Annotated in this window: 58 protein-coding genes and 2 pseudogenes (1 of these 60 cut by a window edge); 46 read left to right on the top strand and 14 right to left on the bottom strand. The window is 58.6% G+C overall.

The features are described 5' to 3' along the window. From HNW77_RS07220 to HNW77_RS07210, 3 genes are all read right to left on the bottom strand, one after another. A protein-coding gene (locus tag HNW77_RS07220) for an efflux RND transporter permease subunit (protein WP_172156463.1) crosses the window boundary here: on the bottom strand, positions 1 to 1,446 show its start. The gene continues 1,620 nt to the left of window position 1, outside the view; the window shows 1,446 of its 3,066 coding nt (coding positions 1-1,446); its start codon is at positions 1,444 to 1,446; its stop codon lies off the left edge, out of view. After that, positions 1,443 to 2,513, bottom strand: a complete 1,071-nt coding sequence (locus HNW77_RS07215; RefSeq protein ID WP_276592081.1) for an efflux RND transporter periplasmic adaptor subunit — start codon at positions 2,511 to 2,513, stop codon at positions 1,443 to 1,445. The genes HNW77_RS07220 and HNW77_RS07215 overlap by 4 nt, the downstream gene beginning before the upstream one ends. 90 nt (positions 2,514 to 2,603) lie before the next feature. Continuing rightward, complete coding sequence (locus HNW77_RS07210) at positions 2,604 to 4,037, bottom strand: efflux transporter outer membrane subunit (RefSeq protein WP_227744500.1); 1,434 nt, start codon at positions 4,035 to 4,037, stop codon at positions 2,604 to 2,606. A 205-nt stretch (positions 4,038 to 4,242) separates the two neighbouring features. On the opposite strand from HNW77_RS07210, the gene HNW77_RS07205 reads away from it, so the two are divergent. Continuing rightward, positions 4,243 to 4,641 carry an ArsR/SmtB family transcription factor gene (locus HNW77_RS07205; RefSeq protein WP_227744499.1) on the top strand — a complete coding sequence of 133 codons (399 nt, stop codon included), beginning with the start codon at positions 4,243 to 4,245 and terminating at the stop codon, positions 4,639 to 4,641. A gap of 26 nt (positions 4,642 to 4,667) precedes the next feature. On the opposite strand, the gene HNW77_RS07200 is transcribed toward HNW77_RS07205, so the two are convergent. Then, positions 4,668 to 5,390, bottom strand: a complete 723-nt coding sequence (locus tag HNW77_RS07200) for a DsbA family oxidoreductase (RefSeq protein WP_172156460.1) — start codon at positions 5,388 to 5,390, stop codon at positions 4,668 to 4,670. A 114-nt stretch (positions 5,391 to 5,504) separates the two neighbouring features. On the opposite strand from HNW77_RS07200, the gene HNW77_RS07195 reads away from it, so the two are divergent. Further along, on the top strand, positions 5,505 to 6,185 hold the full coding sequence (locus HNW77_RS07195; RefSeq protein ID WP_241694344.1) for an alpha/beta hydrolase: 681 nt from the start codon (positions 5,505 to 5,507) through the stop codon (positions 6,183 to 6,185). A gap of 15 nt (positions 6,186 to 6,200) precedes the next feature. Beyond that, positions 6,201 to 6,902: a glutathione binding-like protein gene (locus tag HNW77_RS07190; protein WP_172156458.1), complete on the top strand. Its 702-nt coding sequence runs from the start codon at positions 6,201 to 6,203 to the stop codon at positions 6,900 to 6,902. A gap of 72 nt (positions 6,903 to 6,974) precedes the next feature. On the opposite strand, the gene HNW77_RS07185 is transcribed toward HNW77_RS07190, so the two are convergent. Next, positions 6,975 to 7,571 (bottom strand): glutathione S-transferase family protein, encoded by a 597-nt coding sequence (locus HNW77_RS07185; protein ID WP_172156456.1) that lies wholly within the window; start codon positions 7,569 to 7,571, stop codon positions 6,975 to 6,977. Positions 7,572 to 7,657: 86 nt separating this feature from the next. Here HNW77_RS07185 and HNW77_RS07180 point away from each other — a divergent pair, with 86 nt between their 5' ends. From HNW77_RS07180 to HNW77_RS07080, 22 genes and pseudogenes are all read left to right on the top strand, one after another. After that, a complete protein-coding gene (locus tag HNW77_RS07180) occupies positions 7,658 to 8,188 on the top strand; it encodes a TetR/AcrR family transcriptional regulator (RefSeq protein WP_172156455.1) in 531 nt (176 codons plus the stop codon). A gap of 147 nt (positions 8,189 to 8,335) precedes the next feature. Continuing rightward, positions 8,336 to 9,175, top strand: a complete 840-nt coding sequence (locus HNW77_RS07175) for a hypothetical protein (protein WP_172156453.1) — start codon at positions 8,336 to 8,338, stop codon at positions 9,173 to 9,175. Positions 9,176 to 9,640: 465 nt separating this feature from the next. Continuing rightward, positions 9,641 to 11,722 (top strand): ParB/RepB/Spo0J family partition protein, encoded by a 2,082-nt coding sequence (locus tag HNW77_RS07170; protein WP_172156451.1) that lies wholly within the window; start codon positions 9,641 to 9,643, stop codon positions 11,720 to 11,722. A gap of 139 nt (positions 11,723 to 11,861) precedes the next feature. Beyond that, on the top strand, positions 11,862 to 13,064 hold the full coding sequence (locus tag HNW77_RS07165; protein ID WP_172156450.1) for a DUF932 domain-containing protein: 1,203 nt from the start codon (positions 11,862 to 11,864) through the stop codon (positions 13,062 to 13,064). Between the two features lie 83 nt (positions 13,065 to 13,147). Continuing rightward, positions 13,148 to 13,588 carry a hypothetical protein gene (locus HNW77_RS07160; RefSeq protein WP_172156448.1) on the top strand — a complete coding sequence of 147 codons (441 nt, stop codon included), beginning with the start codon at positions 13,148 to 13,150 and terminating at the stop codon, positions 13,586 to 13,588. Further along, positions 13,575 to 14,621 carry a DUF7146 domain-containing protein gene (locus HNW77_RS07155; protein ID WP_172156447.1) on the top strand — a complete coding sequence of 349 codons (1,047 nt, stop codon included), beginning with the start codon at positions 13,575 to 13,577 and terminating at the stop codon, positions 14,619 to 14,621. Before HNW77_RS07160 ends, HNW77_RS07155 begins: the two co-directional genes overlap by 14 nt. Positions 14,622 to 14,944: 323 nt before the next feature. Then, positions 14,945 to 15,874, top strand: coding sequence for a DUF2493 domain-containing protein (locus HNW77_RS07150; protein WP_172156445.1), 930 nt, complete (start codon positions 14,945 to 14,947; stop codon positions 15,872 to 15,874). Between the two features lie 193 nt (positions 15,875 to 16,067). Beyond that, positions 16,068 to 16,508: a hypothetical protein gene (locus HNW77_RS07145; RefSeq protein WP_172156444.1), complete on the top strand. Its 441-nt coding sequence runs from the start codon at positions 16,068 to 16,070 to the stop codon at positions 16,506 to 16,508. 597 nt (positions 16,509 to 17,105) lie between these two features. After that, positions 17,106 to 17,432, top strand: a complete 327-nt coding sequence (locus HNW77_RS07140; protein WP_025813381.1) for a DUF736 domain-containing protein — start codon at positions 17,106 to 17,108, stop codon at positions 17,430 to 17,432. 337 nt (positions 17,433 to 17,769) lie between these two features. Then, positions 17,770 to 17,922: a hypothetical protein gene (locus HNW77_RS07135; protein WP_162900377.1), complete on the top strand. Its 153-nt coding sequence runs from the start codon at positions 17,770 to 17,772 to the stop codon at positions 17,920 to 17,922. A gap of 180 nt (positions 17,923 to 18,102) precedes the next feature. Continuing rightward, positions 18,103 to 18,387, top strand: coding sequence for a helix-turn-helix domain-containing protein (locus HNW77_RS07130; protein ID WP_172156442.1), 285 nt, complete (start codon positions 18,103 to 18,105; stop codon positions 18,385 to 18,387). A 130-nt stretch (positions 18,388 to 18,517) separates the two neighbouring features. Beyond that, on the top strand, positions 18,518 to 18,781 hold the full coding sequence (locus tag HNW77_RS07125; RefSeq protein ID WP_087607229.1) for a DNA -binding domain-containing protein: 264 nt from the start codon (positions 18,518 to 18,520) through the stop codon (positions 18,779 to 18,781). A gap of 140 nt (positions 18,782 to 18,921) precedes the next feature. Continuing rightward, complete coding sequence (locus tag HNW77_RS17695; protein WP_241694343.1) at positions 18,922 to 19,140, top strand: transcriptional regulator domain-containing protein; 219 nt, start codon at positions 18,922 to 18,924, stop codon at positions 19,138 to 19,140. Continuing rightward, complete coding sequence (locus tag HNW77_RS07120) at positions 19,073 to 19,708, top strand: DUF2285 domain-containing protein (RefSeq protein ID WP_187353201.1); 636 nt, start codon at positions 19,073 to 19,075, stop codon at positions 19,706 to 19,708. The genes HNW77_RS17695 and HNW77_RS07120 overlap by 68 nt, the downstream gene beginning before the upstream one ends. A 223-nt stretch (positions 19,709 to 19,931) precedes the next feature. Continuing rightward, complete coding sequence (locus HNW77_RS07115; protein ID WP_087607231.1) at positions 19,932 to 20,183, top strand: helix-turn-helix transcriptional regulator; 252 nt, start codon at positions 19,932 to 19,934, stop codon at positions 20,181 to 20,183. Then, positions 20,180 to 21,271, top strand: a complete 1,092-nt coding sequence (locus HNW77_RS07110; RefSeq protein WP_172156441.1) for a replication initiator protein A — start codon at positions 20,180 to 20,182, stop codon at positions 21,269 to 21,271. Before HNW77_RS07115 ends, HNW77_RS07110 begins: the two co-directional genes overlap by 4 nt. Continuing rightward, positions 21,268 to 21,906 (top strand): ParA family partition ATPase, encoded by a 639-nt coding sequence (gene parA, locus HNW77_RS07105; RefSeq protein ID WP_087607232.1) that lies wholly within the window; start codon positions 21,268 to 21,270, stop codon positions 21,904 to 21,906. The genes HNW77_RS07110 and parA overlap by 4 nt, the downstream gene beginning before the upstream one ends. After that, on the top strand, positions 21,903 to 22,145 hold the full coding sequence (locus tag HNW77_RS07100; protein WP_172156439.1) for a hypothetical protein: 243 nt from the start codon (positions 21,903 to 21,905) through the stop codon (positions 22,143 to 22,145). The genes parA and HNW77_RS07100 overlap by 4 nt, the downstream gene beginning before the upstream one ends. Then, positions 22,142 to 22,642 carry a DUF2840 domain-containing protein gene (locus HNW77_RS07095; RefSeq protein WP_172156438.1) on the top strand — a complete coding sequence of 167 codons (501 nt, stop codon included), beginning with the start codon at positions 22,142 to 22,144 and terminating at the stop codon, positions 22,640 to 22,642. Before HNW77_RS07100 ends, HNW77_RS07095 begins: the two co-directional genes overlap by 4 nt. Next, positions 22,639 to 23,213, top strand: a pseudogene (locus HNW77_RS07090) (S26 family signal peptidase). The gene HNW77_RS07095 and the pseudogene HNW77_RS07090 overlap by 4 nt, the downstream one beginning before the upstream one ends. A 1-nt stretch (position 23,214) precedes the next feature. Beyond that, on the top strand, positions 23,215 to 23,553 hold the full coding sequence (locus tag HNW77_RS07085; RefSeq protein WP_039733991.1) for a DUF736 domain-containing protein: 339 nt from the start codon (positions 23,215 to 23,217) through the stop codon (positions 23,551 to 23,553). Positions 23,554 to 23,557: 4 nt separating this feature from the next. Continuing rightward, the gene (locus HNW77_RS07080; RefSeq protein ID WP_172156437.1) at positions 23,558 to 24,274 is read left to right on the top strand and encodes a lytic transglycosylase domain-containing protein; all 717 of its coding nucleotides are present in this window, start codon (positions 23,558 to 23,560) and stop codon (positions 24,272 to 24,274) included. A 279-nt stretch (positions 24,275 to 24,553) separates the two neighbouring features. Here the strand turns inward: HNW77_RS07080 and HNW77_RS17690 are convergent, their stop codons facing one another. Continuing rightward, entirely contained in the window at positions 24,554 to 24,838 is a 285-nt protein-coding gene (locus HNW77_RS17690; protein ID WP_241694342.1) for a hypothetical protein, read from the bottom strand. A 30-nt stretch (positions 24,839 to 24,868) separates the two neighbouring features. Here HNW77_RS17690 and HNW77_RS07075 point away from each other — a divergent pair, with 30 nt between their 5' ends. After that, positions 24,869 to 26,296: a relaxase/mobilization nuclease domain-containing protein gene (locus HNW77_RS07075; RefSeq protein ID WP_241694341.1), complete on the top strand. Its 1,428-nt coding sequence runs from the start codon at positions 24,869 to 24,871 to the stop codon at positions 26,294 to 26,296. A gap of 203 nt (positions 26,297 to 26,499) precedes the next feature. Here HNW77_RS07075 and HNW77_RS07070 read toward each other — a convergent pair whose 3' ends face one another. The 5 genes from HNW77_RS07070 to HNW77_RS07050 form a co-directional block, all read right to left on the bottom strand. Continuing rightward, positions 26,500 to 27,609: a S1 family peptidase gene (locus HNW77_RS07070; protein WP_172156435.1), complete on the bottom strand. Its 1,110-nt coding sequence runs from the start codon at positions 27,607 to 27,609 to the stop codon at positions 26,500 to 26,502. Between the two features lie 12 nt (positions 27,610 to 27,621). After that, positions 27,622 to 28,455, bottom strand: coding sequence for an HNH endonuclease family protein (locus HNW77_RS07065; RefSeq protein WP_172156434.1), 834 nt, complete (start codon positions 28,453 to 28,455; stop codon positions 27,622 to 27,624). After that, complete coding sequence (locus HNW77_RS07060) at positions 28,452 to 29,783, bottom strand: AAA family ATPase (protein ID WP_172156433.1); 1,332 nt, start codon at positions 29,781 to 29,783, stop codon at positions 28,452 to 28,454. Before HNW77_RS07060 ends, HNW77_RS07065 begins: the two co-directional genes overlap by 4 nt. A gap of 220 nt (positions 29,784 to 30,003) precedes the next feature. Then, positions 30,004 to 30,342 (bottom strand): CcdB family protein, encoded by a 339-nt coding sequence (locus HNW77_RS07055; protein ID WP_338033779.1) that lies wholly within the window; start codon positions 30,340 to 30,342, stop codon positions 30,004 to 30,006. Further along, a complete protein-coding gene (locus HNW77_RS07050; RefSeq protein WP_172156432.1) occupies positions 30,320 to 30,589 on the bottom strand; it encodes a type II toxin-antitoxin system CcdA family antitoxin in 270 nt (89 codons plus the stop codon). The genes HNW77_RS07055 and HNW77_RS07050 overlap by 23 nt, the downstream gene beginning before the upstream one ends. A gap of 173 nt (positions 30,590 to 30,762) precedes the next feature. On the opposite strand from HNW77_RS07050, the gene HNW77_RS07045 reads away from it, so the two are divergent. From HNW77_RS07045 to HNW77_RS06985, 13 genes and pseudogenes are all read left to right on the top strand, one after another. Further along, complete coding sequence (locus HNW77_RS07045; RefSeq protein WP_172156431.1) at positions 30,763 to 32,763, top strand: conjugal transfer protein TraG; 2,001 nt, start codon at positions 30,763 to 30,765, stop codon at positions 32,761 to 32,763. A gap of 7 nt (positions 32,764 to 32,770) precedes the next feature. Continuing rightward, entirely contained in the window at positions 32,771 to 33,217 is a 447-nt protein-coding gene (locus HNW77_RS07040) for a CopG family transcriptional regulator (protein WP_172156430.1), read from the top strand. 194 nt (positions 33,218 to 33,411) lie between these two features. Beyond that, the gene (gene trbB / locus HNW77_RS07035) at positions 33,412 to 34,368 is read left to right on the top strand and encodes a P-type conjugative transfer ATPase TrbB (protein ID WP_408886772.1); all 957 of its coding nucleotides are present in this window, start codon (positions 33,412 to 33,414) and stop codon (positions 34,366 to 34,368) included. After that, the gene (locus HNW77_RS07030) at positions 34,365 to 34,733 is read left to right on the top strand and encodes a TrbC/VirB2 family protein (protein ID WP_172156428.1); all 369 of its coding nucleotides are present in this window, start codon (positions 34,365 to 34,367) and stop codon (positions 34,731 to 34,733) included. Before trbB ends, HNW77_RS07030 begins: the two co-directional genes overlap by 4 nt. Then, positions 34,733 to 35,008 carry a VirB3 family type IV secretion system protein gene (locus HNW77_RS07025; protein ID WP_172156426.1) on the top strand — a complete coding sequence of 92 codons (276 nt, stop codon included), beginning with the start codon at positions 34,733 to 34,735 and terminating at the stop codon, positions 35,006 to 35,008. The genes HNW77_RS07030 and HNW77_RS07025 overlap by 1 nt, the downstream gene beginning before the upstream one ends. A 13-nt stretch (positions 35,009 to 35,021) precedes the next feature. Continuing rightward, positions 35,022 to 37,463 carry a conjugal transfer protein TrbE gene (gene trbE, locus HNW77_RS07020; RefSeq protein WP_172156424.1) on the top strand — a complete coding sequence of 814 codons (2,442 nt, stop codon included), beginning with the start codon at positions 35,022 to 35,024 and terminating at the stop codon, positions 37,461 to 37,463. Beyond that, entirely contained in the window at positions 37,460 to 38,194 is a 735-nt protein-coding gene (gene trbJ, locus HNW77_RS07015; protein WP_172156422.1) for a P-type conjugative transfer protein TrbJ, read from the top strand. Before trbE ends, trbJ begins: the two co-directional genes overlap by 4 nt. A gap of 5 nt (positions 38,195 to 38,199) precedes the next feature. Continuing rightward, positions 38,200 to 39,267, top strand: a pseudogene (gene trbL, locus HNW77_RS07010) (P-type conjugative transfer protein TrbL); the annotation flags it as partial. A gap of 44 nt (positions 39,268 to 39,311) precedes the next feature. Beyond that, a complete protein-coding gene (locus HNW77_RS07005) occupies positions 39,312 to 40,157 on the top strand; it encodes a type IV secretion system protein (RefSeq protein ID WP_276592082.1) in 846 nt (281 codons plus the stop codon). 5 nt (positions 40,158 to 40,162) lie between these two features. Further along, complete coding sequence (trbF, locus tag HNW77_RS07000; RefSeq protein WP_172156420.1) at positions 40,163 to 40,846, top strand: conjugal transfer protein TrbF; 684 nt, start codon at positions 40,163 to 40,165, stop codon at positions 40,844 to 40,846. Then, a complete protein-coding gene (gene trbG / locus HNW77_RS06995) occupies positions 40,843 to 41,844 on the top strand; it encodes a P-type conjugative transfer protein TrbG (protein ID WP_172156419.1) in 1,002 nt (333 codons plus the stop codon). The genes trbF and trbG overlap by 4 nt, the downstream gene beginning before the upstream one ends. After that, positions 41,841 to 43,049, top strand: coding sequence for a TrbI/VirB10 family protein (locus HNW77_RS06990; protein WP_172156417.1), 1,209 nt, complete (start codon positions 41,841 to 41,843; stop codon positions 43,047 to 43,049). Before trbG ends, HNW77_RS06990 begins: the two co-directional genes overlap by 4 nt. Beyond that, positions 43,046 to 43,318, top strand: a complete 273-nt coding sequence (locus HNW77_RS06985; RefSeq protein ID WP_172156415.1) for a DUF2274 domain-containing protein — start codon at positions 43,046 to 43,048, stop codon at positions 43,316 to 43,318. Before HNW77_RS06990 ends, HNW77_RS06985 begins: the two co-directional genes overlap by 4 nt. A 29-nt stretch (positions 43,319 to 43,347) precedes the next feature. Here HNW77_RS06985 and HNW77_RS06980 read toward each other — a convergent pair whose 3' ends face one another. Both HNW77_RS06980 and HNW77_RS06975 read right to left on the bottom strand, forming a co-directional pair. Further along, the gene (locus HNW77_RS06980) at positions 43,348 to 43,674 is read right to left on the bottom strand and encodes a type II toxin-antitoxin system RelE/ParE family toxin (RefSeq protein WP_241694340.1); all 327 of its coding nucleotides are present in this window, start codon (positions 43,672 to 43,674) and stop codon (positions 43,348 to 43,350) included. Next, complete coding sequence (locus HNW77_RS06975; protein ID WP_172156413.1) at positions 43,634 to 43,888, bottom strand: type II toxin-antitoxin system ParD family antitoxin; 255 nt, start codon at positions 43,886 to 43,888, stop codon at positions 43,634 to 43,636. The genes HNW77_RS06980 and HNW77_RS06975 overlap by 41 nt, the downstream gene beginning before the upstream one ends. 473 nt (positions 43,889 to 44,361) lie before the next feature. Between HNW77_RS06975 and HNW77_RS06970 the strand changes: the two genes are divergently transcribed. The 5 genes from HNW77_RS06970 (at position 44,362) to HNW77_RS06950 (ending at position 52,030) form a co-directional block, all read left to right on the top strand. Continuing rightward, the gene (locus HNW77_RS06970) at positions 44,362 to 45,594 is read left to right on the top strand and encodes an ABC-three component system protein (protein WP_172156411.1); all 1,233 of its coding nucleotides are present in this window, start codon (positions 44,362 to 44,364) and stop codon (positions 45,592 to 45,594) included. Next, on the top strand, positions 45,575 to 46,240 hold the full coding sequence (locus tag HNW77_RS06965) for an ABC-three component system middle component 1 (RefSeq protein WP_172156409.1): 666 nt from the start codon (positions 45,575 to 45,577) through the stop codon (positions 46,238 to 46,240). Before HNW77_RS06970 ends, HNW77_RS06965 begins: the two co-directional genes overlap by 20 nt. Then, entirely contained in the window at positions 46,215 to 48,548 is a 2,334-nt protein-coding gene (locus HNW77_RS06960) for an AAA family ATPase (protein ID WP_172156407.1), read from the top strand. The genes HNW77_RS06965 and HNW77_RS06960 overlap by 26 nt, the downstream gene beginning before the upstream one ends. A gap of 174 nt (positions 48,549 to 48,722) precedes the next feature. Further along, entirely contained in the window at positions 48,723 to 50,360 is a 1,638-nt protein-coding gene (locus HNW77_RS06955) for a DUF2130 domain-containing protein (RefSeq protein ID WP_196781829.1), read from the top strand. Between the two features lie 557 nt (positions 50,361 to 50,917). Further along, complete coding sequence (locus tag HNW77_RS06950; RefSeq protein ID WP_172156406.1) at positions 50,918 to 52,030, top strand: Fic family protein; 1,113 nt, start codon at positions 50,918 to 50,920, stop codon at positions 52,028 to 52,030. A gap of 56 nt (positions 52,031 to 52,086) precedes the next feature. Here HNW77_RS06950 and HNW77_RS06945 read toward each other — a convergent pair whose 3' ends face one another. Next, a complete protein-coding gene (locus HNW77_RS06945) occupies positions 52,087 to 53,247 on the bottom strand; it encodes a tyrosine-type recombinase/integrase (protein ID WP_172156404.1) in 1,161 nt (386 codons plus the stop codon). Positions 53,248 to 53,688: 441 nt separating this feature from the next. Here HNW77_RS06945 and HNW77_RS06940 point away from each other — a divergent pair, with 441 nt between their 5' ends. After that, positions 53,689 to 54,966: a type II restriction endonuclease gene (locus tag HNW77_RS06940; RefSeq protein ID WP_172156402.1), complete on the top strand. Its 1,278-nt coding sequence runs from the start codon at positions 53,689 to 53,691 to the stop codon at positions 54,964 to 54,966. A 228-nt stretch (positions 54,967 to 55,194) separates the two neighbouring features. Continuing rightward, entirely contained in the window at positions 55,195 to 55,926 is a 732-nt protein-coding gene (locus HNW77_RS06935) for a DUF262 domain-containing protein (RefSeq protein WP_196781828.1), read from the top strand. Positions 55,927 to 56,014: the final 88 nt, after the last annotated feature.

The raw sequence follows: 56,014 nt of genomic DNA, 5'->3' as shown, positions 1-56,014 counted from the left end.
TACGATGACGGACCCGGCCAGCGTGAGCGCGAATTCCCGGAACAGCGTGCCCGTCAGTCCGCCCATGAAAGCGATCGGGGCGTAAACCGCTGTAAGTGTGAGGGTCATCGCGACAACAGGGCCTGCCACCTCACGCGCCCCGAGTAACGCGGCGTCGAAGGGGGATTTGCCCTCTTCGATATGGCGATGGACGTTCTCGATCACGACGATGGCGTCATCGACCACGAGCCCGATCGACAGCACCATCGCCAGCAGGGTAAGCAAATTCAGGCTGAACCCGAAGGTGTACATCAGCCCGACCGCGCCAAGCATCGAGAGGGGTATGGTGGCGATCGGCACGATCACCGCCCGCACGGTACCGAGTGAGAGGTAAATCACAAGAATGACGATGAGCAGCGCCTCGATGAAGGTCTCGGTCACTTCATCGATCGACGCCTGAATGAAATGCGCGGTCTCGTAAGGAACGCGGACATCAATGCCCGGCGGGAGCGTCGCCTTGAGTTTGGGCATGATCTCGTTGAGACGCGAGATGATCGTCAGCGGATTGCCCGTTGGCGACGGTTCCAGACCCACGAAGATCGAAGGACGTGGTGTCGGTTTGCCATTCGGCGGTCGAAGCGTGCTGGTCTGCGAACTGGTGTCCGTATTGTCCGGCCCCAGTTCCGCGCGCCCGATGTCCCGCACCCGGATAACCCGGCCACCGGTCGAGCGCAGTACCATATCACGGAATTCCTCGACCGTTTTCAGATCCGTGTTGAGGTTGATATTGCTGATCGTATAAACGCCACGTATCCGGCCGGGTGCGGCCTGGAAATTGTTTTCCCGGATAGCCCGTGCCACGTCCTCGCCCGTCATGTCGTTGGCAGCCAGCTTCTCTGGGTCGAGCCAGAGCCGCATTGAAAGGCGCTGCTCTCCGAAATAACTGATCTCGGATACACCCTCTATGCCCGAGAGCATCGGTGCTGCGACCCGATGGATATAATCCGAGATTTCGTAGAGAGGCCGCGTCGTACTGGCAAAACCGATATAGGCGACTGCGGTAAAGCCACCCGATGTGCGTTTGATGACCGGATCATACGCGCCTTCCGGCAGCCGGTATTTGACGGCATTCACCTTGGACATCACGTCGGTCAGGGCGCGCATGGAATCATAATTCAGCATCATGCGCACCGTCACCACGCTGAGGCCCTGCGTCGTGGTGGAGGAAAGGTAATCGATACCCTCGACGGAAGCGACGGCCTCGCTGATCGGCTGGGTCACGAAACCCTGCATGAGGTCGGATGACGCGCCCGGATAGCGGGTCGAGATCAGGATCGTGGAGGTTTCGAGGGTTGGATATTGACGTGTAGCGATGGAATTGAGGCCCTTGATCCCGAAGAGAACAATCAGGATCGTCACGACAATCGCGAGGACAGGCCGCCGAAGAAAGCGATCAGTGAAACTCATTGTGCCAGTCCTTCCAGGCCAGCCATAGGAAGAACCTCAGGAGTTTCGCGCACCATCATGCCGTCCACGAGACGGTTCTGACCGCTGCTGACGACGCGATCGCCCGGCTTCAACCCGTCGTCAATGGCGACCCAGCCCATGCGTCGATCGCTTTCGCGTATTGCTGTCGGGTGGACAGTTAGGCCTTTGTCAGACGGGCGCTCGACAAAGACGGTTTCGCCATAGGCCGAGTACGTAACTGCCGTTTCCGGCACAACCATGCGTGGTACGACGGCCGCTGTGAGACTCACATGCGCATAAGTTCCCGGATGGAGATCGGGCGGGGGATCATTGAGGAGGGCCTGGACCGAGAGCGTTCGTGACCCGTCGATTTTCGGGTCGATGGCGGTGACGACTGCGTCGAAGTGACGGTCTGGATCGGTGTCGAGTGTGGTGTGGACGATCTGGCCAAGATGCACGCTGGCGGCATTTTCTTCGGCCAGAATGAAGTTGACCCGCATCCGGGCGTAGGACGTCAGCGTAGCGATGGCATCCCCCGGATTCAGATACTGCCCGAGATTGACCCGTCTGATCCCAATGGCGCCGTCGAAGGGCGCGCGGATATGCTTCTGGTCGATCACCGCCTGCACTCTGGCGACATTGCCTTTCGCGGCTTCGAAGCGTGCCGTGGCTGTCTCCAGATCCTCGTGGCTCTCCACGCCGGTCCGGATGAGAGAACGGGCACGGGCGAGATCGGCTTCGGCGGCCCGCAATTCCCCACTCTGGCGGATCAGCTCGCCCTGTTCCGGTGCGTCATTGAGAACCAGGAGTAGCTGGCCTTTTCGGACGATCGCGCCGGAATCGAAGTCCAGTTCGGTGATCCGCCCGGCGATCTCGGGGGAGAGCGTTACCCCCTGGAACGGTTCGACCTGACCGATCGTCTCGATATGGGCGGCGAAGGGGACAGGTCTGACCGGCCAGACGGAGACCGCAGTTGCCGGAGTGTCCGCAGCCCTGCCGGCGGCGGGCAGAGACATCAGCACCGCGAGAGCGGTGACATGGCGCCAAGGGACGGAGAAGCGTCGCACAGATATCTCCTGAAGTTATTGTTATACGCGGATATACGTATCTAAAGGGCTGGAAAGTCTGGATTTGGGGGAGGCAGCATCAGATGTGGGTCACCGCGTTGCGATCCGGACGGATCGCCATTGATCGGATGTGACATGGGTGTCGGCCAGGCCACCGCCCGTCGCCACCATGATCCGCACCGTCTGACGGAACATCTCGGTCTGTGCCCGCACCGTGTTCTGGCGTGCGAGCAGAACGAGCCGGCGGGCGTTGATCGGCTGGAGGATGGTCTCCCGGCCCGCCTGATACCCGGCCTGGCTCAGGGTCAGCGCATCATCGGCCGAGGTCAGGGCCTGAAGCTGGTTGTCCAGTTCCGTCGACGCGTTCTTCAGGCCGTTCAGACTATCGGCGACCTCCCGAAAGCCGTTGATGACCACTGACTGGTAGTGATCGAAAGCGATCCGATAGTCCTCTTCCGCCTGTTTTTTCCGGGCCTTCAGGGTGCCGCCGTGGAACAGCGGCAGAGCAGCGCCGCCGATCAGGCGCCACGCCGCACCGGCGGGGCCCCCCATCAGACCTTCGGCAGCGGCGGCCGCATTGAGGGTCAGGCGGGGATACAGGTCAGCAGTCCGGGCACCGATTTCGGCATTCGTCGCCCGCATCATGGCTTCGGCACCGATGATATCCGGACGGGCATGGACAAGGTTGGATGGCACGACCACAGGGATGTCTGACGGGAGGCTGAAATCCGCGAGGGTCAGGGTCGGTGCGGTCCAGTTGGCGGGCGAATGCCCGGTCAGGACGGCCAGTGCCGTTCGTGCGGCCTCAAGGGCATTGATCAGCGGTGGCAGAAGAGACTGATCGTGCGCCAGTTGTGCTTCGGCGGTCACAACATCCAGCCGAGGCTTCCTGCCCGTCTGCCAGGCGAGTGTCGCCAACCGGAGCGTTTCCCGGTCGGTGTCGATCACACCCCGGATCACGGTGATCTGGTCTGCTGTCGAGGCGGCTTCGAAGGCGGTCAGGACCGTGTCGCCGACCACCAGCAACATCGTGACGTCCCGGCGCTCCCTTTCGGCATCCTTTTGCGCGCCAGCCATCTGGATCAGACGATGGTTGCCTCCGAAAATATCGGGATCATACGAAAGGTCGAGACCTGCCGAGTAGGCGGAGAAAGCCGGGAAGGTCCATGCCCAGGGGCCGAACAGGGCGGCCCCATATTCCTGCCGTCCTTCGGTGCCGGTGGCGTCGATCTGGGGCATCAGGCTGCCTTGCGCGGCATGAAGTCCCTCGGCCGCCTTGCGCAGGTTGGCCTGGGCTGCCTGGATCGACCAGTTGTTCCGGAGGGCCTCGGTGACGAGGCCGTCCAGCCGGGGCGAATGAAAGAGACGCCACCAGTCGGAGCCTGGCTTCCCGGCGGCCTGATACGGCGAGTTGAACGAAGCTATGGTCGCTGTTTCCGACCGGGTTTCGCCGAATGTTGCGGCATTCGGTGGTTGGGGTGCCTTGTAGGTCGGGCCGACTGTGCAGCCTGTGAGGCCCGGCAACAGGGCAACAAGAGTTAGCCAGGCCGGGCGTGGTGCTGCGGCGCTCCGCTTTGGCCTCTGGGTATGGAGCAGGAAATTGGATGGCAAGGCGGCCTCCGGGCGTCATGAACGAGTCTCTTTAATACGAACATAGACGTACATACGGACCAAAGGCCAGCCTTATCGAGAAACTGGTGTGTGACGGAGGCTCGGGAGCAGGGTTTTCTTGACCCGTTCCCATGATACGCGTACCAATTCACGCATGATCGCACGTCATCCGAAACGCGAGGATATCCGGCTTGAAGCCGTGCTGACGGCATTGGGTAATCCCATCCGTCTTGCCGCGGTGCGGACAATTGCCGTGGGTGGCGAACACCCCTGCTGTGATGTGCTCCCGCAGATTCCGAAATCCACCATGACGCATCACTGGCGCGCCCTGCGTGACAGCGGTGTGGTCTGGCAGCGTCATATCGGTCGGGAATACCGTCTTGAGTTGCGGCGCGAGGATCTGGACAGTCGCTTTCCCGGTCTGCTGGATTCCATCCTCGGGCCGCTTGTCAGCGATCCGCTGACGCAGGAGACGATCGCCGAATACGACCGTTCCCGCCAGGGCGCGTCTGCCTGACGGGATTGCTGGCGGGACGGCTTTGCTCAGGGACTACCTGAGGCGGAAGGCGGGATAACGCATCCCGTGCTGTCGCAGGTCATGCCGCTGGTAGGGCTCTTGGACGCGGTTTTGCGCGCATTGTTCCATGACTGGCGCAGGGCGGCCAACAATTGTGCTTTCGGCTGAGCGCCTGAAAGAGCGTAGGCACCGTCGAAGGCAAAGAAGGGCACGCCATGAATGCCGGCCTGTGACGCACGGGTTTCATCACGCCTGACATCTTCGGCGAAGGCGGTGCTCGTCAGCGTGGCGCGCACGGCGTCGTCATCAAGACCGACATCCTGCGCAAGGCCGGCAAGTACGTCATGGTCGGCGAGGGGGGCGTTGTCGGTGAAATAGGCCCGGAACAGCCGTTCCGTCATGTCCGGGCCGCGACCGTGCTGCTCGGCAAATTTGGTCAGCCGGTGCGCGTCGAAAGTATTGGTGTAGCGGACCGAGGCATAGCGCATGTCGAGGCCGCATCGCTCGCCCATGGACGTGATGTGGTCGATCATGGCTTGGGCGTCGCTCCGGCTTTTGCCGTATTTTCGCATGATGCGGTCGAGCGTTGTGGTGGTTACCGCCGGACCCGACGTCGGATCGAGTTCGAAGGCCCGGAAGACAATCTCGATTTCGCGGGCATGTTCGAATTCGCCCAGGGCGGCTTCGAGAAAGCGCTTGCCGATATAACAGTAGGGGCAGGCATAGTCAGACCAGATTTCGAGTTTCATGACAGGCTCCATGACGCTTGCGATAAATACGTATGTATTCGTATCATGGTCTCTATCAAGCCTGCGGTCACGTCGCTGTGACCTGACACAGGCGATACAGGAGGAGCAGCCATCATGATGACATCCCGCGTCCCGCTGGAATTTACGACCGGCCCCGATCCGGTGGCCACCATCATTCTCATTCACGGACTTGGAGCCAGCGGGGAGACGTTCCGGCCCGTGGCGCAGGCGCTGGATCTGAGCGCAGTTGGCGCCGTGCGTTTTGTCCTGCCCAATGCGCCCCTCAGGTCGGTTTCCGTCTGTGGAGGCGAGCGGATGCCGGCCTGGTATGATCTGCTGGACCAGAATTTCGTGGTGCGGGAGGATGAAGCCGGACTGAAGGAAGCAGCGGCGTATTTCACGCAGCTGATCGATCGGGAAATCGAGCGGGGAATGGTGCCGGAGCGCATTGTGATCGGCGGATTTTCGCAGGGCGGCGCGATGTCGCTGATGACCGGCCTGCGCTATTCGCGCCCTTTGGCCGGGATCGCCGATCTGTCGGGTTATCTGCCCCTGGCACCGGCAACCGGCCGGGAACGTACTGTCGCAAGCCGTGCCACACCGATCTTCATGGGACATGGAACACGGGACGGCATTGTTCCGCTGGCACTTGCTGACACAGCGCGCCGTCATCTGGCTGGCTGGGGATATGACATAACCTGGCGGACCTATCCCATGGATCATACAATCATCGAGGCCGAAATCCGGGATCTGAACATCTGGCTGTCTGACGTGTTGAAGCCGACGACCCTCTGAGAAAGGACGCGTTCCATGATCGATCTTTTCTACTGGCCCACACCGAATGGCCATAAAATTACGATGTTTCTTGAAGAAGCCGGGCTGGATTATACTATTCATCCTGTCGATATCAGCGCGGGGGATCAGTTCCGGTCGGAGTTTCTGGCCATTTCGCCCAATAACCGGATGCCCGCGATCATTGACCGGACCCCGAAGGATGGCGGTGAGGCGATCAGCGTTTTTGAATCAGGGGCAATCCTGCTCTATCTCGCGGAGAAGACGGGCCAGTTTCTGCCTGCGGACATCCGGGGCCGCACGGCGGTCACCGAATGGCTGTTCTGGCAGGTCAGCGGTCTGGGACCGATGGCGGGGCAGAACCATCATTTCGGACAGTATGCGCCGGAGAAAATTCCTTACGCCATCACACGCTATGTCAACGAGACCAACCGTCTGTATGGCGTGATGGACCGGCGACTGGCGCAGGTGCCGTTCCTCGGTGGTGCCGAATACAGCATTGCGGACATGGCCAGCTATCCATGGGTCGTGCCGTGGCAGCGCCAGCAGCAGAACCTTGAGGAGTTTCCGAACCTGAAGCGCTGGTTTGAAGACATTGCCGCGCGCCCGGCAACGATACGGGCCTACGAGAAAGGGAAGGACCTGTCGGCGCGACCCAGCGTGACAGAGGAGGGAAAGAAAATCCTCTTCGGTCAGACAGCGCGCTCGGTCAAAGCTTAGCGGGGGCAGCGCTGTCGTTAAGGTGTCCTGTGACAGTCTCAATGCAGAACAGGCCTCAGATGCAGACGCCTGTCACGACTGGCCTGGAACTGCCATGAAACCGGGCAGCGCACGAACCCGTTCGAACCAGCGTTGCAGGGCAGGGTAGGGTGTGAGGTCAATGCCGCCTTCAGGGGCAAGAGCGAGATAGGGAAATACGGCGCAATCCGCGATGGTCGGGTGTCCGAGTGCCAGCCAGTCGTGAGTGGCAAGATGGGCGTCAATTCGAGGCAGAAGCCGACCTATCCAGCGGATCGCCGCTTCCATATCCAGCGGATATCCGAATTTGCGGATCAGTCGTGCCGTATTTGGCCCGTTACGAATTTCGGATGCTGCCACTGACAGCCATTCCATGATCAGAGCCTGCGAACGACCATCTTCCGGCCACCAGCTTCGTGTTTCCAGCTTTGCCGCCAGATAGACAAGAATGGCCTGGGAATCCCGGATGACAGTTGGTCCATCGATCAGCACCGGTACTTCCTGCCAGGGATTGAGGGCTGTGAAGGCAGCACTCTTCTGTTCACCAGCGCTCAGGTCAACGGGGATAAGCTCCAGCTCAATCCCGGTAAGGGCCGCGAACAGGCGCACCTTGTAGCAGTTTCCGGACAGTTCGAGATTATAGAGCTGCATCGTCTCGTAACCTTTTCCCATCTTTCTTGCCTCTAAACTCAGGCGAAGTTATAAAAACGACCGACCGGTCGGGTGTAAAGGCTAAAATGAAGACGACGCTGCGTAAGATCGTGACGGAGGCCCGTGAGGTGTTTCGGGAGCATGGTTATGATGGTGCCTCCATGCAGGATCTCGCGTCTCGTGTTGGGCTGAAAAAAGCCAGTCTTTATACGCGTTTTCCGAATAAGGAATCACTTGTCCCGGAAGTTCTGGCACTTACTCTGGAAGAGACTGTCCAGGGGTTGCCGGACCCGAACGATGACTGGCAGCTCACCTGGCAAACTTTGATAGGTCGTATCGAAAAGACACTTGAAGAGCGCCAACGCTGTGTGGGGCTGCATCTGGCCTATGGCGTCACATCGGCCACGCCTGAAGCGCGGGCAGCGGTCTGCCAGTTCTTTACGGCCCTACGGGAGAAAATGGCCCAGATATTGCGGCTTGGCGGCATTCCCGACCCGGACGCAGTTGCCGCAGACACACTGGCGCAGCTTGAGGGGGCCACGGTGTGGATCACTACGTCTGGAGATGTGACGCCGCTTCACCGGGCCGCAGAAAGTGCCTGTCGGATCGCTGACTGAGCAGGGGGGAGGGATAAATGATCTATTTGATTGAACCCATCGGGTGCCCGTTTAGGTCGATCACTGGATCGCTCTGCACCCAGTTTCGGAAAATGGGTGGCAATACAGCGGGATAAAACCTAAAAATGAAGCGACATGGGAGGCCAGATGTTCAATCTGATAATGCGCTATATCGATTGGAATAACCCAAACGCATCAATGCCGGTGGAGCGGGTATTCGAGTACACTGATCCAGCTATCGCCGCGCAGTTTCGGTACGAAGGTCAGCCCCTAATGGATCGCCTCGCGGCGCTACCCTGCTTGTTCATGCAGGAAGGGCGGCAGGATGAAATCTGCCGCGTCGGTTCCGCCATCCGACCGAGAATCGTGAATGGCGAAGTCCGCTTCAGCTACATGCTTGACCCAGACGTGCCGCCTCTAACCAACAGGTTGATCTGGGATAATCGCGGTCAATTCGATATGCCGGAAGACTTCGAATTCTCGCGGAACCACTGGGCGGTGAAGGAACTCGATCTATATCAGTTCCTTCTCAGCAATGTCCGGCCCCGCCGCCAGCGGCCGAGCGTGTTCCAAATCGCGGAGCATGAAGCGATAGAGCAGCAGTTGGTGTCGGTCATGATGCCGTTCGACGCGGGTTTCTCGAATGTTTACGCCGCCATTCAACAGGCGGCGGTCAATTGTGGCCTTCGTTCTCGCCGTGCGGATGAAATTTGGGAGGCACCGGGCATCATTCAGGACGTCGTGAATCTCATCGACCGAGCCCGTATTGTGATTTGTGACTGCACAAACCGGAACCCGAATGTTTTTTACGAGGCAGGCATCGCGCACACGCTCGGCCGTGAGGTCATCATCATCACGCAAAGCGCGCACGACGTTCCATTCGACCTACGGCACCTGAGGTACGTGCATTACCTCAACAATCGCGAGGGCCTCGCTGCGCTGACCCAAGCGCTACAGGCCCGAATGGAAACTATACTCGGCCACTAGCGGGGCGGGGGCCATCACCGGAGGAGTTGTTCGCCAACCACGTCCAAAGAGATCACTAGCGCCTTCTGTCGGCGCCGCTCAATTCGGTTTGAAACAATGTTTGGCCCTAGTTAAAATTATTAATCTCCGTCGAACCTAGCGCGGAAAACGGAGAGTTTCCATAACTCCCTCGCGGCGTCAGAATGACCGGTTGTGTTATGAATGGCCGTCTGCGGTCGAGCGCAGAATGTCTTGACCTGGTTGTGTAGCCGTCATTCACGTAAATGCTGCGAATGGCTGCTTTCGGTCATTCCTTCCCAATAACCGACATTCAGTTCACTCCCAGTTGCCGACATTTTTCTGCTGGGAATAGGGGGCGGGTTGGTGCGGGTGCGGCCATCAGAGTCAGGGGGCTGCGCGGATTTTCGTGACGGGTTGAGAGGGTGGGAGAGTGTCTCCTGTCCGCCCGTCATGGAGTTTTTCGCCATGGCGACCGCTATTCCCAAAATCACCCTCAGTTCTTCTCGTGACATCCCGTTCAACCGGCTGGTGCTGTCTCAGTCCAACGTGCGGCGTGTGAAATCCGGCCTGTCGATCGAGGAACTGGCCCGCGATATCGAACGCCGCGGGCTGTTGCAGAGCCTGAATGTTCGTCCCATCCTTGACGGCGAAGGGGCCGAGACCGGCAGCTATGAAGTGCCCGCCGGTGGGCGTCGTTTCCGTGCTCTCGAACTATTGGTGAAGCAGAAAAAGCTGGTGAAGACGGCCCCGGTGCCCTGCGTGGTCCGCGAGGTCGGGTCGGCCATTCTCGCCGAGGATGATTCCCTGGCCGAGAATGTCCAGCGCGTGGCCCTGCATCCGCTGGACCAGTTCCGCGCCTTCCGTGACATGTTGGAGAAGGGCATGTCCGAGGAGGAAATCGCCGCCGCGTTCTTTGTGGCACCGACCGTGGTCAAACAGCGTTTGCGGCTGATGACCGTGTCCGACAAACTGCTTGAGATCTACGAGCAGGATGGCATGAAGCTGGAACAGCTGATGGCTTTTTCCATCAGCGATGATCATGCCCGGCAGGAACAGGTCTGGGAGATCGTGGCCCAGAGCCATAACCGCGAACCCTATGTCATCCGCCGCATGCTGACGGAGAAAACCGTGCGGGCCTCGGACCGTCGCGTGCGCTTCGTCGGACTGGACGCTTATCTTGCGGCCGGTGGTCCTATCATGCGCGACCTGTTCGAAGTCGATGATGGTGGCTGGCTGCAGGATCCAGCCGTTCTGGACCGGCTGGTTATGGAAAAGCTGCACGCAGCCGCAGAAGATATCCGTGCAGAGGGCTGGAAATGGGTCGAGGCGGCCCTGTCGTTCCCATGGGAACATACCCGGCAGTTCGCGGAAATCGACGGCACGGAAGTGCCCCTGACCGAGGACGAAACTGCTCGCCTCGAAGCCCTGCGCGCCGAGCAGGAAACCATCGAGGCCGAATATGCCCAGGCCGATGAATATCCGGACGAGGTCGATGCGCGGCTGGGCGAGATCGAGCAGGGTATTCTTGCCCTGGAAGAACGGCCTCTGGCGTTTGATCCCGCTGACATGGCGCGGGCAGGGGCTTTTGTCAGTCTCGACAGCGATGGCACGCTGCAGGTGGAGCGCGGCTTCGTGCTACCCGAAGACATGCCGGCTGGGCCGGAAGAGACCGATAATGCCAATGGTTCGGATGAATACGATCATCCCGCGTATGATGGGCAGGATGAACGTCTTGCTGATTATGGTGACGATGAAGGCGAAGTGAGCGATAGCGTTGCTGCTGACGTTGAACCCGAGGAAGAAGACGGCATCAAACCGCTGCCTGACCGGTTACTCACCGAACTGACGGCCTGGCGCACGCTTGTGTTGAGAGATGCCTTTGCCAGCAACCCGCACATCGCGCTGACCGAAATGCTGCATACGCTGGTGCGTGATGTTTACTGGCAGACGCCGGGTGCGGATTGCCTTGAAGCCTGTGTCCGGGAAATCGCGCTGCCGGTCCATTCGCCCGACATGCCGGGCAGCCTGCCAGCGCATGCACTGCGCCAGCGCAATGAGGGCTGGAAGCATGATCTGCCGGATGACGAGGATGCGCTGTGGCGCTGGATTGACAGTCTGGACGATGCAAGCCGTATGGCGCTGCTGGCCCATTGCCTGTCTTTCGGCATTAACGCGCTCTACGAGCGCATGCCCGCCTATGGCGCGGTGTCCCAGCGCAGCGTCACCGAGCGTCTCAAACGGGCAGACCGTCTGGCATCGGCCCTCAGCCTTGATCTGGTCGAGGCAGGCTGGCAGCCCACGGTCGAGAACTATCTCGGCCGGGTGACCAAGGCCCGTATCCTGCAGGCCGTGCAGGAAGCGCGTGGCAATGAGGCGGCCGAGCGCATCGCCCACCTGAAGAAGCCCGATATGGCCCGCGAGGCCGAGCGGCTGCTTGATGGTTCGGGCTGGCTGCCCGAGGCGTTGCGGACCGTAGGGCTGGCCGATCAGGCACAGTTTGAAACAGTGACGGCAGGCGGGGATATGGAGGCCATCGCCGCAGAGTAGCCCTTATGAGGTCTAGGAACTTTGAGACAGCGGCTTCCGGTGCCCGGAAGCCGCTTTTTTCATGTCCGGCGCCCCGGAAAGAGGGAGAGGTCGGCTTCGCCTTAGGTGCCGAATAACCGGCATCAGAGGAGAGTTTTCCATGACCACAACCACTATCCTGCCCCCTGCGTCCTGTGGCGCCGCGTCTGGCGGCTTCCGGATTGATCCTTCCCGTGGCGAACGCAGCGCCCGCGTCTCGTCCGAATGGTTCTCGCGGCCCGATGACGAGCGCTACCTGTCCCTGTCCGACCTGCATGCAGCGACCCTGGCGCGGGCGGATCGGGCCACGGCCCGCACGGTGGAGAGCCGCGCCATCCGTGTCGAGGCCTCCCGCGACAATGCCGAGCGTCTGACCCTGACCGTGCCGGGACAAAATGAACCGATCGCGCCGACGCATTGGTCGTTCGGCCAGATGTGCAGCCTGGTCGGCGCGCCATCGTCGTACCTGCGTAACCTGCCGGCCCCACTGGCGGCGATCAATCTGCAGCACGGGCTACTGTCGCACCGCGCAGAACTGGTGAAAACGCTGGAGACGGAAGACGGGCGTGTGGAACTGCGCGCCGTCACGGGGCCGGATTACGGCCGCATCTGGGATCATGAACTGGTGGGCGCGGTGCGCAAGATCGCCGGTGACGGCACGGGCGATACCAACTGGAAGGTGCCCGGTGTCATCGACTGGGCGACCATGACACATAACCCGTACGTGGACATCACCAAGGAAACGACCACGCTGTATGCGTCAGATCGCGATGTCTTCCTGTTTCTGGTCGACGATACGCATCCCATTGAAGCGGGACGCCTGCCCAATGGTGACCCCGATCTCTATTTCCGGGGTTTCTATGCCTGGAACAGCGAGGTCGGTAGCAAGAGCCTCGGCATCTCGTCCTTCTATCTGCGCGGAGTGTGCCAGAATCGCATGTTGTGGGGCGTAGAAAATTTCGAACAGATCACGATCCGGCATAGCAAGTTTGCTGCTTCCCGTTTCGTGCATCAGGCCACACCGGCGCTGCGGAATTTCGCCACGGCCAGCCCGGCCTCATTCGTCTCAGGTATTCAGGCCTCTCGCAAGGCGCTGGTGGCCAGAACCGATGATGATCGGGAAAATTTCCTGCGGCGTCGCGGGTTCTCGAAACCGGAAACCACGAAGATCATTGAAACCGTGTTGAACGAGGAGGGGCGCAAGCCCGAGAGCGTGTTCGATTTCGTGCAGGGCATTACCGCACTGGCTCGGACGAAGGCCAATCAGGACACGCGGCTGAATCTGGAAGAGAAGGCCCGCAGGCTGATGGAGCGTGCTTCCTGAAAGCCGCTTCTCCGTCTTTCCGTCAATACGTTTATACGAGCCCGGCCATCGCGCCGGGCTTTTTCGTTTCGGGAGTCATTCCGATGGCTGATTTCTTCACGCATTTTTCCTGCGTGCTCGATGTGGGCACGGTGGAAAACGCGGCAAAGGCGCTCGACCTCTACAACGCGTTCATGGACGAACTGGCGGCGGAAGACCCGCCCTCTGACGGTTTTGTCCTGTCGATCGTGCCGGAATATGGCGGCACCAAACTCTGGATGCACGATGAGGTGACCGGTGATCCGCAGCAGGTGGTGGACTTCGTGCTGCGCTGTGCGCGAACATTCCGGTTGCGCGGCCGATGGGGGTTCCAGTGGGCCAATAGCTGTTCACGTCTCCGGATCGCCGCCTTCAGTGGCGGTGCGCATCTGCTTGACCTGGGGCGGCGCAAGACGATTTCCTGGATGACCACCGATCGCTGGCTGGCGATCGCCCTGGACGGAGGCAATCCCGAAACAGGAGGGCAGGACGATGACCTTGCATGATGCGGGCGATTTGGCCCGCCGTCTGGCGGAGAACGCGGAGGCGGTGTGCCGGCGGTATCTGTCCGCCGGTCGCCGCCACGGCAATTACTGGCTGGTCGGTGACGTGCGGAATACGCCCGGCCGGTCGCTGTTCGTCCGGCTGCACGACACTGCCAATGGCAGGGCGGGAAAATGGACGGACGCACAGTCAGGCGAGCATGGCGACCTGCTCGACGTGATCCGGGCAAGCCTCGGCCTGGTGGATTTTCGCGATGTAGTCGACGAGGCGCGTGCCTTCCTCAGCCTGCCCCGTCCCGATCCGGTCCCGTTATCGCGGGATCGTCCGGTTCAGGAACGCGCACCTGCCAGTTCTTCCGAAGCCGCGCGTCGGCTCTGGGCCATGTCCGGGCCGATCGCGGGCACGTCCGTAGAAGCGTATCTCCGTAGACGCGACATTACGCTTTTGCACGGAGCCGGAGCCTTGCGCTTCCATCCGCATTGCTATTATCGCCCGGACGAGGACGGTCCGACCGAGACCTGGCCAGCCATGATCGCCGCCGTCACCGACCTCGACGGCACTCTGACCGGCGTGCATCGCACCTGGCTGGCGGCGGAAGGGCGTGGCAAGGCACCGGTCGATCATCCGCGTCGTGCCTTGGGCGGGCTGCTCGGCCACGCCGTGCGTTTCGGGGTGGCATCCGACGTGCTCGCTGCCGGGGAAGGTATCGAGACGGTGCTGTCGCTGCGGCAGGTTCTGCCCGATCTGCCGCTGGCCGCCTGCCTGTCCTCAGCGCATCTCGCGTCCCTGATCTTTCCGCCGCTGCTGCGCCGGCTCTACGTTCTGCGTGATGACGACCCGGCCGGGGATCAGGCGCTGGCGACGTTGCACGCCCGCGCGCATGACGCCGGGATCGAACTGATCGGCCTGTCGCCACGGCTGGGCGATTTCAACGATGATCTCCGTGCCCTTGGACGCGGTGCGCTGCGGGCGATCCTGCATCCGCAACTCGCGCCAGCGGACGTGGCACGATTTCTGGAGGCTGCCGGCACCTGAGCGGGCCGGAAAGAGGGGCGGGCGGTTTCCGTCTTCTGTCAGCGGTTTTGTCGTGTCTCCCGTCCGGCAGGTCCGCGCCCCGGCCTTTCAGGTGGGGAGCGGGCGTCAGCCGGGTCGGACCTTCAATGGCGGGGACCGGCTATTTTCCGTCGCGCCCCTGTGGGGGCGCTTTACATCGCGAAGCAAAATAACCGGCCCCCTGCCATCCTTCGCTGTGCTGCGGCCGCGCGCAAGCGCGCGGTTCCGGCCCGTCCCTGGTCTGCCGCTATCCGCCCCCGGAAAGGCCGCGAAGGGCGCGGCCGGAGACCTGGGAGGACCGCATCATGACCCGCACGACTGACGATTTTGAGCCGCCGCACGCCGCTTCCTCCACCGCGCATGTGCTGGCTGAACTCCAGATGTATGGCTACCGTCCCTTCGAAGACGAGCCCGATCCGAGACCGCTGCCCGAAGCGCATAGCATCGGTGGCGCGGTCGCCGATATCTTCGACGCCATCGGCGCGACCCTGACCGACACGCGGCTGGAACCCGATCTCGAAGCGTTGCTCTGGTCTGCCGTGAACATCTTCCATCGCATGGTCGGCCAGGTCGAGCGTGAGCTTGACCGCAACGAGCAGGCGCAGAAGCGCAGTCAGCAGGAACAGGATGGCAGCGAGATCCGCTCGGTGGAGCTGGAGCGGCTGATTGCCGAAGGGCTGACCCTGATCGAGCGTCGCAACGCCTATGAGATCTTCCGCGACGAGGCGCAGGAGCAGTTCGAACACCTGACCCTGAGCGCGTGGCGACCGAAGACCGGCTCGCTGGTGTCACGCCGCACCATGACAGCCTCCATGATCGACAGCCGCGACTTCCTCAATGCCCGCCGTAAGGCCGAGGGCGAATTGCTGGTTCCGCCCGGTCCTAAGGTGGTCGTGACCGGTGGTCTCGATTTCGACGACCATATCCTGATCTGGGATCGGCTGGACAAGGTCCGTGCCAAGCATCCCGACATGGTGCTGCTACACGGCGGTTCGCCCAGGGGCGCGGAGTTCGTCGCGTCTCGCTGGGCCGATCACCGCGAGATCGTGCAGATCGCCTTCAAGCCGGACTGGACGAAGCATGCCAAGGCAGCGCCCTTCCGCCGCAACGATGCGCTGCTCGACACAATGCCGATCGGCGTCATCGTCTTTCCCGGAACCGGCATTCAGGAAAATCTGGCCGACAAGGCGAAAAAGCTCGGTATCCCAGTCCTGCGGTTCGGAGGCGGCGCGTGAGCGCCGTCTTCACTCCGGATTACCCGTGACCGCGATCCGCGCGGCGCGGGCATAGAAGGCCAGTTCGGTATCGTCGGGCGCCAGTACGATTCTCGTTCCGTCGACACATCATTTTCGCTATGATGCGACTGCGCCGTGGTGGTGGTGGCAGGCGCACCCGTCCGACATCGTCGATTGCACGGAGACCACTACCATGTTCATCCTTGCTCCCTTCCTGCTCGTTGCCGGCATTGGCTTCCTGTGCTGGTTCTTCTTCACCGTCGCAATTTTCGCACTGCCCTGTGCTACCGGTCTGATGGCTGCGCTCTGGGCCTTTGATGCCGGTGCCGGCCTATTGGGTGCGGTCATCATCGGGTTTGTCGCGGGAGCCGCGACCTTCATTCTCGGCCAGATCGCATTCGCCTGCGTGCCCTGGGCGTGGCTCAGGCTGCTGATTGTCCTGCTCTATACCGTGCCCGCTATCATCATGGGCTACAGCACCACACATGGGATTGCCCAGATGATGATGCCGTCTGCGGCATGGCAGTTCTTTTGTTCCGTCATCGGCGCGATCGCGGTGGGGATCACCGCTTTCATCCGCTTTACAGCCGTGGCCTCACCCGGACCGTCCGGCGGAAACATCGCGCGCGTCTGACCCTGCCCCGGCAGACTGCAGGCAGGGGACCAGACCAGATGCTTCGTATGGCTGCCAGTCCTGTCATCAGGGGAGGGCGGCTGACGCGGCGTTGGCTTGCCTCAACGCGTTACTGGCCCTGGTCGCTTTCCTCTTGGAACCACCCGATCATGGACGGCCCTCGCCCGCGACCGGCTGACAGAAGCAGCGGATAGCGCGGCAACCTGTCTGGCATCGTCCCCGGAACGGGTCATGTCATGGCCCGAAACGAACGCGTGACGACGCTCATGCTCTTTCCTGCCGGACCCTGTACGCCGAGGGGGCCTCATGTCCTCCGTGATGGTCGCTCTGTCGGGCCACGCACGCATACGGCCTCTGAAAATGGCTGATCTAGCCGAGGGGCGGCTGCGCCTCGATCGTCTCTGGCGCAACGGCAGGCCGTAATTTTCTTCCCCTGACGGCTGCGCCATCATTCCTCGCGAGACAAGAAAATTCCGTCCCGCCGTCCTCCGCTGCGCTGCGGCCCTGAAGGGTGCGCCGCCGATCGCCCCCGGCTCGTCGATCGCCATCGAGGCCGCAATGGTGCGGGCTCGATAACAGAGATCACGGAGCAGTATCATGGCCACCATCGGCACCTTCAAGAAGTCCGGCAACGAGTATGTCGGCGAGATCGTCACCCTCTCGGTTCAGGTCCGCAATGTCCGCATCGTTCCCGAGACCGGACGCCAGAGCGACAACGCCCCCAGCCACCGGGTGTTCGTCAACCGGGCCGAGATTGGAGCCGCCTGGTCCAAGCAGTCCAACGAGGGACGCAGCTATCTGGGCCTCAAGCTCGACGATCCGAGCTTCAACGCCCCGATCTTCGCCAACCTCTTCAATGACGAGGACGGCGAGACCTGGAGCCTGATCTGGTCTCGCCCCAACGGTCGCCGCAACGGCGAGTGAGGTGCCAACGATTCCCCGCCCGGCCGGTCCGGGCGGGGTCTTCGTATGATCGATCGGGAAACGGCGGGCGTCCCCATCGCGTCGCGCCCGATCCACCCGTGTGCGGGCAGGGAAGGGGAACAGGGCTTCCCTCAGCCTTCCCATTGTACCATGCCCGACGTGAACCGCCTCAAGGACGCGCGGTCCCCCCAATTTTGCCCGGCGCACCCTACGGGCACACCAGACAAAATCGGCTCCCCCGCGCGCCGCTGGCGCGGTCGCCTGCGGCGATCCCTTGACCCGATTCACGCGTGCATGAGGCGGAGTCCTGTCTTCGAGAAACGAAAGGAGCAGGACGATGACCACGTTACACGACCATATCCAGATGCTGCGCGCCGAACTGACCAGCTTTCACCTCAGCCACCGTGAGCGGGCCAAAATCGAGCGTGAACTGAAGCAGGCATGTGTGCAATTCGCAACGAAATGCCGCGACGGAGAGGCCCCCGCATAGAGCGGGGGTCTTTTCGTCTGGTCGCCCGTACCGATGGCAGGCCCACTGGCGGTCCTATCGGAAGCAGGACGCCGGTTTTTCCTCACCATCCCCCTGAAAGAACGATATTGAATCTCCACGATGCGACTATTATAGTCGTATTTCTGGTGTGGATGTCCGGCATGTCGGATGTGATCATGGATGATCACTGGCCGACAGGTTAGGGCGGCACGGGCACTTCTGAACTGGACACAGGAACGGCTCGCTGAAAAGGCCCTCGTAGCATTGACCGCGCTCAAGCGCCTCGAATCCGAGCGCGGCCTTGGCGTTCAGGAGGGCACGATCGACCAGGTCCGCCGCGCGCTGGAGGCGGCGGGCATCCTGTTCATCGAGTCCGGACAAGGGCGTGGTGTGATGTTTCTTCACGAGACTGCCGATCCCCAGGCGCGACAGAATGTGGGGCGTCGCGGACGCGGCCCGTCCTGAGCGACCTGATTTTCGTAGTCATCCTGTCTGGCGCTGCGTTGTTTTTATGTCAGCGCGGAACCATCGGACGATCATCATTGCGTGGATTTGTTATCACATCGATCTGATTGCGGTATCACGAGGGACCGCCATGACCGACCTGCCTTTTCAGGATTGTCCACCTCTGACGGCGCGTGTGAACCCATACGACGAGCAGCATCTCGAACTTTACCTGCGCCTGCTGATCGCCGAGGAGGAAGGTGCCGACTGGCGTGAAGTGGTCGAGGTGCTGTTCGGGCTCGATCCCGCGCGCGAACCCGAACGCGCCAGAACTGTCCATGCGAGTCATCTGGCACGGGCCCGCTGGATGACCGAAGTCGGCTACGGGCATCTGCTGGCGCCACGTCTGCAATAGCCGGACTTCGCCAGCCCGCGTCTCCGTCCTCCTCGGCACTCTCCCCGATAAAAATTCAGGGTCTATGCACTCGCGGTTCCGGTCCGGTTAATCGAGGCTGCCCCCTTGCCGTATGAGGGGCCAGACAGAGAGAGGCCGTCATGCCGACACCCTTCTGGCGTTCACCGGAAATACGCGACCATATCAGCACTCTGGACCGTTCCGGTTTTGCCGTCGAGTTCCTGCGTCGTAACGCGGCGTATCGTCGCGACTACGCCCGCCTGCAACGGCGGATCGCGCGTCGGGGTGTCGATGCTGCTGCCGAGTGCGCGGCGTTTGTCCATCGCTGGGGGCTGTGCTTTTGTCCATGCTCCCGATGAACCTGCCCGGCGTGGTCGTATCGTCTGGCGGCCGGAGGTTTCACCGGCGACGCTGATCCTCACGCCAGCGCCGTCGGATTTCGCGGTCGTTGCCCCCATTGAGCCGACGGTGCTGGGGACGATCCTGTCCCGTCATGACGACATGGACGACACGTGGCTGGCGATCGGAGATACCGCTGGCGATCTGTTCGTCCGCCTTCTGGCTCCATCGGCAGCAAGCCGCCCTGCCGTGCTGCTGCCGATGGATGCGGTCGCCGAACTGCGTCTGGATGTGGCGCTGCGTTTTCTCCGCAGGCAGCGCGGTCAGCGCGTCGCCCTGCTTCCACGTGCCCTCCAGCTTACACCGCTCCAGCGTGCGCGGCAGATCATGCTTCTGCTCGCTTTCGATATCCACCAGGCTGGTGGAACCACACGCGACATCGCCATCGCGGCGAACCGTTCATGGCAGGCGGGTTTACCGGCGGTCGAATGGCGCAATACGGCGGCGCGTCGCCATGCGGAACGCTTGCTTCTTGATGCGGAAAACCGGGTCCGGGGCGGCTATCTCGATTTCTTGCGCGGTGGATAGCGTCAGCCGCTTTTTCGCTCTCCTGCGCTGTTTCCCTCCATTTTTCCAACGCTGTCCCCCGCCCGGTTACGTCCGGTCGCGCTCCGGCGCGTCACGACCCGTCGAGGGTGGACATTGAGTCCGAAAAATCTTCGTCCACCCCCAACGCCTGTTTTCTGCGCCACCGTCATCCTGATCCGCCGCCCCATCTCTGCGGCGCTTCGAAACCAGATGGAGGCGTACCATGCTCGACCGAACCGCACCGTCGCCGACGCGCTATCTGCGCACTCATGAAGCTGCCCGGATTCTCGGCCTTTCCCCGCGCACTCTGGAAAAATATCGCTGCCACGGAACGGGACCGACGTTCCGCAAGCTTGGCGGTCGCGTCGTCTATCTGATCGACGATCTCGACCTCTGGGCTGCGGCCGGCGCGTGCAAGTCCACCTCTGACCCGAATTACGACGCAGCGCGCGCCGCCGGGCAGGTTCCGCGATGAATACCGCGTCAGGCATGCCGCACTCCCGGCCCGCCAGCGAGCGCAGCAGGCTCCACCCGTTCGTGGTTTCCGGCGGGGATGCCAGCCCGCGCGATCAGCGTGACCTGATGGAGCGACCATTTTTCTCGCTCGCCAAGGCGAAGCGCACGGTGCCGATCCTCTACGAGGCTGGCGACGTCCGTGTCGAAGTCCTCGGCATGCCCGAGCACGGTATGGCGACGATCTGGGATGCCGATGTGCTGATCTGGGCCGCCAGCCAGATCGTCGAGGCGGAAAATCTTGGTCTCACGACATCGCGCTTCCTGCGTTTTACGCCCTATCAGCTCCTGAGCGGTATCGGGCGTCAGACGGGGGCGCGGGATTACGGGCTGCTCAAGGCGGCACTGGCCCGCCTCCAGTCCACCGTAGTCGCCACCACGATCCGCAACGGCCAGAACTGGCGTCGCCAGCAGTTCTCCTGGATCACCGAATGGGAGATCTGTGCCAGCCAGACGGGCCGCGCCGCCGGTGTCGAGATCGTCATTCCCGAATGGTTCTATCGCGGCGTGATCGACCGTTCGCTCGTTCTGGCCATCGATCCGGCCTATTTCCGCCTGACCGGCGGCATCGAACGCTGGCTCTATCGTGTCGCCCGCAAGCATGCCGGGCGACAGCAGGCGGGCTGGGCCTTCGAGATCGCCCATCTGCACAGAAAATCCGGCAGTCTCGCCAGGGTGGCTGACTTCGCCTGCGACATCCGGCGCATTGTCGCCCGTCAGTCCTTGCCAGGTTACCGGCTGGGCATCGAGCGTGAAAGCACGCGTGAGTTGCTCCGAATCCTCCCAGCCGACTTATCCACAGATCCTGTGGATAGTCATGTGGATGGTATCGGGACTTCGGGCGTTGGGACTATCGGGACATCAGGCGTGCCACTATCGGGACTTCAGGCGTGCAAACCCCAGCTAAGTCTTTGGCCTGAAACGGCGATTCCGGTCCTTAACTTAACTAACTTAGAATCTAACTCTTATGTTGATGGGACGGGCCGCCTTGCGGATAACGGCCGTGACCCGTCCGTCTCCCGCCGACAGGGGCGTGGAGGCGGGCCATGATCGTGGCGCTCCTCAACCAGAAGGGTGGTGTCGGCAAGACGACCCTGGCGCTGCATCTTGCCGGCCAATGGGCTCGGGAAGGCCGGCGCGTGACGGTCATCGACGCCGACCCGCAAGGCTCGGCGCTGGACTGGTCAGCACAGCGGGCGAGGGAAGGGCTGCCCAGACTGTTCGGTGTCGTAGGACTGGCGCGCGACACGCTGCACCACGAGGCTCCGGAACTGGCTCAGGGGGTGGATCACGTCGTCATCGACGGTCCTCCGCGTGTGGCGTCCTTGTTGCGCTCCGCCCTGCTGGCCGCCGACCTGGTGCTGATTCCCGCCCAGCCTTCGCCGTTCGATGGCTGGGCCTCGGGCGAGATGCTGCGGCTGCTGGCCGAAGCGCGGCTCTTCCGTCCCGGTCTGCTGGCCCGCTTCGTGCTCAACCGCTGCGCCACGCGCACGGTCATTGCCCGCGAGACCCGGCTGGCGCTGGCCGGGCATGACCCGGCGGCGCTCATGGCGCGGATCGGCCAGCGGGTCGCTTTCGCCGATGCCGCACGTTCCGGCCGCCTGGTCTGTGACCTGCGACCGCAGGGGATCGCAGCCCGTGAAATCGCCGCGCTGGCGGCCGAGATCGGGGGGCTGGCGTCATGACCGGGACATCATCCCGAAACGGCTTCGCATCGCGTCCTGCCGACCCTGAGCGTTGGGTAAAGGCAGCGGACAGGACTGCGCTCGCCAACAGTTTTACCGCCCGGCTGACGATCGACGTCACACCGGCCCTGCGCGCCCGCATCAAGGTCGCGGCGTTCCAGCGCGGCATGACCGTCGCCGATACGCTACGCGCGCTGCTGGCCCGCGAATTCCCTGACAATTCCGGAGACGTGCCATGAATGGACGACTTCCTTCGCCGACGCATCTGCGCGCGACGTCGCTGACCCATGTCGAACTGACCTGGATCGACAAACGTGTCGAGCACTGGTTGCGCTTCGGTCAACGCGCTGACGAACAGATCCTTGACGATCGCCGCAGCATTTCCAGTTTCGCGCCGGGCAGCATCTTTGCCTTCGTCCGCTGGGCGTCGGACGATCTGGGCACCACGGTCTCGCGCATCGACATCGTGCGGGCGGTGGCGGCAGGAAGCCCATTCCAGACCCTCCCGTTTGTGCGTCCTGGCGGCGAAATCCTGCTGCGTGTCGATAGCTGGCCACGGGTCGAGCGCGTGCTTCAGGCGATCAACGCCATTGAGACGCTGGGTCTCGATCCGGCGGACGCGGCACCCGAATACTGGCGGCATCTGCACCATCGCATCACTGTCGGACATGAGCCGCGTGCCTATACGCGCGAGCAGCATTCAGCATGGCTCAAGCGGCGGCAGGTGATGTCATGACCCGGCGTGGCTGGTTCTTTGCGACCTATTTTGCCGTGCTCGGTGTGGGTGCGTCGATGGTCGTTCATCCTGCGCCACGGCTGATCTGGAACGAGACGGCGAGCGTGCCCGTCGGGCTCTACCGATTGCATATGAACCCCGCGCCGCATGTTGGTGATCTGGTCGCTGTCCGTCTGCCCGAGCGCGAGGCGATGCTGCTGGCAACGCGCGGCTATCTCCCTCTCGGTGTGCCCCTGCTCAAGCCCGTAGCGGCTATCGCAGGGCAGTCCGTGTGCCGTACCGGGCAGCGCATCACCATCGACGGGCACTTCGCTGGCGACGCGCAATCGGTCGATCACCGTGGCCGCTCATTACCCGTCTGGCAGGGGTGCCAACGCCTCGCTGCAGGCAACGCCTCGCTGCAGGCCAAGTCTTCGTCATGAACCCGGCTGAGCCACGCAGTCTCGACGGGCGATATTTCGGCCTGTCGTCTCTCCCCACCATCATCGGACGCGCAACCCCGGTCTGGCTTCCGTCCGGGAGCAGGCAGCCTGTCACCGTGACCTTCAATCCGTCCCTGAAAGGGCAATGAAATGGCACAGATCGGTCTTTTCACGCGCACGAAAACCGGCTTTGCCGGGCGCATTCGCACCCTCACCGTGGCGCAGGATATCCTTCTCGTTCCGGCCGAGTTTTCCGACGCCGAACATGCCCCGGATTACCGCATCCATCTCACCGATGCCGATGGCCCGGAGGTTGGTGCTGGCTGGAAACGCACCGGCGAGAGGGCTGGTGAATACATCGCCGTAGCCCTCGACGACCCCGCCTTTGCACAACCGATCCGCGCCAATCTCTTCCGTGCCGGTGGGGAGCGTGCGGTCTGGGTGCTGAACTGGACGCGTCCGTCACGGCGTGTTGAACGCGGGGAATGAGACGATGCGACGCATCTTCTTCCTCGCTGTCGGTGTCATTGCAATCGGCGTATCGAGCGCACCTGACCCGTCATGGGCGGCATCGGTTCCAGCGCCCGCTGACACCGATCCTTACGGTGCGGTGATCGCTGAAGCCGTGCAGCGTTTCGATATTCCCGCGACGTGGATACGGGTTGTCATGGGCGCTGAAAGCGGTGGCGATACCGGCGCGATTTCTGCAAAGGGCGCGCGTGGACTCATGCAGATCATGCCTGCGACATGGGCCGACCTTCGTGCACGTTACGGGCTGGGAAGCGATCCATTCGATGTGCATGACAACATTCTCGCAGGCGCTGCGTTCCTGCGCGAGATGCACGATCGTTATGGCTCTCCGGGCTTTCTGGCAGCCTATAACGCCGGGCCGGGACGCTACGAGGATTACCGTGATCGGCAACGCCCGCTGCCAGCTGAAACGCGTGCCTATGTCGCCGGGTTGCTGCCCCTGATCGGTCAGGGCGGTGCTGAATCGTTGCTGTCGGTTTCGCATCCCGATCCGCTGTTCTGGACTCATGCGCCGATTTTCGCTGTGCAGTCAGACGATGCGGGGCAGGGCGTTCCGGTTGCAATGAAGCTGCCATCGCATGGTGTTCGAAGTGACATTATCGCGCATGGTCTCGCGCCTGTTAGGCCGCTTTCCGGTGGGTTGTTCGTTGTCTCTTCCGCATCGGGAGCACTGCCATGAAGGCGCGCTCAGACTTCCCTTTTCTTGCCGGTGTCCGGTTACCCCAGGATGCCAGTCTGCACGGTATCCAGCATCGCAGGGTGGGTGCAGCGAAGGGTGAACAGGCGCTCTGGGGCTTGGAGAATGAGAGGCGAGATAAAAGGGCGCACATTGCGCCTCGGTTGGGGTGTTGGTTTTCCTATGTTTTTTCGTTCTCCCAACAATGTTCTGCTCCTTCCGGCAATGTTTGCCGACCCTGTTTTCCATTGTTGCACCGGGCTTTTTCGCACATTGGGGGCGTCAATGGTCCGCGAGAATGAATTCCAGCCCCGTCTGGGTCGCATCCGCTCGCCGCGCGCCCAGCGGCTCAAGCCCTTCGTCGCCCAGGCCCTCGCCTCGGCCCAGCGCGCCGGAGGTGGTGGGTTCCGATCGGGCCGCAACGGCAGTGGTTCCCGTTCGTCCTTCGGGCGTGGCCGTGTCGCGGCAGCCAGAGCCAATCGCCTGCTGACCAGCCGCGCCCGCTGCGTCACCGTCAAGGCCCGTGTCGTGCGCCATAGCGGGCGCAAGGCGCCTCTCGCCGCTCATCTTCGCTACCTGCGCCGGGAAGGGGTGACGATGGACGGTGAGAAGGCACGGCTCTTCGGTCCGGGCATCGACGATGCTGACCCGAAGGCATTTGCGGAACGCTGCGAAGACGATCGCCACCACTTCCGTTTCATCGTCTCGCCCGAGGACGCCCCCGATATGGCCGACCTCAAGGGCTACGCCCGCGAACTGGTCGGGCAGATAGAAAAAGACCTCGGCACGAAGCTGGACTGGGTGGGGGTGGATCACTGGAACACCGGTCATCCCCATGTCCATATCCTCGTGCGCGGCGTGGCCGAGGATGGCAGCGATCTCGTCATCTCCCGCGACTATATCAAGGAGGGCCTGCGCGCCCGCGCCCAGGATCTGGTGACGCAGGAACTCGGGCAGCGCAATGACATCGAAATTCACCGTGCCCTCGAACGTCAGGTCGATGCCGAATACTGGACCCAGCTTGACCGGCAGCTCCAGCGTGATGCTGGCCGTAACGGCATCATCGACATGGCGCCAGCGCCGGATCGGCAGCCTGATCCGTTCGAGACCCTGAAGGTCGGCCGCCTGCGCTGCCTGGAGGGGCTTGGCCTCGCCCATCAGGTCGGACAGGGACAATGGATGCTGGATGAATCCGCTGAGGCGACGTTGCGCGAACTTGGGGAACGCGGCGACATCATCAAGCGCATCCACCGCTCGCTGGCTGAGCGCGGCATCGAGCGGAGCACATCGAACTATGTGCTGGCGGGTGAAAGCCTCGACGTCGCCGTCATCGGCAGGCTGGTCGATCGCGGGCTGGACGATGAACTGAAAGGCACTGCCTATGCCGTCGTCGACGGGGTGGATGGCCGCACGCATCATATCCGCTTTCCCAATCTCGATGCGACTGGTGATGGCAGCATGGGGGCGGTTGTGGAGCTTCGTGCCTTCGATGACAGGAAGGGGCAGCGTCGTGTTGCCCTGGCTGTTCGTTCCGATCTATCGATCGAGGATCAGGTGACGGCACGAGGGGCGACCTGGCTCGACCGGCAGGCTGCGGCCCGCGATCCGGTGGCGCTGGGCCAGGCCGGCTTTGGAACTGAGGTACGTGAGGCGATGGAGCGGCGGGCGGAGCAGCTTATCGAGCAGGGCCTCGCCGAACGCCGGGCGCAGGGGGTGATCCTGGCGCGCAACCTGATCGGGACGCTCAGGGGCCGTGAGGTCCGGGAAGTCGGAGAGCGGCTGGCCACCGAGACGGGTCGGACATTCCACCAGTCGGCTTCCGGGGAGTATGTCACTGGCACCTATCGTCAGCGCATGGTGCTGGCTTCGGGTCGCTATGCGATGATCGATGACGGGATTCAGTTCCAGCTTGTACCTTGGACGCCATCGTTGGAGAAGGAGCGTGAACGGCATGTGTCCGGGGTTGCGCGCGGTGATGGCGGGATTGACTGGAGCTTCTCTCAGAATAGGGGCATTGGATTGTGAACCGTTTGGCAGGCATGCCTGGTCGCGTTCCCTCGGTTTAACAACCGGAATGCCGAGGACGAGAACGCCTTCGACCCTTGGACTACTGGTGGATTGTGGAATGATGACTGACCGTTAGGCGAGGATTGCCGCCAATCCGCTTCCCAACATAAAACATTGATAAGCAGGTATACAATCAAACAAAGCTGGAAAATATTGTAGCATCACCCGGAGCAATGGAGATTAATAAAATCTAAAACATGGTTGGCTGGTATTGCAGAATTTGCTTTTTCTATTCCTCCTTCATGATGGCTCTCCAATGAATTGACTACTACGCCCAAACATAGCCCCGTTTCGCCTAATACAGGCCCTCCGCTATTCCCAGGCGCGACTACATTTGAAATGATCAATCGGTCTTCGCCTAAGTAAGTGTTGACGAGGGCATTTAGTTCGCCGCCATGGGCCAAAAGGTACGGTGCATCAGTCGTAGCTATACGTGGATAGCCGAGGGTAATTGTTCTCATGAGTACTGCTAGATCACCCAAAGGAAAAATCGGTGTAATAGTATTATCGCATTCCACTTCAAGCAGGGCCAAATCAAGTTTAGGGTGTAAAATCCATGTTCTATCACAAGGTTTGATAATTTTTTCTGCGGAATCCCCTAATCCCAAAAATTCGATACCCTCATCTGGGTTGATATTATGCTTTGCGGTGACAATAAAACGTCTATCAATATTTTCCATACTAGATGCAATAAACCCTGTCCCTATATACTCACAGCCTTTTTGCTTGACATACACAGGCGGAACGCTTTTGTGATATTTTCGCGCGACATAACTAGGTCCAAGAAGAATATTATCGACAATACCGAGATTTATTAGTGATTTAATTTTATTTTTCTCCCAGTAGTAATGTACCATAGTTCTAGGATCAGATAGGGGATATTCTACAACCATTCCCCATTCAATAAGACGATTAAATAGAGGCATTGTAGAATAAAGTCCTAATCCTCCCGGTCCATCCACACACGTGAGCAAAAGAGACGTATAATCTTCTATGCTGAAAGCTCCGGTATCAAGTAATTTTTTGCGCTGATTGAAGTTCTTATGGTTTCTTAGACCTTCATTAATCAGATCTCTATACGCATCTTCTTGTGGAACTACGCTTAAGAGCTTTATAAGGGCCGAAATTTCTTGCGGAGGATTATTCCCCATTTCATCTATAATCTTTGCAACCATTAATTTTTCCTTCACCTCGTTGCGTAATGGAGTAATTGAGATCAAAAGCTGTGTTTTGTAAAGATTGTTATGAATAAGGCCGATTTTGGCTTCCAATCCGACAGGCTGCTAAAATGGACCTGGCAATCCCCATAGCTTGGCATAATAGCGGCTCATCCCAGCGAATGGCTGGGTGCGGCCTTGTTGCAACCGTAATTCTTTAATGACCTCACGTTGGCCAAGAGGAGGCAGATACTTGAGGGTCTTATTCAGAATTGCAAAGGTTCTATATCCCGCGTAACGTGAGCGCCGCAATTCTTCGCGATTAAGACCCAGAACATTTTCAACGGCCGCGAGTGCACGATTGGCGCGTGCACTGCCAGTAGAACGCACCCATATTTCCTTATTTATATCGTCCGCTTCGTAAATAAATAATAACTCAGGATCTTCGAGATAGGGATGTGGCAAATCAGCATTCTCACTTGACCACAAGGCTGCTATTTGAGCGTCAGTCATAGCCGTTGCATCAAGAGTCAAGGTGGTAAGCAATGCTTGCAAACCCGTCCCTGATGGAAGAGCTGCAGGCATTGTAGGCCCGCTTAGAATTGGTCCGGAAATAGGGAATTGATCACCCTTAAAAGATTGATTGCATATTTGGCAGCTGAAAAGGTAATTGTCGAAAGTAAAAGCTAGCCACCAATAAATGGATTTAGGACGAAAGTGTTCCACATCGCCGTGAGCAACGACATCAGTTGAAGCTTCACAATAAGCGCATTTCCCTCCGGTATCGGTTTTCAGCGCACTTTTTGCAGGTTTCCAAGATGTTGATTTGAAATCAAATTTTCCCTTTGCTATGTAATCAAAGTAATGTGATGCCAACAAAGAAGCGGCCACGTTAAGTTTTGGCTGCTGAAAACGCTTTGGAACCTGTGTGGTAACTCGGCGGCGCTTCAACTTGATCATTCCGATTTTTTACTCCGGTCTGGGTTTGATCGACTAGTTAATATTTCAGGTGATGACGATTCAGTATTAGGGTCGAGCATAGTCGCAACCCGCTCAAGGAGAAGATTCGTACGCTGGAGATAAGGGGGCACCTCTTCCCAGTTCGAAACCGACCGAAGGTCCCGTTCGATTTTTCGGATACGTTTGTCCTTTACTGCCGAAGGACGACGTTGGCTGCTTCCAATACCTTGGAGTTCCCGTAATTCTTCTCGTAAACTTTGTACTTGCAGAGAATCAAGGGAGTTTAGGCCAAACAGGCTACTCTCTAACAATTGCGGCAAAAGCAAGCGATTTGGAGCTCCTTCGTAACCTTGTAGAACTACGCCCTCGTTGTCTTGGCGCCGAAGAACATAAAGCTCATTCTCTCCTGCTTGATGGACCGTTAGGGGGGAATGAGTTGTCGCTATAATTTGCACGTTAGGAAGCAATTTATTGAGAAAAGACACAAGTCGGCGTTGCCAGACGGGGTGTAGATGAATATCGATCTCATCTACTAATATTACGCCACGAGCACATAATGGATCCCTATAGTCGTTGAAAGTTTCCGTGATCTGCCACAAAAGATCACCGCACCAAGCGGCCATTGTCTGGTAACCATCAGAAAGCGCCGAAATCGGAAGAATGCCATCCCGTGTTTCGAACATCAAACGTCGTTGTTGGCGATCAATACCTTTGAATTTGACATCCGGAAGCAACTCGTTGAGCGATTTTCGAACTACATTCAATCCAGCCTTACCATGACGGTATTCGATATCCATCGCCCATTGTTCAAGGGAAATCAGCGTCGTTTCAGGATTGAAAAGGGTGCCGACGGCACCTGCTCTTACAGATCGGAAGCCTGAAGTGGCTTCTGAGAAAGAATAGCGCGAACTCTGAGAGCGTCGGGTCACTCCATAGCCAACGACAAAATAATTGCGTGTCGCTCTAGCTAGAGCAGCATCTAACTGCTCTAGATCGGGCTTGTTCTTTATCGCAAACTCCAGAACTGTCATGCCCCGAATAAAAGTCAGACAAGAGCGGCGCGGCTCACCGCTCGCAGTTACAAATTCGACTTCGATTTGAGCCCTCTGCTCCCCTAGCCTAATCCACTCGTCAGGTATTCCAACCAATTCCGTAGAAGCATCACTTCCTGCTAGGGCCAAAGCCAAGCAGCGAAGGACCGTGCTTTTTCCTGTTCCGTTCTCACCCAACAGATACGTCCATTTGCGGCCCTTACTGCGTTCACCGAACGGCAAATCTAGCTCTCGGATCGATCGTATGTTTTTGATACGTATGTTGCGAAGAAACATGGTTTTATCCAATTATACAACGAGTTTAACTTATACCCGTGGCTCTAAGTATACCATTTTTGCGCGGCACAAAGCAGTAGAGAACAATGCTAATCTCAAAATTTCCTGAGAGCTTTTCCGCATAGATTATTAAATTTTCAATTATCATGTCTGCTTTCCCGCGCGCGGTATAACACTGGAAATGACCGACATGAGAGCGACAGCTGAAGTTCCGCGCTTCTCATGCTCTGCTGACCAGTTCGTCCAGCGCCCTGAAGATCGCGTCCTGATCGCGTTCGGCCAGGATGCCAATGGCGGCTCCCAGCTGCGTGGTGGGGACAGTCGCCAGATCAAACGGGTTGGCGAAAACGTCCTCACCCTCGACGCAAAGGTGCGGCGTCAGGGGATGGTCTGGCGGCTTACCGGCAGATCGCCGCACGAGCGGCATGACCACGCGACCCACACTGCGCTCTAGCCGAGTGCTCTGGATCTGTACGACAAAGGGGATGTCCCGATTGCGGCCAGGGTTTCGGTAGATGGCGAATTGCGGCATCGGGTCAAAGCGTCGAGAATTCGTCACTCAGGAAGCCGTGCCGCGCATGCAGTTCGTTCACGGCGTCGATCACGCCATCCAGTTGCCGTTGCTCGTCTTCGCGTTTCTCACGTGCGGCATGGAGATAGTCGCCCAGCAGGGTCTCGACCGTCGCAGAGAGGTTTGGCGTGACCTGACGAACCTGGGCTAGCAGATCGGCATTGAGCGACAGATTGACCGGCCGTCGCGGGGCTGTTCGATCGTAATGCGTGGTGCGGGTGACAGTGCCAGCCATGTCTCGACTCCTCATACGCATGCCATGCGCATGACGAGATCATGTGGTGGGGCACCGCACCATGCAAGTATTTTTTCGCTTCTGACCGCTTGGGTGCGACAGAGGTGACGAGACCCTTGCATGCTCTGAAATGATGGCTGTCCGTTGTTTCTCCGATGGATCGGAGAGTGCAGATGGAACAGCCCGGAACACGTATTCAATGGGGACAGGTCGCGGCGGTCCTGTCCATGATCGTCCTGTCCTGGTGGGCTGCGACGGAATGGACGGCATGGGAACTCGCTTTCCAGCCTGAACTCGGTCGGCCCTGGTTCGTGCTCTTCCTTCGCTGGCCGGTCTATGCGCCGCCGCTGTTTTTCTGGTGGTGGTACGTCTTCGATGCCTATGCCCCCGCTGTATTCGCGCGCGGGGCCTGGATCGCAGGCTCAGGCGGCGTGCTGGCGTTCGCCGCTGCCGTGGCCCTGTCCATCCATCGCGCCCGCGAGGCAAAGAAGATCGAGACCTATGGATCGGCGCGCTGGGCAGGACCGGCTGAAATCGCCCAGGCCGGGTTGCTTGACCCGGACGGGGTGGTGCTGGGCCGGTATGGCAAAGCCTACCTGCGGCATGATGGGCCGGAGCATGTCCTGACGTTCGCACCGACCCGCAGCGGCAAGGGTGTCGGCATGGTCATTCCCACACTCCTGACCTGGCCCGGTTCGGCGATCGTCCATGACATCAAGGGTGAGAACTGGGAGCTGACGGCGGGATTTCGCTCTCGTTTCGGGCGCGTCGTGCTGTTCGATCCAACCAATGCGACCTCCGCTGCCTATAACCCGCTGCTGGAGATCCGACGAGGAGAATGGGAGGTTCGGGACGCCCAGAACGTCGCCGACATCCTCGTGGACCCAGAAGGCAGTCTGGAGAAGCGCAACCACTGGGAGAAGACCTCGCACTCCCTGCTGGTCGGTGCCATCCTGCACGTCCTCTATGCCGAGCCCGACAAGACCCTGGCCGGTGTCGCCAATTTCCTGTCGGACCCGAAGCGCCCGATTGCCACAACGCTGTCGGCTATGATGCGGACGAAGCATCTTGGCGATGCCGGCGCGCATCCCGTCGTGGCTTCGGCCGCGCGTGAATTGCTGAACAAGTCTCCCAACGAGCGGTCGGGTGTGCTGTCCACCGCCATGTCCTTCCTCGGCCTCTATCGCGATCCCGTGGTTGCGGAGGTGACGCGGCGCTGCGAATGGCGGATATCTGACATCGTCGATGGTGATCGCCCGGTGACGCTCTATCTGACCGTGCCGCCATCGGATATCAGCCGGACCAAGCCGCTGATTCGGCTGGTGCTGAACCAGATTGGCCGTCGATTGACGGAAGACCTGGAGGCTGCGGCACAGCGACGGCGGCTCCTGCTGATGCTCGACGAATTCCCGGCCCTCGGGCGGCTGGATTTCTTTGAATCGGCGCTGGCCTTCATGGCGGGCTACCGGATCAAAAGCTTCCTGATCGCCCAGTCCCTCAACCAGATCGAACGGGCTTATGGGCCGAACAATTCGATCCTCGACAACTGTCATGTCCGGGTGAGCTTCGCTACCAACGATGAGCGGACCGCGAAACGTGTCTCGGACGCGCTCGGCACCGCCACCGAAATGAAGGCAATGAAGAACTACGCGGGCCACCGTCTTTCGCCATGGCTGGGCCATCTGATGGTTTCGCGCTCGGAGACCGCGCGCCCGCTGCTGACGGCCGGCGAGATCATGCAGCTTTCGCCAGCAGACGAGATTGTCATGGTCTCCGGGCTGTATCCGATCCGCGCGAAGAAGGCCCGCTATTTCGAGGATAGCCGCTTTCAGGAGCGTATTCTGCCGCCGCCGAAGCCCACACGCCCGACGGAGGGATGCCCGGACGACTGGAGCGGCCGTCCCCTTCCACCCAGACCGCCGGCGCCAGATGCGGCGACTGAAACGCCAATGATGGACGATGAGGAAGAAGATCCGAACCAGTCCGCCCGACGCCGTCAGCCGGAACTGGGCGAAGGCACTGTCGAAAAGAAAGAGCCGATGCAGAACGAGTTCACGCCCGATCCGGTCGATGAATTCGACGACATCGCACCCCGCAACAACCGGATGAACGATCTCATGCGTGGCGTCGCCCGGCAGGCATCGCTCGACCGTGGCGATGAACTTGGACTGTGAGGCAGCTATGGCGATGCCAAAAAAGAAAGCTCAGATCTCCGTCTATCTCGACCCCGAGGTGATGAAGACTCTGTCCGCCTATGCAGCGCGACGCGCACAGCCGATGTCGCTGATCGTCGAGGCTGCTGTCGCCTCCTTCCTTTCGCCCGATGGCGAGGAGCGCCGCGAGGCTGCCACGTCGAAGCGCCTCGACCGGCAGGACCGGCGCCTCGCGCGGCTGGAGCGTGATATCGGCATCACGGTGGAGACCCTGGCGCTGTTCATCCGCTTCTGGCTGACCACAACCCCGCCGCTTCCCGAACCGGCGGCGAAGGCCGCGCGGGCGCAGGCCGGGGCGCGTTACGATAATTTTGTCGCCGCCCTTGGCCGCAGGCTGGCCCAGGGACCAAGACTCCAGCAGGAAATCCCGGAGGATGTTTCGGCCCCCGGCGCACCGGATGAACCGGAGGCATAAAATCCGCACCTCGCAAGTATTTTTGCCCTGCGTTTTGCTGCCGTCCTACGACGCCTGAATTCCTGTTGAAACGCGCTGTTTCCAGCCTTTCTTAATGATCCCCGTCGCTGCTCGTCCGTTGCGTTCGGCCCATACGGGGGAAGGTCATGTCGGTTTCCGTCATCCATGAAGGGGCCAGGGTACGCGGCATGTCCATGCTGCGCACGGCGATGGGGCCGGCGATTGCCCGGTACCTCGCTGATCCCGCGATCATCGAAGTGATGCTCAATCCTGATGGGCGGCTCTGGATCGACCGTCTGTCCGAGGGGCTGGGCGATACGGGCGACAGGATTTCACCGGCCGATGCTGAGCGGATCGTGCGGCTGGTGGCCCACCATGTCGGGGCGGAGGTGCATGAGGAAGCACCGCGTGTATCGGCCGAACTGCCAACTGGTGAGCGCTTCGAAGGATTGCTGCCGCCCGTCGTGACGGCCCCGAGTTTCGCGATCCGCAAGCCCGCCGTCGCCGTGTTCACCCTTGATGACTATGTCGCCGCCGGAATCATGACGGAGGGACAGGCGGTGTTTCTGTGCCGCGCTGTTGCAGAGCGGAAAAACATCCTGGTCGCGGGCGGGACATCCACCGGCAAGACCACGCTGGTTAATGCCCTCCTGGCCGAGGTCGCGAAAACCGGTGATCGCATCGTGCTGATCGAGGATACGCGCGAACTGCAATGCACGGCGCCCAATCTCATTGCCCTGCGGACCCGTGAAGGTGTGATTACCCTTTCGGATCTCGTCCGGTCCGGTCTCCGCCTGCGCCCCGACCGTATCCCGATTGGTGAGGTGCGTGGCGCTGAGGCGCTCGATCTGGTCAAGGCATGGGGCACCGGTCATCCGGGTGGCATCGGCACGCTGCACGCCGGATCGGTGCTGGCTGCCCTGTATCGTCTGGAACAGCTGATCCAGGAAGCGGTGGTCACGGTGCCACGCGCCATGATCGCGGAAACCATTGACGTGATCTCGGTCCTGTCCGGACGCGGCAATGCCCGCCGCCTTTCCGAACTGGCTGAAATCGATGGTCTCGATCCCGTGACGGGCGCCTATCGCATCCGTCCGTTCAGCTTTTTCTCTTCCGAAACATCCTTCTCTGCCAATGGAGAGTCATCATGAGGCCGCCTTCACGTCTGCGCGCCGTGGTGTGCGCTGTCGCACGTCCTGACCGGCATGTGCCGGATCTTCGTGTATTCGGAACCGCCATGCTGCTGTCGCTTGTTTTCGCGTCATCAGCATGGGCATCGGGATCCAGCATGCCCTGGGAAACGCCGCTGAACGAGATTCTGGAATCCGTGCAGGGACCGGTCGCCAAGATCATCTCGGTGATCATCATCACCGTGACCGGTCTGACGCTGGCCTTTGGGGAAACATCTGGCGGGTTTCGCCGCCTGATCCAGATTGTTTTTGGACTCAGCATCGCTTTTGCGGCGTCCAGCTTCTTCCTCTCGTTCTTCAGCTTCTCGGGCGGAGCACTGCTCTGATGGCGGGATATGACGATGACGCGGTGCCGGGATTTCATGTTCCAGTGCATCGGTCGCTGACCGACCCCATCCTGCTGGGTGGGGCGCCCCGTGCCGTCGCCATCGCGAACGGCACGCTGGCGGCAGCGATCGCCCTCGGTCTGCGGCTGTGGCTGGTCGGGGCCGTGTTCTGGATCGCCGGCCACGGGCTCGCGGTCTGGGGCGCCAGGCGCGACCCTTTCTTCATCGAGGTGGGGCGACGGCATCTCCGTTATCCCGCCTGGCTTCAGGCGTAGGGAGGGCAGGGCCATGATGTCCCTTGGCGAATATCGTAATCGTGCCGCCCTCCTGTCCGATTTCCTGCCATGGGCCGCGCTGGTCGAAAAAGGTGTCGTCCTGAACAAGGACGGTTCATTCCAGCGCACGGCGCGCATCCGTGGCCCCGATCTGGATAGCGCCACGCCTGCCGAACTGGTCGGCGTGACGGGTCGGCTGAACAACGCCCTGCGCCGTCTGGGTTCCGGCTGGGCCGTGTTCGTGGAAGCGCAGCGCGTCCCCGCGACAGTGTATCCCGAGAGTGATTTTGCCGATGCGGCCAGCCAGATGGTCGATCTGGAACGGCGCGAACAGTTCGAGGACGAGGGCGCCCATTTCGAGAGCCGGTATTTCCTGACCCTTGTCTGGTTGCCGCCGGCGGAATCCTCGAACCGGGCAGCACGGTTTCTCTACGAGGGCAGGGAGCGCGAGGGGCCTGATCCGCACGGCATATTGAATTCCTTCATTGATCGTAGTGACCGGCTTCTTGCCCTGCTGGATGGGTTCATGCCCGAGGCCGTCTGGCTCGATGACGGGGAGACCCTGACCTACCTGCATTCGACCATTTCCACCCGGCAGCAGCGCGTCCGCGTGCCGGAAATTCCGATGCACCTTGATGCGCTGCTGGTGGATCAGCCGCTCTCGGGCGGGCTGGAACCGAAACTCGGCGATGCGTATCTGAAAACCCTGACAATCACCGGTTTTCCGAGCCGCACCTTCCCCGGAATCCTCGACGATCTGAACCGACTGGCGATGCCCTATCGCTGGTCCACCCGCGCCATCCTGCTCGACAAGACCGACGCCACCAAGGTTCTGACGAAGATCCGGCGGCAATGGTTTGCAAAGCGCAAGAGTATTGCTGCCATTGTCCGCGAGGTCATGACCAACGAGGCTTCGGTCCTCGTGGATAATGATGCTGCCAACAAGGCGGCCGACGCCGATCTGGCTTTGCAGTCCCTTGGTGCTGACGATGTCGGGCAGGCCTATATCACCGCGACCGTTACGGTCTGGGATGGTAGCGCCAGCATCGCGGCCGAAAAGCTCCGTCTCGTGGAAAAGATCATTCAGGGCCGTGACTTCACCTGCATGACGGAAAGCCTGAATGCGGTGGAGGCATGGCTGGGGTCATTACCCGGCCATGTCTACGCCAATGTGCGTCAGCCCCCGGTTTCGACACTGAATCTGGCCCATATGATCCCGCTCTCCGCCGTGTGGGCGGGGCCGGAGCAGGACGGGCATTTCAGGGCAGCGCCGCTTTTCTATGGCAGGACGGCGGGTGCCACACCGTTCCGGTTTTCCCTGCATGTCGGCGATGTGGGTCACACGCTGATCGCAGGACCGACAGGAGCCGGCAAATCAGTCCTGCTGGCGTTGATGGCGCTCCAGTTCCGTCGCTATGCGGGATCGCAGATTTTTGCCTTTGATTTCGGCGGTTCGATGCGGGCCGCGACGCTGGCGACGGGTGGGGACTGGCATGATCTCGGCGGTGGGCTGACAGACGCTGATCTGTCGGGAGAACAGGGTGGCAGTGTATCGCTCCAGCCGCTGGCGCGGATTGATGATCCGGATGAGCGAAAATGGGCCAGCGAATGGCTCGGCCAGATCCTTGTCGGCGAGGGCGTGGCGCTGACCCCGGATGTGAAGTCTCACCTTTGGTCGGCCCTGAATTCCCTGGCGTCGTCGCCCAGCCATGAACGCACGATCTCAGGTCTGATCGCACTCCTTCAGTCCAACGCCCTGAAGCAGGCAATGGCGCCATACTGCCTGGGTGGTCCCTATGGCCGCCTGCTCGACGCGGACGCAGAGCGGCTGGGCGACGGCGATGTCGTGGTGTTCGAAACCGAGGGGCTGATCGGCTCCGGCGCTGCATCATCCGTGCTGTCCTATCTGTTTCACCGCATTGAGGGCCGACTGGATGGCCGCCCGACGCTGCTGGTCATTGATGAGGGCTGGCTGGTCCTGGACGACGGGGATTTTGCCGGCCAGCTTCGGGAATGGCTGAAAACGCTGCGCAAGAAGAACGCCAGCGTCATTTTCGCCACGCAGTCCCTGTCCGACATTGCCAATTCCCGCATCGCGCCGGCTGTGATCGAAAGCTGCCCGACGCGGATCTTCCTGCCCAACGAGCGCGCTATCGAGCCGCAGATCATGGCGCTCTATCAGGACTTCGGCCTCAACGACCGGCAGATCGCCATCATCGCCCGCGCGGCCTCGAAGCGGGAATATTACTGCCAGACACAGCGCGGCAACCGCCTGTTCGAACTGGGGCTGGGGCCAGTGGCACTCGCCCTGTGCGCGGCATCCGGCAAGGACGATCACCGGCTGATCGACAGTGTGCTGGCGGAACATGGGCGGGACGGTTTTCTCCCAGCCTGGTTCGAGGCACGCGGCGTGGCGTGGGCCGCCGACCTTCTGCGGGAAGGATCTGTGTCATGAGGCAGGTGGTCTTTCTCTGCGGTACGGCGGCCCTGCTGTCGCTTGGCGTTCCACAGGCCCGGGCACAATGGGCGGTGTATGACGGAGCCAACCATGTCCAGAATGTTCTCATTGCGGCACGGACCCTCCAGCAGATCGATAATCAGATCACCTCGCTGGCCAACCAGGCACAGATGCTGGTCAATCAGGGACGTAATCTGGCGAGCCTGCCGCTATCGACTCTCTCGACGCTGCAATCGACGATTTCCCAGACCACGGCACTGCTCGCGCAGGCGCAGAACATTGCCTACAGCGTCCAGTCCGTCGAGCAGCAGTACCAGCAGTCCTATACGTCGGTCTCATCGGGCATGTCCGACAGCGCCCTGTTCAGCCAGGCGCAGACACGATGGCAGAATTCCGTAGGCGGCTTTGAAGATGCTCTGAAACTGCAGGCGCGTGTTGTGGGGAATATTCCTTCCGACAGCAGTGCCATGACCCAGCTTGTTTCGGCCAGCCAGGATTCCACAGGTGCCCTGCAGGCGGCGCAGGCTGGCAATCAGCTTCTCGCGCTACAGTCCCGACAATTGTCCGACATTCAGGCCGAACTTGCCGCTAATGGCCGCGCCACCGCCCTGCAACAGGCCCGCGATGCAGCGACGGAAGCCGAAAGCGAAGTGCAGTATCAGCATTTTTCCCAATATAACGCCTATAGCCCGACTTCGGTGTCCATGTTCGGCAGCAGCGGGAACTGACCACCATGACCATGAACGATGTCGGCGTTATCGATACCTTTCTGAACACCTTCACCACCACCATCGATACGGGGTTCGGTCTGGTGAAGGGGAATGTGATCTCGCTGGCAGGCACTCTGTCTGTGCTGGACATTGCTCTTGCCGGCCTGTTCTGGGCCTGGGCGGCGGATGAGGACATTATCCAGCGTCTGGTGAAGAAGACGCTCTATATCGGGTTCTTCGCCTGGATCATCAATGATTTCGATGCGCTCTCGAAAATCGTCTTCGACAGCTTTGCGGCCCTCGGACTGAAGGTCGGCGGTGGCAGTCTGGCGCTTGGAGACTTCCTGCGGCCCGGCCGACTGGCCTCGACCGGATTTACGGCAGCGCAGCCGCTTCTGGACGCTGTCCACAATCTCCTTGGTCCGGTCGCCTTCTTTACGAACTTCATCCAGATCTTCGTGCTGTGCCTGTCCTGGCTGATTGTGCTCGCCGCGTTCTTCATTCTGGCCGTGCAGCTTTTCGTGGCGCTGATCGAGTTCAAGCTGACCACGCTGGCGGGTTTCATCCTGATTCCGTTCGCCCTGTTCAATCGCACGGCTTTCCTTGCCGAGAAGGTGCTGGGCAATGTCGTCTCGTCGGGCGTGAAGATCATGGTGCTGGCGGTCATTTCCGCCATCGCGTCCGTTCTGTTCGCCCAGTTTACGATCTCCTACGGCAGCGATGTGCCGACCATCGGCCAGGCCGTCTCGGTTGTTCTGGCGTCGCTTTCGATCGTCGGGCTCGCCATTTATGGCGGCAGCATCGCCAATGGCCTGATTTCCGGTGCCCCGCAGCTTGGTGCGGGCGCGGCAGTCGGTACCGGCATGGCGGTTGGCGCCATGGGTGCTGCCGCTGTTGCCGCGCCCGCTGCCGCAATTTCCGGAGGTGCCGCTGCGCTGGGCGCTACAGCCGCCGCCGCGCGGGGAGGGGCCGCGATCGCGGGTGCGGCCAACACCGCTTATTCCATGGGAGCCATGAATGCTGCCGGTGGCAGTGCCGGTGCCCGTATGGCGGCTGGTCTGGGCGGTGTCGCCCGGACGCCGGGCAGTTCTTTGTCGCCCTGATCGAATTCAAGCTGACCACGTTGGCAGGGTTTGTGCTGATCCCGTTTGCCCTGTTCAACCGCACGGCTTTCCTCGCCGAAAAGGTCATGGGTAATGTTGTCTCCTCGGGCGTGAAGGTCATGGTACTGGCCGTGATCAGCGGCATTGCCGCGACGTTGTTCGGCCGGTTTACCACCTCCTATGGCGATGTGCAGCCCACGGTCGGGCAGGCCCTGTCCGTGGTGATTGCCTCACTGGCCATTGTGGGCCTTGCGATTTTCGGGGGCAGTCTGGCCAACGGGCTGATCGCTGGCGCGCCCCAGCTTGGTGCGGGAGCCGCTGTCGGCACGGGCATGGCCGTCGCTGGTATGGGGGCTGCTGCCGTGGCGGGCGTCGGCGCGGCTGTTTCTGGTGGTGGGGCAGCCCTGGCCGCCACGGCGGCAGCCGCGCGGGGAGGGGCGGCCGTCGCAGGCGCTGCATCAACAGCCTACACGCTCGGGTCCGCGACAGCGGCTGGCGGGAGCGCTGGTGCCCGGATGGCTGCTGGTGTGGGCGGCATTGGCCGGGCGGCCGGGTCTGCGGCTGCAGGCGCTGTGAAAAATAAGGCCGCCAGTGCCGTCAGCGCCATGAAAGATAGTTTCTCATCGGGCGGCAAGGCGGCCTTTACCGCGACTGGTGGCCGGACAACCGGTTCAAGTGGTGGCGCCGCTGAGACGGGGGCATCGGGAGGCGGAACGGGGTCATCCTCGTCAGCATCATCCGCCAGCGAGCCTCCGCGCTGGGCAAGCCGCATGAAGCGCCGGCAGGCGGCGACCCATGCCGCCGAGGCCGCCCATGTCATCCGCTCCGCCGATGGCGGGGGCGGATCTTCCTCAATCGATCTGTCGGAAAAGGAATGAGAACGATGTTCCGTCGCTCCACGGTGCGCTACGGCACGACGCCGGAGCCGGTTACTCCCTATCAGAAAGCCGCCCAGATCTGGGATGAACGCATCGGTTCTGCCCGCGTGCAGGCCCGCAACTGGCGGCTGATGGCGTTTGGTTCGCTGTTCCTGTCTGCAGGCCTCGGGGCCGGGCTGGTCTGGCAGTCCGCACGCGGCACCATCACGCCATGGGTCGTGCAGGTGGACCGTCTGGGCGAGGCGCAGGTCGTGGCGCCTGCGACAGCCGCCTATGTGCCGACCGACCCGCAGATTGCCTGGTATCTGGCCCGGTTCATCGAGGATGTCCGCAGCCTGTCCTCCGATCCCGTGGTGGTGCGGCAGGACTGGCTGCGCGCCTACGCTTTCACCACCACGTCCGGTGCCCAGGCGCTCAACGATTATGCCCGTCAGAACGATCCCTTTGCCCGCATCGGGCATGAGCAGGTCGAACTGGACGTGTCGTCCGTCATTCGGGCGTCGCCCGCGAGTTTCCGGATCGCCTGGGTCGAGCGCCATTTCCGCGACGGGGCGTTCGTTGGCACCGAGCGCTGGACCGCGATTGTCTCGGTCCGGCTTAGCCCACCACGTGATGCCGACCATCTTCGGAAAAATCCCCTTGGTGTTTTTGTCTCTGCCATCAACTGGTCGAAGGAACTGGGCCAATGATCCGTCGCGCTCTTCGTGTCTTGCCGCTGCTGATCCTGCCCCTGGCCGGATGCGCGCAGCATTACCATCCGCCGGTCATCCGCTACGATGACGCCGTGCAGGCCACGCGTCTGCCGGACCCGCCAAAACCGGTGCGGGTGGTGGAAGTCCCGAAACCGCTTCCCTTGCCGGGACAGCTCAAGCTGTTGCCCTCACGACGTGCGGTCCATCCGTCCCCAGAGGTCGCCGACCCCACAGCGCGTGTGACGCAGGCCAATCTGGCGGCACGCATCCAGCCCACGCGGGCCGGGTTCATCAATGCGGTGCAGGTCTATCCTTACAGTCCGGGCGCCCTCTATCAGGTCTATGCCTCGCCCGGCGAAATCACCGACATCATGCTCCAGCAGGGGGAGAAGCTGGTGGGCACTGGACCCGTGGCGGCAGGGGATACCGTGCGCTGGATCATTGGCGATACCGAAAGCGGGGCAGGGGCGACCAAACGCATCCATATCCTGGTCAAGCCGACCCGCCCGGACCTCACGACCAATCTGATCGTCAACACGGATCGGCGCACTTATCTGGCGGAACTGCGCTCTACGCCTGCGACCTATATGGCATCGGTGTCATGGGATTATCCCGAGGATGACCTGATCGCCATGCATCGGCAGGACAATGCGGCCGATGATGCTACCCCTGTGGATGCAGGGCTGGATCTCAACGCGCTGAATTTCCGCTACGCCATCCAGGCGGTGAAAGGCGGCACACCGCCCTGGCTGCCCAGCCGGGCGTTCGATGATGGCCACAAGGTCTATATCGCCTTTCCGGCAGGCATAGGGCAGGGGGAACTGCCGCCTCTGTTCGTGCTCGGGGCGGACGGTGGGCCGGAACTGGTCAATTACCGGGTCCGGCAGAACTGGATGATCGTTGATCGCCTGTTTGCTGCTGCCGAACTGCGTCTGGGCGACAAGCACTCCGAGCAGCGGGTGCGCATCGTCCGCACAGATGGACGGCGGACATGACGGACGGGCAGGAAGAACGCCGGGACGAAAGCGGGGAAGGTCGCACAGAAAATGCATCCCCAGCGGTCCCGCCATCGCCGCCCGATCTGCGCCTGCGGACGGAACGACCGCGTGTCGTGCGTCTATCGCGCTATGTTGTCTGGGGACTGGCGGGCACGGGTATGATCGGGATTGGTCTGGCGCTGGGCTACGCGCTGCAGAATTCCGCCTGGCAGGGTCCAGCGTCTGCCGTGCAGGATTCCGATGTGCGGCCCTCGGCCGATGGGCTTGATGGCCTGCCAAAGGATTATACCGGCGTGCCCAGACTGGGGGCGCCTTTGCCCGGTGATCTGGGCAGACCGATCCTGAAGGCGCAGCAGGAAGGCAGGGCCGGACCGGTTTCCGGTATGGGTGACCGGCGCGCCGAACAGGAAGTCGAGGCAGCCATCGCCAGCAAGCTGTTCGTGCAGACTCAGGACGCCGGGCGGCAGGACAGTGTGCCTGTCCCTGCGTCGCCCTCAACCGGGAATAACGCTCCGGCTGCGTCTGCGGGCACAAATGATCGGCAGGCCGCCAACCGCACCTTTCTGGCAGGACAGCCTGATCGCGTCACGATCAGCCCGGATCGCCTGACGCAGCCTGTTTCCCCATACGTCATTCAGGCGGGAACAGTCATCGCAGGCGCGCTCAACTCGAAAGTCAGTTCGGACCTGCCGGGGCAACTGATCGGGCATGTGACGCAGAACGTCTATGACAGCCCGACCGGGCGCTACCTGCTTGTCCCGCAGGGCAGTACACTTTTCGGCACCTATAACAGCAGCGTCTCTTTCGGGCAGCAGCGCACGCAGGTGATCTGGACCCGTCTCATCCGTCCCGATGGTGAGAGCATTGTGCTCGACAGGATCCCGGGCGCCGATGCGATCGGCCAGACCGGGCTCAAGGATATGGTGGACCAGCATTGGGGCCAGCTTTTCAGGGCTGCACTGGTGACGACCATGCTGAGCGTCGGGTCTGAAGCCGGGACATCATGGGGTGAGAACAACCTGCTTCAGGCGATCCGCAGCGGTGCCAGCAACGGGTTTTCCATGGTGGGAAACCGTCTGATCGACCGCAGTATGGATATCCAGCCCACGCTGACCGACCGGCCGGGCCTGCCGTTCACCCTAATCGTCAATCGCGATCTGGTTTTGAAACCCTGGCATCCGCATGAAGGAGCAGCACCATGACAAAACTCCGTATCAGCACCATTCCTGACAGCCGGCCGGTCAAACTGACGATCGAACTGCCAGCCGAGATACATCGTGACCTACTGCTGTATGCTGAACTGGTCTCGGAAAAAGCAGGGGAGGCGGCAGATGCCATCCCCGATGCGGCCCGGCTGGTGCCGCTTATGGTCGGGCGTTTCATGGAGACTGATCGGGCCTTCCAGAAACAGCGGCGGGGCAGAAAGCCAGCATCTGCAGCTGGAACGACAGGCGTCTCCAGCGAACGGTAAAGCAGGTTTGGCGTGTAGTGGCAGCGTCGTCAGTCTGTGTCCATAAGCCGCTCCCAGCGCCGTAGTCTGGGCAGCACGCGGACGATCAGAACTCCGTCGTCGTCAATGAGATCGAGGATATGGTGAGCCCGATGACGGTGCAGCCGTATCGGTGGGTCGAACTCACGACGTTCTGGCGCAAGCTGCGGATGTGAGGCGATAAGGTCGAACGCGTCTGCCAGTCCTGCATGGTAGATTTCGGCCTGCCGTGGCCCGTATTTCTTCACACCCTGAATGTAGATGCTGATGATGTCGTCTTCGGCGCGCCGTGTCTTTCTACAGGTCGGCATCCGTCGTCCCGGCAGCCGCGCGAGCATCCTGCAGCAACTGCTTCATGCTTCTGGTCCCGACGCCGCTATGAAGACCGGCCGTGATGTGGGCCTGAACCTCGTCATGCGCCGCTCGGGCCTCCTGATCACGCCGGATCAGGTCGCGGACATAGTCGCTCGCATTGCTGTAGCGTCCCGTCCTGGCCTGGGCCTCTACCCATTCCTTCATGGGGTCGGGCAGGGATACGTTCATTGTTGCCATCGGTGCCTCCAGTCTCAAGGATGACAAGCCTTGCTAATCTTTGTCAATAAAATTGGGATTGGCGCACGGCATTCGAACTTCAGATAGTAGACTGCGTCTGGACGTGATCATTTATGGGGCCATGGCTGTCGGTGAATGAAGCGGACTGGCAGCATCCGCCTCATGTCAGACAGGCGACATAGCGATTTGATTTCTGCATAGCCGACAGTCTGGAAATGAGCTTCGACTATCCATTAAACGGTGGTTTTCTGGACAGAGAGACCCACCGAATTTCTTTATTTTTCTTGGTAGTCTGAGTTGTTAATATATTTGTCAAGATTTCAATGCTGAGAATGTCCATGAATCAACGCGTTGGATACGCTCCCTCAAAGTTTGACCCGAGTTGTGGACTTAGAGCAGTTGGGTAGGCAGTTTGAGAGCCTGACTAACCAAAGGGACAGGTCAGCAGTTTGGTAACGGTGGAAGGAGTTTGCATGAGTCAAGAAGATGATGAAAAGTACCCGCCCAGCGCGGTGTCTTCGTGGAGCGGCTTCGTTTATCAAGGGAAGATAGCACTATATCATTCCCTTAAGCTAATTCACGATGGGGATTTAGATTTTGAACTTCAGCTAGACAGTAGCGACGACTTCGCCATTTATAAAAATGGAAAAATACATACCGCGCATCAAGTAAAAGCGAAGATAAGCAAATATCGTAGCGGTTACACCAAGGCGCTGGAGCAGTCCACTTTAATCGAATACGACAAAATCAAAGGAACGCCCCGCTATTTCCACGTATCTGTTGAGCTTGACAATACAGACGATCACAAGGGTGCTAGCGGGGAAACAGTGAAGTTTTACCGATACGGAAGCAACTATCATTGTGGACTAGGTGAAATTGAAGTACTAACAAAAGAACTTATAAGAAAGTTATGTGAGAAAAACTCCATTACCATTAGTGATAACCTTATAAACTTTAACTACTGCCTACTATCAGAAAAAATAAGCACAAAGGCAATATATAACCACAAACTGAATCAAGTTGACGGAATCTCAGAAAATAGAGCCGCATATGAGGGCCGCATCAATGCCAGAAATATCTGGGAGGAGTTGGTGGCCGAAAATCCCTATCAGAATCGTGACTACTATGCGGTTGAGTTGAAGGCCAGGCTCCAAACCCATCTAGAAGAACGACTGGATCAGATGCTGCCAACCATGAATGACGCCACTTATGAGAGGGCCAGACGTCTGTGCGAGCACATTCGCGATACCCATATCAACGAATTGAAAACCCTATGCCAAATGATGAAACCCTCCGAGCGGTTTCAAGACGTTCAGACGAGCGATATCAGGCGATATACCAAGCTCATCCAGGCTATTTCGGCGGAACCCATATTCAACCATCTTCCACACTATCTCGACAGAGAAAATCGATTCTACGCGCCTACCGCTCTTGACGTAGATGAAAACGAAGATTGTGAATCTGACATGATCCGGGAGATGAAAAACAATGAGGATTTGCTGAGACTACTTTTTGAGTACAACCATCTAATCGCGAGCAAAGCAGAAGCCTCATTCACTTTCAATACAAAATTCACAAACTCGGATGATTTCGACAATAAAAAGGCCACTGAAAAGCTTGAAAGCAATATCACCAAGTCGCTGTGCATTAGCGTAATAACAAAAGATGACGCGGAGGATCGCCTGAATGATAAAGCAACTGATTGATGAAGCACTTGTTGCCCATGGCTTTGTAAGTAAACGTGAACTGGACATTACGAGCTTTTATGTTCGCGCATCTGGATCTGCCATCAGATTTGCAGTCGTACATACTTTAGACGACCTTCCTGACCCAGCTGAGCTGAATAACCGAATCAATCGCTTAGCCCCTGAAGAGTTTCTCAGAAACCCAAGCTTCAAGAAGAATTGCGACTTGATCTGCATTCATCGTCTTGACGTTCTGGCCGAATTCAAGGATCACGAAGAAGAAATCTTCGCCATCGAGGAAGACCCGCATTTTTATAAAAAATATGTCCTCTACTACAGCAGTGCAGAGGAAAGCGCCCTTACTGACTTCACCTACGACAAACTTGAATCCGTAATTTCTGATAAAAAAGAATTTTTGGACTACAAAGAAAATCCTTTGAATCCTACTCAGTACAGCTTCGCAGCAAAGACATTTATCAAACTTCCTTTTTTAGAGCTACCTAGCCATCAGGGAAACCTTGTGTCTTTGAGGTTGCAAGCCGCTGAGGCCGTTGCAGAAGCTGGCCTGAACGATACATATTTGACTATCCAGAAAGTTACAGACAAAAACGCCGACGATTTTATCAAGGAAATGATTCGCAATGAACTGGAAAATATCCAAGATTGAAGTCTCTAGCTTCAAAGCATTCAAGCATATTTACTTGGATCTTGGCAAGTCGTCCTTGTTAACTCTGGACGGCCCTAACGGTTATGGCAAAACAAGCATATTCGACGCCATCGAACTGCTGCTTACTGGACAGATCAATCGAATACAAAACCTATTTTCTACTATATTAACTAAGAAAAAAAGAGACTACGCAGACAATCTATTCTGGAATAATCGCTCTGGTGAGAGCGCCCTTTGCATTAAGATTGAATTCATTAATGATGATCGCAAACTTGTTTTAGCCAGACATTGCCCAGCTTCGATATTCAGAAAACCGGCAAACAATCGTGCAGACAAGTACGAAAATTTCAAGCTTTATGAGTTGGTGGAATTTGAATCATCTGACTTCACGAAAAATAATCAGCGGGACGACAATTTTCTTGACGAAGTGTTCGGAAAAAACTTTAGGGAGAATTTCTCATTCCTTAACTATCTGGAACAAGGACAAAATCGGCTGCTACATACTCGAGTAGATGAACGCAAGGATAAACTAGGAAACCTATTTAATATTAGCGATATTGAAGCTGAGATCGAAAACTGCGACACTATCTGCAATAAATTCACAAAGTACATCAGGGACCCTGAGCGTAATGCGAAATTTTTATCACTTACCGAGGAGATAGCCACCCTAAGAGGAAAATTGCAGGCAGAGGCAGGCATTGGTGAATATAAAAAGCTATCGACGACCGATTTGCAACCAGGGTGGGATAAGGAGATTCTATTCTCAACGTATTCAGCGGCAGACCATGCTGCTTACCAGGAATCTGTTCGCAAGATTATCGCCCTTCTGCCACTCAAAGCCACGATAAAAACTAGGGTTCACAACGAGACCATCGATGCTAACATTGATCGTAACGCGGAATCTCTGAAAAGTCTGGCTCAGTTTGGTCAAGACCTTGGCAAGCTTGATGAGCTTGATGCTATCAAAAAAGGGATTGATGAATTAGAACGTTCAGCAAGTATCATCAAACGCGGTGCCACGGCGATTACGCTCGAAGAAGCCCGATCACTACCAAACTGGGCAGATGGCCGCTTTGAATGGTTTGAATCACAAATTGAAGCCCGAAATAGCCTACGCAAAAAAAGCACCGCCAATACGAACGTCGTGGCTGAATTGGAACGCCTGAAAAAGCAACTGATTGAGGAATATGAAAAGTCTCACCTCGACGATCAGTTGTGTCCTCTTTGTGGCGCTGACTGGGGAGATCACAAATCAATGGTGGATGCCATTGAAGCAAGAACTGAGCAGATCTCTGATTCACTGGGCCAGGACGGCAAGGACTTAGTAAACCTTATTGCTGCTATGGATGCTGAGCTGAAGCCGATCGACATCCATATACAAGACAGCCTGAAAATTCTTACGTCTAAATTTGAACCCAATCTTCATGCAGCGCTGACTAAAATTAAGCTTCGACTCCCGGCAATAATCCAACTGCTGGAGAATCTACAAAGCGACAACATTCAATTTACTGCCTCATTTACGGAAAATGATGACGTAGTGAATGAGCGACTTGAAACACTCAAGGAGATACTAAGAAATAAAAAACAGGTTGAAGCTGATGCTTTAGCCCTGCCAGAAGACTGGCGAGAAACAACAAACAGCGCCTTCAAAGATTTGCAGGACTTCTACATAATCACGGCTGAAGACCTGAAGGGCAAAGAACAATACATATCGACCAAAGCCAACGAAGCTCAAAATTCTAGGCTCCAAAAGTGTATTTCCGATGTTGAGCTTATCGAAAAAGAAACCCAGGCAGCACAAAAAGCACGAGGTAAAGTCGAAAAGCTCCGCATTACGCTGAAGAAGACCGAACAAGATTATACCGATCAGACAATTTCAGCTATTGAGTTCATATTCCATATCTACAGTGGCCGACTGATCCAAAACTACCAGCGTGGCCTGGGCCTGTTTATCGAGAGCCGCGAAGGTACGCAGTTGAGGTTCCTGACTGCCGAGAAGTCTGAACATGACGCTGTCATGTCCATGAGTTCTGGCCAAGTGTCCGCACTCAGCCTTGCCTTCTTCCTATCCCTCAACAAGGTCTATGCACAGGTGCCGCTCATTCTCATCGATGACCCTTCACAATCTCTAGATGAAGTGAACGTTGCCTCCCTGACTGACCTACTCCGTTGCGAACTCAAGCATTGCCAGCTAGTCGTGTCCTCTCATGAAGATGATATCTCGGCCTACATGCGTTACCGCTTCGACCGGGCGGGTTTGGCCACGAGCGCGCTCAACATGCAGCTATTGGCGAAAGAAGCTTCATAAAAGCTAGTAGAGCTGGATTTTCGTAATGGTAATGCGGATCATTCTCGATCCTAGAGATGGCAGCTAGCCTAGCTAAAAATCAACTTGCTTGCTGGACGCCTTCATTCTCAAGAGCGAAGGGACGGCGCCGGCGACGCATCGGAAAATCTTGACAAAGGTGGAAGGTAAATAAGCATGCATGAGATTATTTGTCCGCACTGTGGGAAGGCTTTTAAAATCGATGAGTCTGGTTATGCGGATATCCTTAAACAAGTTCACGATAGCGAATTCGAAGCGCAGTTGCACGAGCGTCTGGCGTTGGCTGAACAAGACAAGCAGAACGCTCTTGAACTGGCCAAGACCAAGGCGACTAGCGAGTTGCAACAAGCTGCATCAGCCAAAAATGCCGAAATTCAAGAACTGAAGGCCAAACTCGACGCTGGTGAAGTGGCCCGACAACTCGCTGTGGCGGAAGCGCTAGCTATCGTCGAAAAAGAGCGTGATTTGCTCTCGAACGAGCTTGAGCAGGCGAGACGGGATAAACAAGCTGCAGCCGAGTTGGCTGAAACAAAGCTACTGAACGAATTGCAAAGAGCAACTGCAGTTAAGGATGCTGAGGTTCAGGATCTGAAATCCAAGCTTGATGCGGCTGATGTGGCGCGGCAACTCGCTGTGGCAGAAGCCTTGGGAGAGGTGGAGAAAGAACGTGACACGCTCGCGAATGAACTTGAACAAGTGAAACGTGACAAGCAAGCCTCCTATGAGTTAGCCGAGGCCAAGCTTGCAAACGAGCTACATAAAGCTGCAGCTACCAAGGATGTAGAAATTCAAGGTTTGAAGGCCCAATTAGAGGCTGCCCAGATTGAGCGTAAGCTGGCGATTACCGAGGCGGTCAACGTGATCGAGAAGGAACGCGACGCACTGAAAACGGGCCTCGATCGATCCAAACTTGAGAAACAGCTTGCCGAGAAGTCGCTCAAGGACAAGTATGAGACGCAGATTAAAGACCGTGATGATGCGATTGAGCGACTCCGGGACATGAAGGCGCGTTTGTCTACCAAAATGGTTGGCGAAACCCTAGAGCAACATTGCGAGACGGAGTTCAACCGTATTCGCGCCACTGCGTTTCCGAGGGCGTATTTCGAGAAGGACAACGACGTTCGGACCGGCAGTAAAGGTGACTACATTTTTCGTGACTCAGATGAAGCTGGCACGGAGATTGTCTCGATCATGTTCGAAATGAAGAATGAGAACGATCACACGGCGACAAAGAATAAGAACGAGGATTTTTTTAAGGAGCTCGATAAAGATCGGATTGAGAAAGGGTGTGAGTATGCGATTCTTGTCTCATTGCTTGAGCCTGACAGTGAGCTGTACAACAGTGGGATTGTAGATGTATCCCATCGCTATCCGAAAATGTATGTTGTCCGACCACAGTTTTTTATTCCTATCATTACGCTCCTGCGGAACGCAGCAATAAATTCGCTCCAATACAAATCGGAACTCGCTCTCGTAAAAGCGCAAAACATTGATGTGACGAACTTTGAGGATCAGCTTGAGGACTTCAAGACGGCGTTTGGTAAAAACTACGATTTAGCATCTCGACGTTTCCAAACTGCAATCGATGAAATTGACAAGTCGATTGACCATTTGCAAAAAACGAAAGATGCCTTGCTTGGCGCAGACAGAAATCTTCGTCTTGCAAATAACAAAGCTCAGGATGTTACGATCAAGCGGCTAACGAAGGGCAATCCGACGATGGCAGAAAAATTCTCTGAACTGAAGAAAAATGGGGGAATTTCAGATGGGCGGGAACACGGTGCACCAAGTTGATCTGGTTGCTTTGTATTTCTGAGCATAGCGCCAAAATACGTATCAGTAGTGCGAGAAACAGACACCAGCGTGAGAATTCCTGAAGACGATATTTTTTATGGTATAGAACTTTATCACCACGATCTGATCCATGTCAGGTAAGGTGCCTAGTTGTCCTTCCCATTAACAATCGAGTGGGAGTTATAATTAAAAACCCCCAAGCTGGCAGGGGGCCTCGCTCTAAATCGTTTACAGGTCTTGTTCTCATTGAGAACAATTGAAAGCCCACATCAGTCCGAATGAATGTCCGGTATTTTGAGCTCTATGCCAGAACCGGACATTCCACTCCCTGTATTGCAGTCATTTTTCCGTCGGGAAGAAGGGTGAAGGATGATCTGGTGTGCAAAAGGCGGCACAGCTTTGCGGGACAGGTGGAAAAGGCAGCGGGAGTTCCTCTGTCAGGCGCTCGACCAGTATGTGTGCAGGGATAATGAATTTATTCACCGCATATCATGCGGATATAGCCTTGCGGTTTGCGGTGATTAAGCGCCATATTCTCCGCAAGGAGTGCAGGGAATATGGCGCGATACATTTATCAGCACGGAAACTGGCCGGACTTTCGGTGGGACAAGGATAGCATTTCCCAAGAACTGGCCGCCGTGCGTCACCGGCAGGGGCGCCTTCTGGGTCGTATGGAAAGCCTTGGCTTCGACTTTCGGTCGGAGGCCGTGCTCCAGACCCTGACGGAAGATGTCATCAAGTCGAGCGAGATCGAGGGCGAAAACCTCGATCGTGAGCAGGTGCGCTCTTCCATTGCCCGGCGACTGGGCATGGATATCGGCGCGCTGGCGCAGGTGGATCGGGATGTTGAAGGCGTCGTGGAGATGATGCTGGATGCGACCCGGCATTATGCCGATTCGTTGACCAAGGAGAGGCTGTTCGCCTGGCATGCGGCTTTGTTTCCCACTGGCCGAAACGGCATGGCACGCATTCTGGTCGGAGAGTGGCGTGATGACAGAACCGGCCCGATGCAGGTCGTGTCTGGCGCGGTCGGACGGGAGAAGGTTCATTATGAGGCGCCGACAGCCAGCAGGGTGCCCGCAGAGATGCAGGCCTTCCTCAACTGGTGCAATGCCGGGCAAGCGCTTGATCCTGTGCTGAAGGCAGCCGTCGCACACCTGTGGTTTGTCACCATTCATCCGTTTGAGGACGGAAACGGGCGCATGGCACGGGCCATCGGTGACCTCATGCTGGCGCGTTCGGAACAGACGGACCAGCGTTTCTACAGCCTGTCGGCCCAGATCCGGCAGGAACGGAAGGATTATTACGCAATCCTTGAGGCTACCCAGAAGGGGGATATGGACATCACGTCCTGGCTGCACTGGTTTCTGGGAGCGCTGGATCGCGCCTTTGATCGCGCTGAACTGGTCTTGGGAAAAGTCATTCAGAAGGCCCGTTTCTGGGACAATCTGGCCGGACAGGCGATCAATGACCGGCAACGCCTCATGCTCAACCGTCTGCTCGATGGGTTTGAGGGTAAGCTAACCTCATCCAAATGGGCGAAGCTTGCAAAGACGTCACCGGATACCGCCCTGCGTGATATCAATGATCTCGTATCGCGCGGTATTCTGGTCAGGGAGGCGGCAGGAGGAAGAAGCACCAGCTATGTGCTGGTTCTTCCCGAGACGTAAAACGCGGGTCAATGCTGACGGACGGTTTGTTGATTGGGTATCATCGGCATTCAGGCCTATATCCTTGCATCGGTGAGCGCGGATGAAATGCGCTGGGCGACCTGATCCGTCGAGCGTTTGACATTTTCCCGCTTCAGGTGGGCGTAGCGGGAAGTGGTCTTGATGTCGCTATGGCCCAGCATCCGGCCGATCATTGTCAGGTCCGCTCCCATCTCCAGGGCATCCGATGCAAAGGAATGACGGAGATCGTGGAGCCGAACGCCATCCAGGCCTGCCGCCTTGCGGATACGACGCCACGGCTTTTGCAGGTCGGTGAGATATTCGCCAGCCTTGCGTCCGGTGATGACATAGGGATTGTCGGGCAGGCGAGGGATGGCCTTCAGGACATCAACCGCGACCGTGCCCAACTGAACAGTTTTTGCTCCGGTTTTGCTGTCGGGGAGGCGCAGTTCGGCTTCATTCAGCCAGACATGCGCCCACTGGAGCGTCTGGATTTCCCGCAACCGGCAACCCGTGAGGGCAAGCAGACGGACGGCCAGTGCCGCTTCGGGCATATCTTCGGCGGCCTCGTCGAGGCTGCTTCCCAGGCGCGCATACTCTTCTCTAGTGAGGAAACGCTCGCGTCTTTCCTCCCGGTAGCGTTTGACGCCCCGGCATGGATTCACACCGTCCTGGCGGATACCCCATAGATCGGCAAGGCTGAACATCTTTGACAGAACGCCTAGCGTTCGGTTGGCCTGATAGGGGATATGCCGGAAACTGCCATGGAATTCGACGACTTCAGTTCGCGAAAGGTCAGCCATCCGCCAGCTTCCGAATTTCGGGACAATGAACAGTTCCACCGAGCGCCTGTACTCTCCCCGTGTTCTGGGTTTCAGGTGGACATCGACATATTCGTCGAGAAAGCGTCTGGAGAAGCTCGCGACAGTCATGGCCTTGCGGTCATCGGACCGTTTATCCGCCGGATTTTCCCCGGTATGAACCCGTGCGAGGATCCTGATGGCTTCATCACGGGCGAGATCCGCCGTCCACGGGCTGCCATGCTGGCCAATCGTGTAACGCCGCAGCCTCCCGCCAGAGCGGTAGTGAATGACGTAGACCTTGCGGCCCGATGGCCAGACCCGGACCGCAAAGGCCGGGATGCTGTCATCCCACAGGAAGTAATCTTTTGCTTCGGGCGTCGCCGCCGTGACGGTTTTCTTGTTGAGCCGGGCCATTCTCGCCTCCACCGTAGGAAACACATAGGAAACAGATGAGAGCGCAACCGAGCGTAGTCGGTGAACGAATGACGTATCCCGACGGGGCTATTTTTCAAGGAAAAACAAAGGGTTTTCGTGGTCCGGCGCTATTCTGTCGGTGCGGGCGCTGGCCAGCGTAGGCTAAAAAATCTTTCTCATAACCTGAAGGCCGCAGGTTCAAATCCTGCCCCCGCAACCACTTGCAATTTCTGAAACCCCGCTAAGTCAACGGCTTAGCGGGGTTTTGCTATGCGTAAATTGAGGTCATCTTCTAGAGAACTGTTTTAATTTCACAGGCTTAGGGGAAATAAGTTCAAAGCGGGGGTATCATACCGCGCAACCACTTGCGATTATCGTTATTGACGTGAGCCGCTGTTACAATCAGGCTCAGAAGCGAATGTAATTTTAGTTTCCGGATTGATGACCGACCTTATTCGAGACCTTATCCTTCGCTGGCGGGACGATCCGACAGGGACTTATCAGAGCTGGTTTCTGTGGGACGAGCGTATCAAGAATTTCCGGTCTATCCGCCGTGGTCTGCAGCAGGTCGTCGCCGAGATTACCGCTGGCACATTCGGGGTCGCTTATCGCGGCTCCTCCCTAGAAACGGTCGTCCATTCGATTGCTGAGCAGCGCCAGATATTCAAGGGAGCGGATCATGCGTTCCTGTGGAAGCCGAAGCTACGCATTCCCGATATCTACGAAAATCCTGCCAATCAGAAAGCATTCGGGCAGCTTCTTGATACCTGTCTGTGCTGCAATACCGAAGAGCATGTGGTTTCGGCCATTCATGCAATCGATGCCCGGAAGATAAAAGGACTGGGACCAGCTGTCGCCAATCTGCTGTATTTCCTGCATCCCACGATCATGCCGCCTTTCAATACGGCGATCGTGAAGGGCTATAACGCCTTGACCGGATCAAAGGTGAAGCTGGGGCGATGGGAGGAATATCTTGCCATGCGGCAGGGTATCCTGAAGCTGAATGCGACCTATCGTTCGCTGCTGTCCAATGATCTGGGCGCCATTGGAGGACTGCTATTTGACCTCGGAAGCGGACGCTATTCAGCGCCGCCTCTCGAGGATAACGAAACAGCACGGAAACTCTGGGAAGCCGATCTTCACCAGGTGAGGGAGCAAAGCGCAAAAGAGGCCCGAATCCTGGCAGCAGAGCGGGAAACGGATCACACCCATACCGAGATTCAGGGTTGGCTTCGCGATCTGGGGCTTTCCCTGGGTTACGATGTCTGGATTGCGGCCAATGATCGTAGTCGTCCATGGCGGGACGGCAAGCTGGGAGATGGCTGCCTGTCGGTGTTGCCTGGGTTCACAACAGAAACGCAAGGGGCGCAATCCGTGCGGCTGATCGATGTTCTGTGGCTGGACCGGGAAAGCCACAGGATTGTGGCAGCATTCGAAGTCGAGCATTCAACGACCATTTATTCCGGCATCGTGCGGATGCTGGATCTTGCTCTCGGGTCAGAGGCGCAGGCCTTGGATGGCCTGTTTCTTGTGGCACCAGACAAGCGGGAAGCTGATGTGCGGGAACAGTTGAGGCGGCCGGCCTTCAGCAGGATTGCCGACCTGAAAGTCCGGTATCTGTCTTATGGGGCGCTTGAGAAAGACCGCGAGGCAATCAAGCGCTTTGGTCAGGGATTGAAGCCTATCCAAGCCATATCCCATCTCCTTATCCCAGCATGACAGTGATGACAGGCATGGCAGGAGAGCGGGGTGTCTACTCTCGAGCAGTGATAAGGAAAAGCAACCATTCATACTGCCGGTACCTTTGACAGCATCATATGCACTGCCTCCGGCTGCAAGTCAGGTCAACCTAGAAGTGTTCTATAAATCATGGCCTTATAGACTCATTTAACTGTGCGTCTTGTACGCTCAGAACTACCTCTTTGGCCGAATGCTTTTTAAGAAGATATGATGATGGAAAACATTAACAATCAGGTTCTTTCGGTGCGTCAACTTTTGGCTTTGACGCGACTTTCTATTCCGACGTATCAACGCCCTTATCGCTGGGGAGCGCGGAATATCACTGATCTCCTTGCCGATCTGGTTATCCATCAGAACAAGAGCGCCTATCGATTGGGCTCTGTGGTGTTTCATCAGCACACAGATAAAGACGGAAAGCTCGATATCGTCGATGGTCAGCAACGAACCCTGACTTTGATGTTGACTGTCAAGGCGCTGATTGAGGTGTTGGACGAAGAAAATCGAGACAGAAAGGAGAAAGTAACCAAATTCCAGCGCCAAGATATTCGGCAACAACTTGAGGCATTAAGAGAGCCCATCCATGATTTTATGAAGCGGACGCATTTCCCTAGCCGCGCTTCAGAGGTAAACCTCCGACGAAATTATCTAGAGTTGCATCGAACAGTGGCCCGCTCCGAATTTGATGAGCAGAAAATCGATTTTCTACTCAATAAATGTCAAGTGGTCTGCTTTGTCCTCGAGGATATTTCCGAGGCATTTCAGTTCTTTGATTCGCAAAATGCCCGAGGGCGCGATTTGGCACCTCACGATCTGCTTAAAGCATTCCATCTGCGCGAATTTGCCGAGCATGAGGCGTGTCGCAAGGCAGAGGCCGTTGATCATTGGGAGCGCCTGCCCAGCAGAGGTGGACCCGTCTGTTCGGACAGTTTTTGGGTTTGAATAAGCTATACCCGGTTGTTGTTATGCCGCCATTCTGACGGCGTTGCTGTTGGCCATCTGGTCCGGGGTTAACGCCGGACCAGATGGC

It is taken from the genome of Komagataeibacter melomenusus, from assembly GCF_013155395.1.
GTDB classification, from domain to species: domain Bacteria; phylum Pseudomonadota; class Alphaproteobacteria; order Acetobacterales; family Acetobacteraceae; genus Komagataeibacter; species Komagataeibacter melomenusus.
The sequence above is the reverse complement of the archived record's forward strand: the minus strand, read 5'-3'. Positions and strand labels throughout refer to the sequence as shown.

Coding starts and splice junctions, on each gene's coding strand:
- HNW77_RS07200 (WP_172156460.1), bottom strand. CDS start 5,390: ATGAAACTCGAAATCTGGTCTGACTATGCCTGCCCCTACTGTTATATC.
- HNW77_RS07195 (WP_241694344.1), top strand. CDS start 5,505: ATGATGACATCCCGCGTCCCGCTGGAATTTACGACCGGCCCCGATCCG.
- HNW77_RS07190 (WP_172156458.1), top strand. CDS start 6,201: ATGATCGATCTTTTCTACTGGCCCACACCGAATGGCCATAAAATTACG.
- HNW77_RS07185 (WP_172156456.1), bottom strand. CDS start 7,571: ATGCAGCTCTATAATCTCGAACTGTCCGGAAACTGCTACAAGGTGCGC.
- HNW77_RS07180 (WP_172156455.1), top strand. CDS start 7,658: ATGAAGACGACGCTGCGTAAGATCGTGACGGAGGCCCGTGAGGTGTTT.
- HNW77_RS07175 (WP_172156453.1), top strand. CDS start 8,336: ATGTTCAATCTGATAATGCGCTATATCGATTGGAATAACCCAAACGCA.
- HNW77_RS07170 (WP_172156451.1), top strand. CDS start 9,641: ATGGCGACCGCTATTCCCAAAATCACCCTCAGTTCTTCTCGTGACATC.
- HNW77_RS07165 (WP_172156450.1), top strand. CDS start 11,862: ATGACCACAACCACTATCCTGCCCCCTGCGTCCTGTGGCGCCGCGTCT.
- HNW77_RS07160 (WP_172156448.1), top strand. CDS start 13,148: ATGGCTGATTTCTTCACGCATTTTTCCTGCGTGCTCGATGTGGGCACG.
- HNW77_RS07155 (WP_172156447.1), top strand. CDS start 13,575: ATGACCTTGCATGATGCGGGCGATTTGGCCCGCCGTCTGGCGGAGAAC.
- HNW77_RS07150 (WP_172156445.1), top strand. CDS start 14,945: ATGACCCGCACGACTGACGATTTTGAGCCGCCGCACGCCGCTTCCTCC.
- HNW77_RS07145 (WP_172156444.1), top strand. CDS start 16,068: ATGTTCATCCTTGCTCCCTTCCTGCTCGTTGCCGGCATTGGCTTCCTG.
- HNW77_RS07140 (WP_025813381.1), top strand. CDS start 17,106: ATGGCCACCATCGGCACCTTCAAGAAGTCCGGCAACGAGTATGTCGGC.
- HNW77_RS07135 (WP_162900377.1), top strand. CDS start 17,770: ATGACCACGTTACACGACCATATCCAGATGCTGCGCGCCGAACTGACC.
- HNW77_RS07130 (WP_172156442.1), top strand. CDS start 18,103: ATGATCACTGGCCGACAGGTTAGGGCGGCACGGGCACTTCTGAACTGG.
- HNW77_RS07125 (WP_087607229.1), top strand. CDS start 18,518: ATGACCGACCTGCCTTTTCAGGATTGTCCACCTCTGACGGCGCGTGTG.
- HNW77_RS17695 (WP_241694343.1), top strand. CDS start 18,922: ATGCCGACACCCTTCTGGCGTTCACCGGAAATACGCGACCATATCAGC.
- HNW77_RS07120 (WP_187353201.1), top strand. CDS start 19,073: ATGCTGCTGCCGAGTGCGCGGCGTTTGTCCATCGCTGGGGGCTGTGCT.
- HNW77_RS07115 (WP_087607231.1), top strand. CDS start 19,932: ATGCTCGACCGAACCGCACCGTCGCCGACGCGCTATCTGCGCACTCAT.
- HNW77_RS07110 (WP_172156441.1), top strand. CDS start 20,180: ATGAATACCGCGTCAGGCATGCCGCACTCCCGGCCCGCCAGCGAGCGC.
- parA (WP_087607232.1), top strand. CDS start 21,268: ATGATCGTGGCGCTCCTCAACCAGAAGGGTGGTGTCGGCAAGACGACC.
- HNW77_RS07100 (WP_172156439.1), top strand. CDS start 21,903: ATGACCGGGACATCATCCCGAAACGGCTTCGCATCGCGTCCTGCCGAC.
- HNW77_RS07095 (WP_172156438.1), top strand. CDS start 22,142: ATGAATGGACGACTTCCTTCGCCGACGCATCTGCGCGCGACGTCGCTG.
- HNW77_RS07085 (WP_039733991.1), top strand. CDS start 23,215: ATGGCACAGATCGGTCTTTTCACGCGCACGAAAACCGGCTTTGCCGGG.
- HNW77_RS07080 (WP_172156437.1), top strand. CDS start 23,558: ATGCGACGCATCTTCTTCCTCGCTGTCGGTGTCATTGCAATCGGCGTA.
- HNW77_RS17690 (WP_241694342.1), bottom strand. CDS start 24,838: ATGAGCGGCGAGAGGCGCCTTGCGCCCGCTATGGCGCACGACACGGGC.
- HNW77_RS07075 (WP_241694341.1), top strand. CDS start 24,869: ATGGACGGTGAGAAGGCACGGCTCTTCGGTCCGGGCATCGACGATGCT.
- HNW77_RS07065 (WP_172156434.1), bottom strand. CDS start 28,455: ATGATCAAGTTGAAGCGCCGCCGAGTTACCACACAGGTTCCAAAGCGT.
- HNW77_RS07060 (WP_172156433.1), bottom strand. CDS start 29,783: ATGTTTCTTCGCAACATACGTATCAAAAACATACGATCGATCCGAGAG.
- HNW77_RS07050 (WP_172156432.1), bottom strand. CDS start 30,589: ATGGCTGGCACTGTCACCCGCACCACGCATTACGATCGAACAGCCCCG.
- HNW77_RS07045 (WP_172156431.1), top strand. CDS start 30,763: ATGGAACAGCCCGGAACACGTATTCAATGGGGACAGGTCGCGGCGGTC.
- HNW77_RS07040 (WP_172156430.1), top strand. CDS start 32,771: ATGGCGATGCCAAAAAAGAAAGCTCAGATCTCCGTCTATCTCGACCCC.
- trbB (WP_408886772.1), top strand. CDS start 33,412: ATGCTGCGCACGGCGATGGGGCCGGCGATTGCCCGGTACCTCGCTGAT.
- HNW77_RS07030 (WP_172156428.1), top strand. CDS start 34,365: ATGAGGCCGCCTTCACGTCTGCGCGCCGTGGTGTGCGCTGTCGCACGT.
- HNW77_RS07025 (WP_172156426.1), top strand. CDS start 34,733: ATGGCGGGATATGACGATGACGCGGTGCCGGGATTTCATGTTCCAGTG.
- trbE (WP_172156424.1), top strand. CDS start 35,022: ATGATGTCCCTTGGCGAATATCGTAATCGTGCCGCCCTCCTGTCCGAT.
- trbJ (WP_172156422.1), top strand. CDS start 37,460: ATGAGGCAGGTGGTCTTTCTCTGCGGTACGGCGGCCCTGCTGTCGCTT.
- trbF (WP_172156420.1), top strand. CDS start 40,163: ATGTTCCGTCGCTCCACGGTGCGCTACGGCACGACGCCGGAGCCGGTT.
- trbG (WP_172156419.1), top strand. CDS start 40,843: ATGATCCGTCGCGCTCTTCGTGTCTTGCCGCTGCTGATCCTGCCCCTG.
- HNW77_RS06990 (WP_172156417.1), top strand. CDS start 41,841: ATGACGGACGGGCAGGAAGAACGCCGGGACGAAAGCGGGGAAGGTCGC.
- HNW77_RS06985 (WP_172156415.1), top strand. CDS start 43,046: ATGACAAAACTCCGTATCAGCACCATTCCTGACAGCCGGCCGGTCAAA.
- HNW77_RS06980 (WP_241694340.1), bottom strand. CDS start 43,674: ATGCTCGCGCGGCTGCCGGGACGACGGATGCCGACCTGTAGAAAGACA.
- HNW77_RS06975 (WP_172156413.1), bottom strand. CDS start 43,888: ATGGCAACAATGAACGTATCCCTGCCCGACCCCATGAAGGAATGGGTA.
- HNW77_RS06970 (WP_172156411.1), top strand. CDS start 44,362: ATGAGTCAAGAAGATGATGAAAAGTACCCGCCCAGCGCGGTGTCTTCG.
- HNW77_RS06965 (WP_172156409.1), top strand. CDS start 45,575: ATGATAAAGCAACTGATTGATGAAGCACTTGTTGCCCATGGCTTTGTA.
- HNW77_RS06960 (WP_172156407.1), top strand. CDS start 46,215: ATGAACTGGAAAATATCCAAGATTGAAGTCTCTAGCTTCAAAGCATTC.
- HNW77_RS06955 (WP_196781829.1), top strand. CDS start 48,723: ATGCATGAGATTATTTGTCCGCACTGTGGGAAGGCTTTTAAAATCGAT.
- HNW77_RS06950 (WP_172156406.1), top strand. CDS start 50,918: ATGGCGCGATACATTTATCAGCACGGAAACTGGCCGGACTTTCGGTGG.
- HNW77_RS06945 (WP_172156404.1), bottom strand. CDS start 53,247: ATGGCCCGGCTCAACAAGAAAACCGTCACGGCGGCGACGCCCGAAGCA.
- HNW77_RS06940 (WP_172156402.1), top strand. CDS start 53,689: ATGACCGACCTTATTCGAGACCTTATCCTTCGCTGGCGGGACGATCCG.
- HNW77_RS06935 (WP_196781828.1), top strand. CDS start 55,195: ATGATGATGGAAAACATTAACAATCAGGTTCTTTCGGTGCGTCAACTT.